The organism is Dysgonomonas sp. 216 (assembly GCF_010501065.1).
Taxonomy (GTDB): Bacteria; Bacteroidota; Bacteroidia; order Bacteroidales; family Dysgonomonadaceae; genus QVMM01.
Genome location: NZ_QVMM01000007.1, coordinates 57,672 through 115,342 on the forward strand (window position 1 = coordinate 57,672; position 57,671 = coordinate 115,342).

The following is a 57,671-nucleotide window of genomic DNA, read 5'->3' on the forward strand; positions in this document are numbered from 1 at the left end:
TTCAAATACATGAAGAAGATCTATCCAAAAAAATTTCAAACGACGAATTCGACGAATACATAACTAAAGCTAACGGAAAATATATATTAGAAAATGGCATGCGTTTGATAGATCTACCGGAAATAACTATTCAAACAAAAGATAAACGTAATACAAAAAGATTGAAGAACAGCACCCCAGTACCTCCCGACAGGTTAATTACCTCCGAAAACATAGAAGAAAATCCACCAACTTCTTTCGAAGAATTATTCCTACGAATGCCTACTATCACAAACGTATCTGATAATGAAGGCGTAATTGTTCGGGGAACACCTGCTAAATTTGTATTAAACGGTATAAATTTAAATTGTAGTTATTCGGAATTAAGCAACCTTGTAAATGTAAACGATATAGCTCAGGTAGATTTATACACCGAAGCAGGTAAAACTTTAGTCTTCTCTTCGAACAGTGCTCCCGTAATAGCACTTACAACGTGGCCTCCGGGCATGAGAGCAAAAGCAAGTACACCTACTAATACCAAGCTCATCTTACCATTAGGATATCAACAGTATGTTGAATTTTATTCTCCAAAATATGATACGCAAGAAAAGTTGGACGACTCAACACCCGATTTACGAAGTACAATTTATTGGAAACCTAACATTATAGCAGATAGTAACAATAAAGCATCAGTGGATTTTTATACAGCTGATGACAAAACAACTTATTCTATAGTTATAGAAGGAATTACAAAAAACAAGAATTTCATCTATGAAAGAAAAGATGCCTTTATTAAAGTTGAATAATAAGTACTCAGGCTAAAAAAATAGCGTACTATAAAAAAACAGTACGCTATTTCTTATTAAATTATACTTATATCAATAGGTCATTTTAGGCTCTAGTTTTTTTGCAAAGTCTATCATTTCCTGAAGCTCCCCAACCGAAGGTACACGGCGCGTTAACTTCTTTATAGCATTCACTTCTTCCATTTTCGCATGCAAATTTGCAGCAACACGATTACGGAATTCTTTCACAGTATCAACTCCTGCTGCTTCAAGAAGCTCTGAAAATTGTCCTGCAACACCTTTTATACGAAATAAATCGGCATGGTTTGTCCATTTCAAAATCAACGACTCACTAATACCAGTCTCTTTGGCAAGAGCTTCACGTCCTTTTTTAGAAGCTGCCTTTTCCAACAAATCATCTGTAGTTTTAACTCCAACGGCAATTAGTTTTTTACCGTACACTTCTCCTACTCCTTCAATTTCTTCAATTTTGTAACTCATATATTCAAATATTTAATTGTGTAAGTCTGCTTGTATTCAACAACTATTCATATATCAATAGTTGCCTTATGCTAATATAGAACATTTCGTTCAATTAAAAAGTTTAGAAAGGAATAAATTTTATTGAATACACTACTAAAGTGTCTAATTCTTTTTTTAACAAATAAGCATAAAGCATTGAGAATAATAAGTATTATATTTGCAAAATCTTGAATATCTAAAATCAACACCATGAACAGTAGAACTTTACTCTCCATCCTATTCACTCTTTTTTCACTTACCTCACATGCTACTTTAGCAATCGACCTTGAAGAAGAGTATATAATCACCTGTTACAACGCAAAAGGAGGCATTGAAATACCCTCAGATGGGAGTTATCCTCTTATGTATAATAGTTCGGTGGGAAAAACTACAGAACGTGCATTTTGGATTATTAATGAAGAGCAAGATGGAAAATACTCTATAAAAAATGCTCTAACCAATCAATACATTAAATATTTTGCGAATAATTACGACACAAGATATGTCGAATTGGCCAACAATCTGGATACTCAAAATAATACTACTTTATTTACATTTATACCTGTAGTTAAAAACGGAACAGAATATTATGCAATTGCATCGGTTGCAAATCCAGATCATGTATTCAATAGACGTACCAGCGGAATTGTCGGGACGTATGAATGCAAAAACAGGAACTATTACGACAACGAACTATTTACTTTAAATACAAAAAACTCATTACCTGCCGAAGGTGGAGACGGAAAGCTATTCACTTACCTAAGCTCTTTTTCGCTGAATAATAAAGATTTGTCATCGTGCAAGGATAGTAAAATGTATTATTATTCTATTCCCTTGAATTTAATGAAATCGGATATACCTTTGATCGTAAAATTTGAGGTTAAAAATGCCAATTATACCCTCAGAATAGAAAATGAGGATGTACTGAATGGTGCCAGTTTTACTTTCAAAGATGTAGCTCCGGCTAAAGAATATAAGATAGAAATACTACAAGGCAATTCTGTTATAGCTACCGAATCGCTTTCGTTCACAGGATTACCTATTGTACAACTATATACTAATGGCAACAGTTTGAGCACATCTTTCCAAAAAGGACAAATACGTGTTCATGACTCTGAAAACAAGGACTCGTACGAATTACTAAATGCCGAAATTCGTTATAGGGGAGCAATCACCCTCAACTATCAGAAAAAATCGTTTTCTGTAAAAATAAAAGACGAGAACTGGAATAATCTTGATAAAAGCTACTTCGGTTTTCGTAATGACAAATATTGGATACTAGATGCAATGGCTATCGATAAAAGCCGTATGCGTAACAGAGTATGTACCGATATTTGGAATGATTTTTCTACCGATCCACACTACAAATCGGAAGAACCTAATATGATTAATGGAACACGAGGACAATTTGTCGAAGTATTTTTGGACGACAAATACTGGGGTATATACTGTATGACAGAGAGAATTGACCGTAAGCAATTGAAATTAAAGAAATTCAAAGAAGATACACAGCAAGTGCGTGGCCTTTTATATAAAACCTCTGATTGGTCTTATTCTGTAATGATGGGGTATCGTCCGGGAATAGGAGTAAGCACCAATTATCCATTAACCAATTATAACAACAATAATGTAGAATGGGATAAGCATGAAGGTAAATATCCCGATGTAGAGGATGGAGAACCTTTCGATTGGAAACCTTTGTACGATGTGGTTAAACTTGTAGCACACGGCACAAATAGTAATTTTGTAAGTAAGATACCACAATATATAGATATACCCGTTTGGGCCGATTATTATTTGTTGATGGAAATGATTATGGCCACCGACAACCACGGAAAGAATGCCTACCTAAATATGTATAACATAACCGAAGACCAGATTCTGGGAATAACTCCATGGGATATGGATGCAGTATTAGGTAGACGTTGGAATGCAAGTGCAGTAGGAGCATCTCAAGATTATACCCAGTATATCATTAATTCTGAACATGGAGAACACAATCTGTTCCGTCGCCTGAAACTCACTAATGCAGCCGATTTCAACGATCTATTAAAGAAACAATACGACAAGCTTCGTTTTACTCATTTTTCGCCCGAAAACATGTTTAATCGTTTTGAGAATTACAAGCGAATATTCGAAAACAGTGGTGCTGCCGTGAGAGAAATTGATAGGTGGAACGGAGTAAACGGAATTACTGTAGACTTTGATGCCGAATTGGCATACCTGCACAAATGGCTTCAAGATAGAGCAGAATACATGAACGAACAGTATGGAGAGCCAATAGGAAATAGTATTGAAGAAAATCAGGCGTTCGATTACTTCTTCTATCCTAACCCTGTATCCGACAAGTTATATATTTCAAATATCGAACAAGGAACACCAATTCAAATCTATACTCAACATGGTATTCGAATTTACTCAGGAAAAGCTGATGCGAATAGCACTATCGTCGATTTCACTCAATATACTTCGGGTTGTTATTATCTGAAAGTTGGAAACGACAAGGGTAAATTAATAATGAAACATTAACCTTCGTGATATAAAGAAAATCAAAAGCCTGTTTATAAACGTGAATATAATTTAAGCAGGCTTTTAAAATATTATAAGTAAATTGCTAAAGCCCGAAACATTTATTATCTTTAGCAAAACGAATATTCATCAATAAAACAGCATTATGGAAAAGTCGAAACAAATAGTGGCAGCTTCACTCATTATACTGGCAGTAGGCGGGGTTGCCTATTTATGCATGAAATCGAAGGAAAGGAGAAAATCTAAACGCAAAAATATGCCTGTATATATCGTCTGATGAATAAGTACGGTAGCTACAAAGAATATTTTTCGGCGTTACCAGACAGGTACAAGAACAGTAAAAGGAGATACAAGATTGGGATTCCACTTTTGTTTCTTCTTTTGTTATTTTATATATTTTGCCTGCCCCGAACTCTCTTCGATGTGCCTTACAGCACTGTTGTTTTCGACCGTAATGGCGAGTTGTTAGGCGCACGCCTTGCCACTGACGAACAATGGAGGTTTCCTACAATAGATTCGGTTCCTGAGAAATATAAAATATGCCTTATTGAATTCGAAGACCGCCATTACAATTATCACTGGGGCGTTAACCCATTGGCAATGCTAAGAGCTGTAAAACAGAACTTTTCCGAAAAGCGCATAGTTAGCGGAGGTAGTACCATAACCATGCAAACAATCCGTTTAGCCCGAAAAGAAAAACGTACTTACGGAGAAAAACTAATTGAAACCATACTGGCTACACGCCTCGAATTTAAGTATTCGAAGGACGAAATACTAAATCTGTATGCATCGCATGCCCCGATGGGTGCAAACGTAGTTGGAATTGCAGCTGCCTCGTGGCGATATTTCGGACACGACGTTTCGACACTGTCGTGGGCAGAAGCTGCAACACTGGCTGTGTTGCCTAATTCGCCCGCAATGATGCACTTCGGGCGTAACCGTAACAAACTGATAGGTAAACGCAACCGATTACTACAACACCTTCGGGACAAAAATTACCTGACCGAAACAGACTTTCAATTAGCCATATCCGAACCTTTGCCTGCACAACCTTATGCTTTACCTCAAACAGCGCCTCATCTGGTAACACGAGCATATATCGAACACAAAGGACAACAAATAACGTCTACCATCGACAAACAGCATCAGCTCCGAACCGAAGCAATACTTTCGAGATGGAACGCCGAATTTGCACAAAACGAGATAAAGAACATTGCCGCTGTAATAATTGATGTTCAACAGAATGAGATTATCGCATATTGCGGAAATGTACATTTCGAGCGTCGCTCATCGGCAAATCAGGTCGACATACTACAAGCGCCCCGAAGCACGGGTAGCATACTAAAACCTTTTCTGTACTGCGCAATGCTGAACGAAGGATTATTAATGCCAAACGAACTTACGCCCGACGTACCTGTCAATATAAATGGGTTTGCTCCTAAAAATTTCAGTCTTAAATATGATGGAGCCGCTCCTGCATCCGAAGCTTTAGCCCGATCACTAAATATTCCGTTTGTGGTAATGCTTCGTAAATACGGCATACAAAAACTCCATAACCTGTTACGCAGAGCAGGTATGACAACAATTACCCGTTCGGCCGACAATTACGGGTTATCACTCATTCTTGGAGGAGCCGAGGGCAAATTGCTCGAAATAAGCAACATTTACTCCGTTATGGCACAAACGCTCAACCACTATAATGCCGAAAATAAATACAAGGACATAAAACCGGCTAAATACATATTATCGGCCACAGAAACACCCGAAATAACAAATAAGCCTATATTCAGTGCAGGAGCAATATGGCAAACCTTCAATGCTCTTACAAACGTAAACCGCCCTGAAGAAATAGACTGGCGTTCGATACCATCTATGCAAAAGATAGCATGGAAAACAGGCACAAGCTTCGGGTTTCGCGACGGATGGTCGGTTGGCGTAACTCCCCGCTACGTAGTGGGTGTTTGGGTAGGTAATTCCGACGGAGAAGGGCGTCCCGGGTTGGTAGGGGCACGCACAGCAGGACTTGTTATGTTCGATATATTTAACTCGTTACCTGCCTCACGATGGTTTTCCACGCCTTTAAACGACTTGGTAAAAGTAGAAACATGTAAAGAGAGCGGACATATAATGGGAATCAACTGCCCGAAATCGTCAACCGATACAACCTTAGTGTGCAGAAAAGGCTTAGACGGAACGCCATGCCCCTATCACTCAAAAGTACACTTATCGGAAGACCTGCGTTACAGGGTATACGAAAACTGTGCAGGAGCCAGAGGCATTATAGATACATCGTGGTTTGTTCTTCCCGCATCGTGGGAACTATATTACAGGGAACAACATCAGTCATACATCTCTCTTCCTCCCTATTCGCCCGAATGCACGGGAAATGACAATTCAAAGGCAATGGAGTTTTTATACCCTTATCCCAATTCTGTTGTAAGCCTGCCAAAGCAACTCGATGGTTCGGTAGGCGAATTAGTTTTTGAGGTTGCGCACCGCATACCACACAGCCGCATATTCTGGCATCTGGACAAAACCTATATAGGACAAACAAAAGGTTTTCATAAAAAAACAGCTGCCCCACCACCGGGCGAACACCGGATAACGGCTGTAGATGATGATGGAAATTCGGCAAGCATAAAATTCGTTGTAAAATAGTATATTTGTATACAGGATGAATGATAAGATTCAAATAAACGCCAATAATAGCATACCGCTTGTTTCCGTAATGGTTCTCACATATAATCACGAAAAATATGTGACCAAAGCCATCGAAAGCATCATTATGCAACAATGCAGTTATAGTTACGAAATAGTAATTAGCGACGATTATTCGACCGATAACACCCGTGCTGTTTTAGCTGAACTCAAGCAGAAATACCCCGACCATATCAGGCTCATTTTTAATGAACAGAACAAAGGAGTAATAAGAAACTATTACGAAACAATGGCTTTATGTAAAGGCAAATACATAGCAGACTGTTCGGGCGACGATTATTGGTTAACTCCCGACAAACTTCAAAAACAAATAGATATACTGGAAAACAACGAAGATGTAGTTCTGGTACATACTAATTGGAAAGAGTTTGAACAAAGATCGGGTACCTTCATCAACGACATAAAATCTATTCATCTTAATAATAAAAAGAAGCTGCTGGATAAAAAAGACATCCCCGATTTTCTCAACCAAAAAAACTTTAGCATAGTAAACCTGAATACAGGCTGTTTCCGAAAAAGTAGAGCCTTGGATATACGCAAACAATACGACCGCTATTTTAACGATGAACGATACGTATGCGAAGACTTTCAACTTATGGCATTCCTACTTTCAAAAGGTTCGTTTTATTACATCGATGATGAAGCATCGGTATACCGGGTATTGGATGAGTCGGTAAGTCAAAGTATCGATTTTGCGGAGCAATTCAAATACAGATACGGTGTTACCTTAATGAGAATAGATCTTGCTAAAGAACTTGGTGTATCCCTCAACCGATTTTTAGAGTTAGAATCGTTCGACCTTTTCTACACAGCCTTTAAAGCGAAACGCAAAGACCTTGCCCGAAAAGCAAAAGAGCTGTTGAACAATGCGAACTATAAACTACCTTTTAAATCCCGAGTGGTATATTCGATTGCCAAAAACAGCATATTAACGAATTCTGTATATCCGTTATTTCTGTTTTTAAGAAAGACAAAGAGTGCCTTAAAGTAAAGCCGTAAAGGAATGAAACAACATTATGATATAGATTTTGTATTGCCGTGGGTAGACGGGCAAAATGCCCAATGGCTAGAAAATTACCAGAAATATGCCGGAATAAACGACGGCGACTCACGGGAAATACGTTTTCGCAACTGGGACTTGCTCCGCTATTGGTTTCGATCGGTCGAAACATTTGCTCCGTGGGTTCATAAGGTACATTTCATTACATCGGGCGAATTACCCGAATGGCTCAACACAGATCATCCCCAATTAAACTGGGTAAAGCACGAAGACTACATTCCCGAAGCATATTTGCCCACATTCAGTGCAAATACCATAGAATTAAATATACACCGCATAAAAGGATTGTCGGATCGCTTCGTTTACTTTAACGACGACCTGTTCCTTATTTCGCCTGTTGAGAAAGAACGCTTCTTCAGCAAAGGATTACCTTGCGACTTAGCTGTGATGACAGCAAAACCTGTTAGCGGAGGCATTATACATATGGTAATAAACGATCTGGATATACTGGACCGCCAATTCAGGAAGAAAGAATGCGTGAAAAAAAATCTGAGCAAATGGTTTTCTCCCGTATACGGAAAGGGTTTGCTTAACAATATATTACTTTCGCCTTGGAAAGAGTTTCCGGGATTTATCGACCCTCATCTTGCAAACTCATTCTTAAAGCCTACATTTGCCGAAGTATGGGAAACCGAAACCGAAGCGCTTCACCAAACATGTATGCGTAAATTTCGCTCGAATAACGACGTAAATCAATGGCTGATGCGTTATTGGCAATTAGCCAAAGGTTGTTTTGCCCCGTATAATACTCAAAAAAATGCGCTCAATATCGACATTACAGACAACAATATTTCCCGAATTTATGAAGCTGTAAGCGAGCAAAAACACCAAATGATTTGCCTTAACGACAGTACCGACATATACGACTTTGAACATAGCAAAAAACAGCTACAAAAAGCTTTTGAAAAGATATTACCCAACAAATCGGCTTTCGAAAAATAACATTTAAGCACCCCCGTTTATGATTATCACTCTTTCGCCGGCAAAAATGCTCGACTTTAAAATTCCTGCTAAAACAGAAAATACAACTATTCCCGTTTTTGAAAAACAAGCCGGCGAGTTAATTGAAGAATTGGCTAAGTATAACGTTGAAGATCTCGCCGGTCTTGAAAAAATAAATCTAACTCAAGCACTGACTGTTTACCAACAGATACATGCTTTCAGTATAGATAAAACTCCAAAAAAAAGTTCGGGATTTGCCTACAACGGAATAGCTTACAAGGGTTTAGATTTCAAATCGTTCGATGAGGAAGATTTGCTTTATGCACAGGAACATTTGGTAATATTATCGGGTTTATACGGAGCACTACGTCCTCTGGATGCAATAAAGCCTTACAGGCTTGAAATGCAAGCCGAACTTCAAAACAAAAAAGGATATACTTTATACGATTTCTGGGGAGACAATCTCACTGAATATCTTAGCAAGCGGTTAAACTGTGACGATAAAATATGGCTGAACCTTATGTCGAACGAATACACAAAGGCAATCGATAAAAAAAAGTTACCCAAAAACACAACAATAATAGTACCCGCTTTTAAAGAACAAACGGCAACAGGCTACCGTCAGGTTGTTGTACATACAAAAAAAGCACGTGGCATGATGGCACGCTTTGCCCTTAAAAACCGAATAACAGATATTGAACATCTGAAAGCTTTCGACGAAGAAGGATATACTTATTCGCCCGAATTATCAAAAGGCAATGAATGGATGTTTGTAAGATAAACTAAGCACCTTGATCTTATGGTATTACCCGAGGACCCCGAAAAAGCAGAATCGTTCATTCGTTTCGTCATATTTCTTCATTCTCTTATATTTGGCTCAATATTATCAATCTGTTTTGGTATAGTCGGACTTTTGCTTTATAATAAAGAGAGAAAAAAAGCACGGATTTTCTTTTATCTTATCGGCTTTATTGCAATATGTCTCTTGTTCCTGTACTTACGCATATAAATAAACAAGTCAGTAGTTACTTTCCAATATTCTACTTATATAGAATTACCCCTCTTTTTTAATAACATCTGACGTCTATTTTTTCAAAACCTGACACTCCTGACAGTTTTTGTATTTATTCAGATATTTAAATTTTCTATTTTTCAGGCTCTACCCAATCGCCATTATCTTTTATAAGCTGAATAAGCCTTTCCACTGCCATTTCGGACGGGATTCCTTTTTCTATAGCCTGTTTTTTCTTATACAAAGTAATTTTTCCCCTTTCGGCTCCTACATATCCATAGTCGGCATCGGCCATTTCACCGGGTCCGTTCACAATGCATCCCATAATACCAATTTTCAGATGTTTCAGGTGCGATGTGGCAGCTTTTATCCGAGCAACAGTATCTTGCAAGTCGAACAAAGTACGCCCGCAACCGGGACACGATATATATTCAGTTTTACTTGTACGCACACGAGCTGCTTGCAAAATGCCGAACATATAAGAATCTATATCTTTTTGAGGAATACAACCTGTGTTTTCTATCATTATACCGTTGCCGAATCCGTCAAGCAAAACAGTTCCAAAATCGGCACCTGCTTTAATTTGCAGGTTCTCGGCTTCATCTTCGTTGTACGAACGATTCAGAACAACAGGAACTGCACATTCATTATTCATTAATGTGTGGATAAACGCACGCTGCTCCCCTACCCCGTTTATATGGTCGGTTGTGAGAATAACCACTACGTTTTTCTCCAACTGCAAAACATCAATTATTTCGCCACAAAGTTGTTTATAAGATATTTCAAGGAATTTTATTGCAGCGTTATTTTTATATATTTCCCGATAGTTAGAAAACCGGAATAAAGGATAAGTATTTTTTTCGCCTGTCCATCCCTCAAAATCGATTATAGCAGGTATCGACCTCGGCGCATCGATCGCAAGAGTTGCACCAACATACACATAGTCGGGTAAAAAGTGTGGATTAAAATTAAACTGTCCATTTCTTCTATCCGAGATAACAACAGGAAGATTATCGCCTCCTATGTTTCCTACAGCATCGGTTTTACGTTTATCGGTCGACAAAATATCGAATTCATCGGCAATCTCTCCATCTATTAGAGGATGATTTTCGCGCAATGTTATATAATCTACCAGCTTTTTAGCTACCGGAATTTCGTATTCAGGGTCTTCGCTCAACGAAACACGGATAGTATCGCCCAACCCGTCAGACAACAAAGCTCCTATTCCCACTGCCGATTTTATACGTCCGTCTTCACCGTCACCCGCCTCTGTAACACCCAGATGAAGCGGAAAAGCTAAGCCTTCTTCATTCATCTTATCAACCAACAGGCGTACTGCCATTGTCATAACAACGGTATTCGATGTCTTCATCGAAATAGCTATATCCGTAAAATCTTCCTCAACAAAAATGCGAAGGAATTCCATACACGATTCTACCATTCCTTCGGGGGTATCGCCATAACGGCTCATTATACGATCGGATAACGAACCATGATTAACGCCTATGCGGATGGCTGTTTTGTTTGCTTTACAAATCTCGATAAGAGGGAGTAAACGTGTTTTTATTTTTTCAAGTTCCTGCGCATATTCTTCTTCGGTATATTCAAACGTTGCAAAAGTCTTTACTTTATCTACGAAGTTTCCGGGGTTTATCCTTACTTTCTCCACCACTTTCGCAGCAGCCTCTGCCGCCCGTGGGTTAAAATGTATATCGGCTATTAAAGGTGTGCTATAACTACGGTCGCGCACTTCTTTTTTTATATTGGCTAAATTCTCGGCTTCACGAACCCCTTGAGCTGTAAGGCGCACATAATCGCCTCCAGCCTCAATAATACGGATAATCTGATCGACACTGGCTTCCGTATCGTTTGTGTTTGTATTAGTCATCGATTGTATACGGATAGGATTATCGCCACCAAGAGGTGTATTGCCTATATTAACTACCGAAGTTTTCCTGCGTTTATAATTGAAAAAGTTCATATTTGTTTCCTTTTTATCATACATTCACCAGCGAAGTACTATACGCTCGCCCAAAACTTTAGCCAAAGCTTTCTTTATCTCTTCAAATTGCTTTATTTGCCTCATCAGGTCAATAACACCGTCAATATCCCCGTCTTTCTGTTTTTGCTCCATTTTAACCCTCAATTCCTTCACCTGAGCCGATATATGAGCATTCTTCAGTTCGGTAAGTACACGAGGAACAAATACTACCAGATTTTTTTCTTCGGCAAGCGGCGTATCTTCTTTCTTTACATTATTACCAAATTGTTTCAGGTGTACCTTGCTCAGCTCATAACGATCTTCAAGTATGTTTGCCGTAAGACGGCTTACATCGGGATTCGGATGCGCTAAAAAGTATCGGGCAGGCACAAATTGCGGGTCGCCTATATGTTCAACAGCCTCATTAAGCATTTGTTTATATAATGGATGTTCGAACCACAAATTATCGCGCTCAAGGTCGAATTTAACAAACTCGAGTACAGTAGATACAAATTCGATATCTTCTTCCGCAAAAGAAGGCAGCATTCCGTAACGCACAATATAATACAAAACCTGACGCTCGTACTTATCGAGTGACGATTTTGCATTTTTAGACTGAGCTACCGTTTGCGAAGTAACCTCGTTTACCACCGTCTCGGAAGTGGCAATTCCGGCTTGTTGCAATTGTACATTGGTACGTTGTTGTGCCGATTCTTTTTCGATATACGCCAGTCGTTTTTTATTAACTTCGCCAACCAGCACCCGCTCGTCTACACCAAGTAAAGCACTACAATCTTTTAGATAAACAGTGCGGATAATATTATCGGGAATAATGGATATACTATTCACTATATCTGAAATCAGGGCAGCCCTTTTTATCGGATCATTACCTGCATCCTTCAGCAATAGTTGTGTTTTGAAACGGATGAAATCGACTTCGTTATCTTTTATATACTGCGTTAAGGCCTGAGCATTTTGCTTGCGGGCAAACGAATCAGGGTCTTCACCTTCGGGCAGAAGCACAACTTTTATATTCATTCCGGCTTCGAGCAAAAGATCTATTCCACGTAATGCGGCTTTTATACCTGCCGAGTCGCCATCGTAAATAACCGTTACATTGGTAGTAAAACGGTGTATTAACCGAATTTGCCCCTGAGTAAGAGCCGTACCCGACGAAGCAACAACGTTTTCGATACCCGCCTGATGCATGGATATCACATCCGTATATCCCTCAACAAGATAGCAACAATCGGCCTTTGTTATAGCCTGCTTTGCAAAATATATACCGTAAAGTTCGTTACTCTTATGATAAATATCGCTTTCGGGCGAGTTGACATATTTCCCCGTATTTTCCGCTTTTTTCAGTATACGTCCGCCAAAAGCAACCACTTTGCCCGACAATGTATGAACGGGAAAAATTACACGCCCACGAAAACGGTCGGCTACATAGTTATTATCTCCTTCAATAGTCAGCCCTGTTTTAACCAGATATTCTTTTTTATATCCGTTTTTCAAAGCTTCTTGCGTGAAGGCATCACGCTGTTCAAGACTATACCCTAACTGAAATTTTCTGACAATATCTTCCCTGAACCCCCGTTCCTTGAAATAACTTAATCCTACAGTTTTTCCCTCCAGATTTTCGTGTAAGGTATTTACAAAATAAGTGCGGGCAAAATCGTTAAGAATGAACAAGCTTTCGCGTTCGTTATAAGCTTCCTTTTGTTCGTCGGTAAGCTCCCGCTCCTGCACTTCGATATTGTACCTTTTAGCAAGATATTTAAGAGCCTCGTAATAAGAAAGCTGTTCGTGCTTCATTATAAAATGGACAGCACTCCCTCCTTCGCCGCAAGCAAAACATTTACAAATATTTTTTGCAGGCGAAACATAAAACGACGGACTTTTATCGGTATGGAACGGACATAAGCCCACAAAGTTGACACCCCGTTTCTTAAGAGTGACAAATTCTGATACTACATCTATAATCTGTGCAGCATCAACAATGCGGTCTATGGTTCCCTGATCTATCATCATCCGTAATTCATTCCTTGTAAGAACTAACAAAGTTACAAATTATAAATAAGAATTGTTGTTAATAAAAATAAGAGTAAGTTTTTATCTGATATAAAATATGTATACCATAGATAAATATATTTTTGTACTTTTGCGGCAATCAAACTTAAAAACAAAATTATGAACAAGCTAAAACAAATCTGCAACGTTATTCTTATCTCGTCGCTATTCGTATTCTTATTCACACAATGCGATAACGCAGTAAACAAAGCCTTGAAATTGGTGGCACAAGAAACCAACAAACTTTTACCTATGCAATACGATGCCTCTACAACTTTATTAAAAGTAGAAGCAGAAGGCACAACTTTGAAATATTATTATGAGATAGGCGACAATATAAATTTTGACGCCGTTACTTCGGAAGCCAATAAAAAGCAGGTACAAGAAAATCTTTTGCAAGTATTGGTTAATTCGAAAGAGTTAGCCGCACTACGCACAATGGATGTTAGCTTTTTACACGAGTACAAAAGCAAAAAAGGAGAAGTTTTAATGTCGATAAACATAACTCCTGATATGTATAAAAACTACAAGCCCAAAAATGAAAGCTTGGAAGACATATTGACTGATTTAGTCGAAATACATTCAAAAACTCTTCCTGTTGAAATAGCACCCGGAATTTCATGGAGTTCGACTAAAGTAGAAGGTGGTAACACTTTAGTATACGAATATACCATTCCAAAAGAAGCAGGAGTTCAAATGGATTCTAATTCTGCAGAAGTTAAACAAAAGTTAGCAGACGGAATTAAATCGGATAACACTTTGATGAATGTTCGTACAAAAGGTGGCAATTTCAAATTTGTTTATGTTGATGCCAACGGAACAGAATATGCATCGTACACCGTAACACCGGCTGATTATAAATAAACAGAGAAACTGTGAGATAAATAACTAAGCGATTGCCAACAGGTAATCGCTTTTTCTTTTTGCCACTAAACATATTGTATTGCTTTATTGTTACTGATACATATTTTCGTACTTTTGTAACCATTGAGTTAATAAACATCACAGAGGATGAGAAAGAATATTTGGAACAATGCATTCCTTTTACTTGCCATTATCATTTTACTTGCTTCGTGCGGAAGCCGCAAAGAACAACAACACCGCTTTACAAATCTGAAATATCCGAAATATGAATTTCGTGGAGCATGGATTCATACCGTTGCACAACCCCAATACCAACGGATGAACTCGGTGCAGATGAAACAATATTTTGTAAAAATGCTCGACGACCTGCATGCTACTGGTATCAATGCTATTATATTTCAGGTACGTCCGCAAGCCGATGCCTTTTACTATTCCGAGATAGAACCTTGGAGCCGTTACCTGACAGGCATACAAGGAAAAGCCCCCGATAATGGATTCGATCCTTTAGCTTTTATGATTGACGAATGCCATAAACGGAACATGGAATTACATGCATGGCTAAACCCCTATCGTGTAGGATTCGAAAATCAGGATTATGTACCAAACCACATATATCGCACACACCCCGAACTATTCGTAAAATATGGCAAGCAAATATATTTCGATCCGGGATTCCCTGAAAACCGTTTATACATATGCCGTGTGGTTGACGATATTGTTCGCCGTTACGATGTAGACGCCATACACATGGACGACTACTTTTACCCCTATCCTATCAAAGGCGAATCGTTCCCCGACGACCGAAGCTTTAATGCCTATGCTGCTAATCAAGGATTCAGTCCTGCGCAACGGAACGATTGGCGCAGAAACAATGTAAACACACTTATTAAAGAAATAAAATATACCATTACCCGAAACAAGCCATGGGTAAGATTCGGTATCAGCCCATTCGGTATCTATCGCAACAAACGCAGTACCCCCGACGGATCGGGTAGTGAGACTAACGGATTGCAAAACTACGACGATTTGTATGCCGATATTAAACTATGGGTAAAGAACAAATGGATAGATTATAACATTCCTCAAATATACTGGGAAATAGGGCACCGCCTAGCCGACTATTCAACCTTAATAAACTGGTGGGCCGATAATAACTTTGAACAACCCCTTTACATAGGACAAGATGTAAAACGGACTATGGATGCAACCATGCCTTCGGGCGACAACCAGTTGTTCGAAAAAATGCGCCTATCAAGAAGTTTCACCACGGTAGATGGCAATTGCTTTTGGCCGGGATACGAGATTTTGAATAACCATAAGAATGTTGCTGATGTTCTGAAAACAGAGTATCATAAATATCCGGCACTAATACCTGCCTATAAGCATATGCACAAAGGCGAGCCAAAAACAGTATCGGGAATAAAGCAGGCATACACCCCCGAACATCATTATCTGCAATGGCTAAGCAACCATAACAAGCAAAACCCCGAAACGGCTCAATATTACGTAGTCTATCGTTTTGCCGAAGGTCAGAAAGAAGATTTGTACGATGCCCGCAATATTGTAGCCACAACCCGCGACCGCTACTATATATTACCTTATGAAGGCGGACGAAACAAATATAAATACGTGATAACGGCTGTGGATGCTTTCCATAACGAATCGAAAGGAAAATCGATAAAAGTTACACTATAAAATAATATACACATATCCGACTATAACAAAAACAGGGTTGCCTCATTTAGCAACCCTGTTTTATTATATCTGTTTCGAAACATTGTTACTCTTCCAACGAGTTCCAACCCTGAGCCTTAAGTTGCATCTCTGCTCCATCGCGGGTTTCGAGCATGCAGCCCAATCCTTCTTTCGTAATATGACCAATTAGATGTACTCCTTTCAGTTTCGATACTTTATCGTGCATGTGCAGGGGTACTGTAAACAATAGCTCATAGTCTTCGCCCCCATTAAGTGCCACAGTAGTAACATTCATATTAAACTGTTCGGCCATCATTGCAGTTTGGTAATCGATAGGAATACGTTCTTCGTAAATATGACATCCTGTTTTGCTCTGGTTACATATATGAATCAGTTCGGACGATAATCCGTCCGATACATCCATCATCGCAGTAGGGACAACACCTTCTTCAGCCAAAAACCTGACAATATCGCGCCTTGCTTCGGGTTTCAGCTGACGCTCCAAGATGTATTCCTTTCCCGAAAAATCGGGTGTAAATTCTTTTTCGCCTGCAAATACCTGTTTCTCCCTCTCAAGCAATTGCAACCCCATGAAGGCAGCACCCAAATCGCCCGAAACAAAAATAAGGTCGGTTTCCTTTGCGCCATTGCGGTATACAATCTTATCTTTATCGGCTTCTCCTATACAGGTTATACTAATTGTCAACCCCGTAAGCGAAGACGAAGTATCGCCGCCTATAATATCTACACCATATTCGGTGCAGGCAAGTTGTAAACCTTCGTAAAAAGTTTCGAGATCTTCAACCGAAAAACGTTTGGAAATTCCCAGCGAAACAGTTATTTGTTTAGGCTGTCCGTTCATGGCATATACATCCGAAAAATTAACCACAGCCGACTTGTACCCTAAATGCTTTAATGGAACATAAGTCAGATCGAAATGTATTCCTTCAAGCAAAAGGTCGGTTGTGACTAATATTTGCTTATCCTTATATTCGAGAACTGCAGCATCGTCGCCAACTCCTTTTAACGAGCTTTCGTTTTTTAACTCTATTTTTTCAGTCAGGCGTTTTATCAGCCCGAATTCACCTAATTTTCCTATTTCGGTACGTTCCATTATTTAATTTTACCTTCTATATTTTTAGTCCTTATACTTACAATACCATACTTACAGCTATTCTATCTACCTAGAATTTTACTTACCCCAGAATAATCTCTAACATGTTATCAATAAAAAACCTGACAAACCCGACACTTTTTATAATATATATTTACGATCTTATAATTTTCGAAAGCTCAATAAAACCTGACATATCTGACAAAAAACAATCTCTTCAATTATTAAACTTCCTTTCTAAAAAAGCCATGGGTAATAATCCTTTATTATATAGATAAATATAACAAAAACTAGTCTATTCTTTTAATAACCTCCTGCATGAGGAAGGCCATTTTGGGTTGAGCTATTTTTGCAGCTTCCTGCACTTCTGTGTGTGTTACTTCTACTATTTTACCCAAAACACCAAGATCGGTAATAATAGAAAATGCCAGCACTTTCATTTTTGCATGATTAGCAACAATAACTTCCGGAACGGTAGACATGCCCACGGCATCGCCTCCTATTATGCGGAAATAATTATATTCGGCAGGTGTTTCGAAAGTAGGCCCCTGTGTACCTACATACACCCCATATTGCAGTTTTATATTATTTTCTTTTGCTATCTGAGCCGCAATACAACGTAGCTCCTTGTTGTAAGCTTCGCTCATATCGGGGAAACGAGTTCCCAAAGTATCGTCATTTTTACCACGTAAAGGATGTTCGGGAAATAAATTGATATGATCTTCAATAAGCATTATATCGCCAATCTCGAAACTGCTGTTCATCCCGCCTGCAGCATTCGACACAAACAAATATTCTATACCCAAAAGCTGAAAAACACGGACAGGAAAAGTTACTTCCTGCATATTGTATCCCTCGTAGTAGTGGAACCTACCCTGCATTGCAACAACACTTTTTTCGCCCAGTTTACCGAATATCAATTTCCCAGAATGTCCCTCAACTGTCGATACCGGAAAATTGGGTATTTCCGAATATTCTATTTCTCTTTTATCGGTAATGGCATTAACAAGCTCACCTAACCCGGTTCCTAGAATAATCGCATATTTCGGAATATCAGAAACCTTCTTCCTGATATATTTCGCCGTCTCTTGTACTTTTGTATACATGCCTTACTATTTTTTTCATGAATAATCGCTCGTCCTCTTTGCTAAGGAATGATATTTTAACGGGCAAATAATACATCGATGCTTTTAACCTCTCGCTCATTTTGTTTCCGTCGGTTAATCGTGCCGCATCCTTTTCGGTAAGTATAGTTATTGTATCGTTGCCCATTTCTTTAAATCGCTCTTCAATATCCTGAATATCCTTATCCGAAAAATCATGATGATCGGGGAAATTCATAAGCTGCACATTTTCGGTATATTTCTTTATTTCTTCAACCAATTGGTCGGGAGATGCAATGCCTGCAACCAATAATACCTTCTTGTTACGAATATATTCCAATGGACGCTCTACCGATTCGAACAGGTTTTGCCTGTCGAACATAGCAATTAAATCGCCATACTCGGTAGTGGAAAAGAGCAAAGACTGATAAGGATATGTGTTTATATCGTGTGTCATTATCCGCATATCAATAGGTTTTAAATCCTGAGGACATTTGGTAATAATCACAACATTAGCTCTGTCTAAATTATGGGCAGGCTCCCTTAACCGCCCCGCAGGTAAAAGGGTATCTTCGTATATGGGACGATTGTAATTAACCAAAAGCACCGAAAAAGAAGGTTTTACGTAACGGTGCTGATAAGCATCGTCGAGCAATATAACCTCGGGCCTGTCGTCCATAGCCAGCAATGTTTCTATCCCATGCCTTCTATTCTCATCTACTGCTACAATAATATCCGGAAATTTGTTTTTTATCTGGAACGGTTCGTCTCCAATCTTCTTGAAGTCGGTGTTTGGGGTAGCCAGCACAAACCCTTTGGTTTTGCGCCTATACCCCCGGCTCAAAACAGCAACACGGTATTTGGTTTTTAGCAAACGAACCAAATATTCTATATGCGGGGTTTTACCTGTGCCGCCAACTGTTATATTGCCAACACATATTACGGGAACATCGTATTGAACCTGTTTAAGTATATTCCAATCGAAAAGCTTTTTTCTGATAAAAACAACAAAACCATACAACCACGATAATGGAAGCAACCACTTATTGATATTGGTTTTGTTTTTCGACATTTCTCTGCTTTTCTATTTTATTTCGAAATCGTACGGCAATCGTGCCTGTATGAAATCTTGTTCTGTCATTTCTTTTATCTCACGTACCGTCTTTATTAGCCGGTAATCGTCGCCCAAATAACTTTTAAGGGTTTCCTGCGCTATTGTATTTCGTATATCAAAAGTCAGATTTTCCCAAAAACTTTTTTGTTTAGGATATTCGCTCACCGAATATTCTTTGAGCTCTGCAAATTTAGCGGCTTCTTCAATCGCCATATCTATACCTCCAATTGCATCTACCAATCCTATTTTTAAAGCTTGGTTGCCAGTCCACACACGTCCTTCTGCTATTTTTGCTATCGAATCTTTTGATATACCTCTTCCTTCGGCACAGCGTGTTATGAACAAATCGTATCCTTTATCAATGTATTCCTGCAAAATAACTTTCTCATCTTCCCGCATCGGACGGGCCAAATCGCCGAAATCGGCAAATCGGTTCGTTTTCACATGATCGAAAGTCAATCCTGCTTTCTGTGCCAGCCCTTCAACATTGGGGAACAGCCCGAATATGCCAATCGACCCTGTAAGGGTATTAGGTTGAGCTATTATTTTAGAAGCGTTACACGATATATAGTATCCACCTGAGGCAGCGTATCCACCCATGGAAACGACAATCGGTTTTTTTACTTTCAAATCGGTTACAGCTTTCCATATTTGCTCCGAGGCATAAGCACTTCCCCCTCCCGAATTAACCCTGAGGACAACAGCTTTAACATCTTCATCGTCTTTCAGTTTTTCGAGTTGTTTAATTACAAACCTGTCATTTATATCGGTTTTCGCGTTACCGCTTACAATGGAGCCTTCGGCATACAAAACGGCAACTTTTTCTTTGTGTTCTTTTTTTTCCGATTTTACCGAAGCCATTTGTTTTACACTTACAAGCTTTAAATCGTCAGGCTTTTCGGCATCGGTAAGTGCACATAAATAATCCTTTACCTCGGTTTCGTACATCAAGGTATCGGCCAATCCTTTATCAACTACCATTTGCGGTTCGCGAAACAATGGCATCATGTTGGCAATACTATCAAGCTCGGATACTGATATATTGCGAGATTGTGAAATACCGGCAAGCATAGTATTCCATATATCGTGAATATACGAGCCTACCTGCTCACGATTTGCAGGGCTCATTTTATCGAGCATATACGGTTCGACTGCCGACTTGTATGTCCCTACTTTAAACACTTGTACCTCAACCCCCAGTTTATCAAATAATCCTTTGTAAAAAACACGGGAAGAAGCTAAACCATGTAAATCGAGATTTCCCGATGGATTTAGTATGACTTTATCGGCTACCGACGATAAAAAATAACAACCTTGCATATACGTATCGGCATAGGCAATTATGAATTTTCCGCTTTTTCTGAAGTCGTTAAGTTCGTTTCTTATTTCGAGTAAAGATGCATTTGATGCCGACAAATACGAAGAGTAAATATATATGCCTTTTACTTTATCGTTTTCTTTTGCTTTTTTTATGGCCGATACAATATCGCTTTGCGATATTTCGTCAACATCCGAAAAACCCAGGTATTGCATTATCGGATTCGGCTGTGCGTGGTCTTTAAGAATACCGCTCAAACGAATCGATAAAATAGTATTATCTTCCAGCTTATAATTCCGAGGCGAACTGCTATTTATAACTACAATGGAAAAGCATATTACCAAAATAAGAAAAGCAATAAAAACCCCGGCCACAGATGCTAAAACACCCTTGAAAAAACTTTTCATATACTAGGTTAAGCAAATAAAATTCACGAGAAACAAATATAGAAAAATATTTGTGGAAGTACAAAGATTACTGCCATTTGTACGTTTTCTACACTATAATAACCCACTTCGGCAACGAAAAGTTCGCAAAAGAGATACATTTAAAAAACCGATGGTATTCAAATATTACTTTTTTGTTGTTCTATAAGTTCAATAGCAGCTTTTGATAATCGCATCAATTCCGCATCTTCACTAACTTCGAACATCAACACCTGTCGGTAATCGGACTTTGCTTCTTCAAACTTTTTTTGTTCGTAATAAAGATTCGCCCTGTTGAAATAAATAACAGCAGACGGAGAAAGAGAGAGTGCATGGTCGAAATCGGCAAGAGCGTCATCATATTTGCCCATTTTATCGAAAACCAATCCTCTGTTATTATATGCACTTGCATAGTCGGGCATCAGCAATATAGCATCGTTAAAATCTTTCAATGCCTTATCGTATTTACCCTCGTTATTATATATCGATCCACGGTTATAATAGCTCATTCCATGACTCGGATCATTCTCTATAACTTTTGTGCAGGCTTTAACAACACCCTTGTCGTTATTCATTGTGTAATAAATATAAGCCTGATGCTCGTAAACCTTTGCCAGTACACTTTTCTTCCAGTCGGGAGTTTTCTGATAAGCGGCATCACCCTCTATTCTTTTTATCAACTGTTCCAAGGCTCTTAGTTTTCCTTCGTCGGAATCTATTTTATCAAGCATTTCCTTTACACTATGCGAGAACGATGCTAAACTATGTTTACTTTTACGCCTTGTTTTCTGTATATAAAAAATCATTGCGCTGAATGCAAGTAATATTACCCCGAAAATGGCAATAAGCCCCCAAATGTTTATAGCTGCTATCATATTTTATTTCAAATTTATCCGTTTCGTTAATAATAGTAATAATCATTCATCATATCGTCGCCCGAAGAACTACCTCCACTGAAAGAAAAATTAAACCTATAAATAAAACTGAACAAAACAAAACGGCTGATATAATTTGTCCGCATATCTGTAATTCCCGAATCGTGTACATGGCGTGTAATATTATTTCTATCGTTCAGAATATCGAAGCAATCGATTTTTATAGTCCCTTTTCTATTTCTCAATACTTTTTTCGACGCCGACATATTCCACATCAATTCCGTTTTTTTAATATCGGACGAATATCCCGAGTTATACGAATATCCTATATTGTTACTTACCTTTATATCGAAAGGTAATTCTACGCTTGTATAATTACCCAATTTATAGGTCGAAACATCTCTGTTTTCCTGATTCTCGAGGTTATTGCGGGTCATATTATAACTATGATTGAGCTGCAATCTCGATTCTACCTTTTTTGCGCTAAACGAAAGGTTAGCCCACTCGCTTATGTTCAGGTTATTTGTTCTTACACGCGCCTCATTCGAATAGCTTATTCTTCGGGCAAAATAAGCCGAAGCCCCAACATCGAGCTTAAACTTTTTGTTTTTCAACGGAGTATTATAACTCATAAACACATTTGTATTCCAGTCTCCGTTTTCGTTTACATAGGTTGTTTCGCTATTGTACAAAGAGTCTATTTTTGTTTTGCTTACCACCTTATTCGATACGGTAGAAAAGCTGGCACTTAAATTGAAAAAGCGTTCTTTTTCGAAATGAGACTTCCTGTAGTTAAAATTAAAGCGATTATTAAAAGCAGTTTTCAGATTGGGATTTCCGTAAGACATGCTCTGTGCATTATATACAATAGTATCTGTCGACAATTCTCGCAAGCTGGGGCGAGACGTCCCGTTTTGATAGCTAAAATCGAGATATGTATCTTTACTACGGCGATACGACAGGTACCCTCCCGAAGTCCAATTAAACCGATTTTGCCGTAAATCTTCGTTCTTATCCCGATCGGGGCGTGTGATGGTGTTGCGCGAATACGATTGCACACCGCTAAGCACTATATTGTAGTGCAATTTTTCGCCACTATTCCCTTGAAATCGAAGCCTGACAGATTGGTTTTCGGTTAGGTTATCCGTATTTCGGGTATAAGTGGAATCGATGATCGAATAATTACCCGAATCGTCTTTTTTAAAGTTATTATTGTCGTTTTCATTGCTGTTTCTGCGATACGAATATTCAACCGCTACCAAATTTTTCTCTCCGATAGGTTCACTGTACGACAACGATAGCCCCCAGTTAGACGAAGCTGTTTTTCCTGCGGTTCTCAGGTCTTCGATAATACCATCAATATCCGATGAATAGGAGGTTTCGTACTTGTTAAATCCATTGCTCTTATTGCCTCTGAAATTACCATCCACATTCAGGCTGACATTCCGTCTGCTGTGCCCTAGTTTACGGCCTACCATTAACGAAAAATTTAAATACGATCCGTCAGTCTTCGTATATCGATTCGATTGATTGTATGTTGTATCCTTTCCTTCAACAAACGACTTCGAATTTGATGTGTTATTATTATTTTTGCTATTATATGAACCCGATGTTCGAAAATATATTCGCGTTAAAGTATCGGGCTTCCATGAAAAATTAACACTCCCACGCATCGATTTTCCTCTATCGACCGATTTTGAGCTGCTCGAATTTATACGGTTTCCGTCGGGAAGAAATAGTTCGGAATAGTCATCCGATTTGAATGTACTTTTATTGTCTTCGTACCGAAAATCTCCGTCAATACTGAATTTATCTTTCTTTTCGTGAGACAAGTTAACTCCTATATTTTGTTCCCTGTCTTCGCCCATTAAACCCATACTCATTCCGTATCCATCGGGGTCTGGAATATTTTTAAGGTTTCCTACCAACGAAATCTGATTGTCGCCCGACAGCATATTTGCCATAAGTTTATTTGCATATCGGTCTTCCGTACCATATCCTGTGCGCACATCGCCAAACAAGCTTTTCTTGTATTCTTCTTTTATTTCAAGGTTAATTACCTGTTCTCTGTTTTCTTCGTCCTTAACACCCGAAGCTTTCTCTTTTTCCGATTCTTCTTTAAACAATTGCAGCTTTTTAACCATGTTGGCAGGAAGATTTTTCAGCGCCATTTTTATGTCGTTACCAAAAAACTCTTTACCATCTACCAGAATTTTGGTAATTGCTTTACCGTTTGCACTTAAATTACCGTTTTCGTCAAGTTCTATGCCCGGAATATTCTTTATCAAATCTTCTAAAAGATCGTTTTCATCGTCAAGATAAGCATCTGCATTGTATTCTATGGTATCGCCTTTAACCACAATGTTCGGAATTTCGGCTGTAACTATCGCTTCGTCCAATATTTTAGAATCGGTATTCAGATAAACTATTCCGAGATTATGATTTTTTTTCTTATCAGTTACCAAAATATCATAAAACCGAGGACTGTAACCCAAAAGCGAAATCTCTACAGTGTAACTGCCATTATTTATCTGCTTAAGATTAAATATTCCGTTTTCGGATGCAGTCGAGCCTTTTACATAAGCACTGTCGGCCTTGTTAAGAATACGTATCAGGGCAAAGCCAATAACTTCATTTTTCAGGCTATCACGCACCTCTCCCTGTATCGAACCACCTTGCCCGAAAACAGTTAGCGAGAAGCCTAAAAGAAAAAATGAAATAATAAGAAACCGCATGTGACTACCCCAATTAAAATCATCTGTAAATAAGAGGCGAAGATAACGCTTTTTGCATAAATGCTTATGGCATATTTACAGATAAAAAACACCGATTTGCGCATAACATATTCAGTATTAATGCAAAATACAATTTTTGTATATAAAATTAGTTAAATGAATTAATAATAAACGAGCTTTGTATCATACTTTTAACTATATTTGCAGCCAAATAAAAAAACAACTGTAAATCTATAGCTTGTCAGTATGAGTAAATACAATCTTATTAATAACATTCTGGGGTGGTTTTGTTTTATCATTGCAGCAACAACATATTTGCTAACCATAGAACCTACTGCCAGTTTCTGGGATTGTGGGGAGTTTATCACCTCGGCATATAAATTAGAAGTTGGGCACCCTCCGGGCGCACCCTTCTTTATGTTAACCGGAAAATTCTTTACTCTTTTCGCTTCCGATCCGTCTCAGGTAGCAATGATGGTAAATGCCATGTCGGCATTACTAAGCGCACTTACAATATTATTCTTATTCTGGACTGTTACTCATCTGGCCAAAAAACTTGTATATGCCAATAACGGTAAAGAAATGACTACCGGCGAACTTATCGCTATTATGGGCTGCGGCTTGGTAGGGGCTCTCACATATACATTTACCGATACGTTTTGGTTTTCGGCTGTCGAAGGAGAAGTTTATGCCTATTCGTCGATGTTTACGGCTCTTGTGTTTTGGCTGATACTGAAATGGGAAAACCGTGCCGACCAACCCGGTTCCGATAAATGGCTTGTACTTATAGCATATACAATGGGGCTTTCGATCGGGGTCCATTTGCTTAACTTGCTTTGTATTCCGGCTATTGTTTTGGTGTATTATTATAAAAGAGCAGACAAGGTTACACTTAAGGGAACATTATTATACTTAATTCTATCGTTGTTGCTTATAGTTATACTGATGTATGGCATCATCCCCGGATTTACCAAAGTTGGCGGATGGTTCGAACTATTGTTTGTAAACTCGTTAGGATTTTCATACAACTCCGGATTATTTGTATATCTGTTCATATTGATAGCTGTTATTGTGTGGGGTGTTTATACAACCATGACATCGAAAAAAGAGAACATTGGTGTTTCTAAAATATCGTTTCTGCTTTGCCTTGCACTTTCAGGCGTATTATTTATCAGTTCGAACGCCGTTTTATGGGTAGTTTTGTTCCTTGCGGCAATATTCGCACTTTTCTTCTATTTCAAAAATATCAGCCTCAGATTTCTGAATACATCAATTCTATGTCTGATGGTTATTCTTATAGGTTACTCTTCGTTTGCATTAATTCCAATCCGTTCGGCGGCTAACACCCCGATGGATCAGAACTCGCCCGAAGATGTATTTTCGTTAACCGACTATCTTAACCGTGAGCAGTACGGAGATACACCTCTGTTTTACGGAAAAACTTTTGCTTCGGATGTTCAACGCGATAGCAAAGGTCGTCCTGTTGAAGCAAACGTAAAAGAAAAATACGACCAAATAGTAAAACAGAACGAAAACGAAAAAGACCGCTATTTTGTAGCAAGCAAAACACCAAGCTACAAATACACCAAATCGATGTTATTCCCTCGTATGCACTCAAGCGAAACCAGGCATATCGAAGGATACAAAATGTGGGGAGGAATATCGGACAAGCAGGTTGAAGCAAAACAACAACCTACATTCCTGCAAAATATGCAGTTCTTCTTTAGCTACCAGCTTAATTTTATGTACTGGCGGTATTTTATGTGGAATTTCTCGGGTCGACAAAACGACATACAGAACATGGGTGGCATAAACAACGGAAACTGGATATCGGGCATTGGGTTTATCGATAGCTTGCGCGGACTTGGCCCTCAGGATGATCTTCCTCCGGATATTGCCGATAATAAAGGACACAATGTATACTATATGCTTCCGCTATTGCTTGGTATTATTGGTATTGTTTATCAGGTAACACGTAAAGGCAAGGGAGAGCAACAATTTCTGGTTACATTCATGTTATTCTTCATGACGGGAATCGCCATAGTTATTTATCTTAACCAAAAACCATTCGAGCCCCGTGAACGTGATTATGCATACGCCGGATCGTTTTATGCTTTCTGTATCTGGATAGGATTTGGTGTTGCCGGATTGTGGGCTTTACTAAAAAAATATCTGAGCGAAGCTCCTGCCGCTGGAATTGTTACAGTAGTAACTTTGCTGATCCCGATACAAATGGCTTCGCAAAACTGGGACGACCACGATCGATCGGGACGTACCACTATGCGCGACTTCGGGATGAATTATCTGAAAAGCTGTGAACCCGATGCTATACTATTCACAAACGGAGACAATGATACATTCCCACTATGGTATGCACAAGAAGTAGAAGGATTCAGAACCGATGTGCGTGTATGTAATCTGAGTTATCTGCAAACCGATTGGTATGTCGACCAAATGAGACGCCAGGCGTACGACTCGAATCCATTACCTATTACGTGGGAGAAAAAAGACTATATAGGCGATAAAGGATTATATGCTTATGTGGTAACTAAAAAACAAATAGAAACAGCTGTTCAAAATCAGGTAAAACGTGAGGCCGGAGGCAATAACTGGCTCGAAAGAATGGGATCGGAGAATATTAACTATTCGCAAATATATGATCAAAATGCCTTTAAAGAAACAATGCCTTTAAATGACATGATGAACATATTTAAAACCCAAACCAGCTACGCACCTTTCAATCCGTTCATCGATGAAGGATTCGTTATACCATCGGATAAGTTAACAATGCCTATCGATTCAGCTTCGGTCGATTGGGCAGGGCTTAATACAATGCCTAAATCGGAAATGACAATAAACCTTGCCGGAAAATCGGTGGTTTATCGCAACGACCTGATGATAATGGAGATGCTTAACAACATCAACAAAGAAGGCTGGAAACGTCCTATATACTATGCCGCAACAGTTGGTAACGACATGTACCTCAACTTACGCAACCAATTCTTGCTCGAAGGTATTACATACCGCATATTGCCGGGAATAGTTAATCCGACAGGTGTAAATACCGATGTTGCTTTCGATAATATGGTGAACAAATTTAAATGGGGCAACATTGAAAATCCAAAAATATATCTCGACGAAAACACATTAAGAATGTGCCGTTCGTTCAGATTGATGTTCATTCAAGTGATAGGTGGGCTTATAGAAGAAGGAAAAATGGATAAAGCCCTTATTGCACTGAACACTTGTGTGGAAAAAATACCCGGAAACACTGTACCATTCGGAGCAGAAGCTGTTAGCTTAAGCGAATTTTATTACGCCTTGGGACAACCCCAAAAGGCAAAAGAAATACTGAATCAGATAAGCGACAGGGCGCAAAGAACAATAAACTGGTACAACAGGCTTACCCCAAAACAAATGCAAAACTGTACCCGCGAAATAGCTGAAAGTTTCGAAGCATTGCTACGTACTGCTTCGCTAAGCAATTTGAACGGAGACAGAGAAACATATACAACAGTTTCGAACAATCTTTTAACGTATGCCGAACTATATTACAGAGCAGGAATACCTGCACTGGGTAATTATGCATTAAAAAGCATTGCCGACGATGCAATAGTTCAATACCAAACAAGCGTGGATTCGATTTTCCGTGCCGAACAAGAGATAGCCATACATAAAACTTTGGCTACCGTACAAAAGTACAATCCACACTTGTTGAGAGAATATGGTTCGCAACAGTAAATGAATGATAAAAGAGAGTATGTTTACTTCCGTGAGGAAAAACATACTCTTATCCTTTTTAGTATGTTAATAGAACAACCACCATTGATATATAGGATGATGTTTCCCGGAGGCATTTGGAAGATAAAGCCTTCCGACGGGGAAAAAATCGTCTACCTTACGTTTGATGACGGTCCGATTCCCGAAATGACTCCATGGGTGTTGGACGTGCTAGACAAATACAACATTAAAGCAACCTTCTTTTGTGTAGGCGACAATGTTAAAAAACACCCCGATGTTTTTAAACAAGTTATAGATAAAGGGCATAAAGTAGGTAACCATACCTTCAACCATTTACAAGGATTGCGGACACGAACAAAAAACTATATAAAAAATGCCGAACTGGCTTCGGAATATATCGATTCGTATTTGTTTCGTCCCCCTCACGGGCACATTAGGTTCCGCCAGTTTTTCAAACTCCGGAGAAAATATAAAATAATACTTTGGGATGTAGTAACCCGCGATTACAGCAACAGAATGACTCCCGATAAAGTATTTGCCAATGTAAAAAAATACGTCCGAAATGGGTCGGTTATTGTATTTCACGATTCGTTGAAAGCCCAAAAAAACATCAAAGAGGCTTTACCAAAATCAATAGAATGGCTTATCGAACAAGGATATTCTTTTCGCTTGCTTGACTAATTTACGTCAATCGCGCAGCAAAATAGAGCTATCGCCATAACTTAAAAAACGGAAATCGTGAGATAGCGCATAGTCGTAAATCTCTTTCCAATTACCTTTCACAAAAGCCGAAACTAAAAGTAACAGTGTACTTTTAGGCTGATGAAAGTTTGTAACAATACCCTCTACAATCTTAAATTCGTAACCCGGCGCTATAATTATTTGCGTATCGGCAAATAGTGTTTCCAGTTCATTCCGATCGAGATAATGCAGTATGTTTTGTAATGCTTTTTTCGCCCCTATTTGGTTATTAGCTTCGTCATAAGGTTGCCATTGCAACACCTTCAGTTCGCTAACATCCGGATTATCTTCAAGAAGCGAACCTATATAGTAAAGGCTTTCGAGTGTACGCACCGAAGTTGTACCTACTGCAATAACCTTTCCTCTGTTTTCTATTAGCTGCCCGATGGTATTTTTAGATACAGCTATAAACTCGTTGTGCATGGTATGCCCTTCTATGGTTTCGCTCTTTACCGGTTTAAATGTACCCGCACCTACATGTAAGGTAACTTCGGCAGTGCGAATACCTTTATCTTCTAAGTCCGAAAAAACATCTTCGGTAAAGTGTAAACCCGCAGTAGGTGCAGCAACCGACCCTTTTATTTTGGAATACAGAGTTTGATATGTTTCCTTGTCTTTTTCTTCGGTCTGACGATTAAGGTAAGGCGGAATTGGCAGTTCGCCTCCGTTTTCGAGCAAATCGGAAAAGGTATATGTCTGATTATCCCATACAAATTCTACAATATGGCTATCGCCTGCTGTATGTAAACGATTTGCAGTGAGGGTTATCTCATTTCCGTCAATGTATACAGTTTTCGACAGCTCTCCATCTTTCCACTTTTTCAGGTTGCCTATTAAACAATACCACGAACATTTGCGGGTTTGCTGAAAAATAAGGGCATAGTCGTGCGGCTGATGCGGTTCGAGGCAAAATATCTCTATTTGTGCACCTGTAGGTTTTCGAAAAAACATACGTGCCTGTATAACTTTGGTATTATTGAAAATCATCAGGCTACCCGAAGGAATATAAGATGTAACGGACGAAAACACATCTTCGCCAATTGTATCATTACGATATACCAGAAGCTTCGATTCATCCCTTTTGCTTAATGGGTACTTAGCTATTCTGTCATCGGGAAGATTGTAATCAAAGTCGTTTATATGAAGTTGCTGCGGATTATATATTTTCACGTTTTCTTTTTTTATTCGGACAAAAATAGTCAACTTTGCCCTAATAAAAAATAAAGAAGGGCAATACAAAAATGAAAATAGGAGATAGAGTCCGTTTTCTGAATACAACAGGAGGCGGTATTGTAACAGGATTTCAAGGAAAAGATATTGTGATAGTAGATGACGATGGATTCGACACTCCTATGCTTATTCGTGAGGTTGTAGTTGTTGAATCTGCCGGAGAAGCTCAGGTGCGCCAATCGGTAAAAGCACCTAGTGAGATTTTTTCGACACCACAACCTAAAGAAGAAGAGCCTGTAGTAATAGAAGAAACCAAAGAAGGCGAACAACTTACCATTTGCCTCGCCTATCTGCCTGTCGACATAAAAAGCCTCAATACAACATCTTACGAATGCTATCTGGTAAACGACAGTAACTATTACCTTGCATACAGTTATATGAGTCGTAACGACGGCGGCTGGTTATGTCGTGCGTCGGGTGTTATAGAGCCTAATATGAAAATGTTTATTGAAGAATTCGAGAAATCCGACCTAAACGACCTGGAACATATCGGATTTCAATACATTGCCTACAAAAAGGATAAGCCTTTTGCCCTTAAAAATCCTGTACTTGCCCAAATACATATCGATACTGTGAAGTTCTACAAACTACACAGTTTTCGCGATAACGACTATTTTAACGACGATGCTATTGTATATTACATTACACGCCGCGACTTGCCCGAAAAACAAATTATAATATCGGGAGAAGAACTAAGCCGTGCCATGATGGAAAAGGAGGTAGCTGAAAGGCCAAAAAAGCAAGCGATTTCGAAAAAGAATGCCAATCCTGTTATTGAGGTCGACCTGCATATTTCGGAATTGATTGATACTACAGCCGGATTAGAAGCCGGCGATATTCTCGAATACCAGATGGACAAGTTCAGGGAAGTAATGGAAGATAACATTAAAAATAAAGGACAAAAAATAGTATTTATACATGGCAAAGGTAACGGAGTATTAAAAAATGCCGTACTGAACGAACTGAAAAACAAGTACAAAGGAGTATACTATCAGGATGCCTCGTTCCGTGAATACGGATTCGGAGCAACAATGGTGACTATTAAATAATTAATACAAATAACAAACTTTAATTTATGAGAAGAAAAACTGGAATATTAGGCATTGTTATAAGTCTGATGCTTATTTTTAGCGGGTGTGATGTATCGAAAGAGCTGTCAAGTGCATATAATATCACACAGTGCAAATACGACTATAATTCGATATCGAACCTTACTGTATCGGGGATGAACCTGTCGAGTGGAATTTCGGCGACAAATGTACTTAAACTCACGTCTATACTTACAGGGCAGGCCAATTCCATCCCAATGAATTTCACATTGAATATGGATGTTAAAAACCCTAATCAGTCGGCAGCAAAAATGCACGGCATGCAGTATATTATAAGTATAGACGACATTGAATTCACTACAGGATCGGTAAACCAAACAATGAACATTGCAGCCGGCGGAAAACAAACATTGCCTCTTACAATAGGTCTCGACCTTGCTACTTTAATGAAATCGAATTCAAAAACAGCGGTACAAAACATAGCTAAAAACTTTTTAGGTATAGGCAATAGTAAATCTAAGGTAACCGTACAACTAAAACCAACCTTTATGATAGGAAGTACCCCTATCACTTCGCCTGTTTACATACCTGTAAGTTTTAACTTTGGAGGTAAATAGCCTAAAGCAGATAATGCTATAAATCATGTGAACGATAAAGAGTAAGGTTGCCCGAATGAGCAACCTTACTTTTTTCTCCAACTATTCTATTGGAATATATATCTCCGTTTTTAGTTTGCTTTCCTCCGTTTTATCGGGGTTATTCAAATATCTTTCAAACCCTTGTTCCATACGCACCTGATAGCCGCTTTCGGGCAACCACTTTCGATATATTGTATCAAACACAGTATACAAATTACTGTAAGGCCCCACGTAAGTAAACACAGCAAATTTTCCGCCCGGAATTGTACGCACACCAACCTCACCTTGAGGTTTTGCCGGTTTATGTACTACTAAGCAAACGTCGGTTCGCAACTTATCGGTTTCTGTTACCTTCGGGTCATCATGCGATAGAGTTACATGCTCTATTCCGGCCGAAAACAGTTTATTCTCTTTTACAAATGCCCATAATTTGTTGAACGCCCCACAATAATCAACAGATTGATAATTGCCTTGCAAACGTACATAAATAGCATTCTTTTCTTCCTGCTCAACAATTTTAGGAGCTTTTAAATTGATATCGGGATTTAATTGCAATGGTTTCATAATAGTGTAACTTTTATTGTTTCTGTAATCATTTGGCGAAATATTGTAGAACTGCCTGAAAACTTTTGTCAACGAAGACGGTGTGTTGTACCCCACACTATAAGCTATATCCTGAACAGGTAGCGAAGTATACCTTAACAGCCGAGCTGCAGTCTCGACCCGCATTCTTACAACAAATGCGCCAATTGGTTCGCCTATAATAGCCCTGAATATTCGGTGAAAGTGAAATGGCGAGAAATTCGACACTTCCGACAACTCGTTCAGGGTTATTTCTCTGTCGAGATTACGCCCAATATGTTCGATTACAATATTGATTCGCTTAGCATAATCTTCCCTCGTCATTGTTCCCTTTTTCATACGCTACAAATTTCTATTACAAAATTACGGAGCCAAAATAACACACACTTTTCCTAACTTGCTATTTTCGGTTACAATATCAAAAATATTATCTTTGTCACACATCAAAATTCAAGCAATGAATATTTATCTGTCAACAGCATATCTGGCACCTGTTCAATATTACAAAAAACTTATTGCACCCACTAACGTTTTTATTGAACAGCACGAAAACTATATAAAACAAACTTACCGAAACCGCTGCAATATACTATCAGCAAACGGAGTCATGCCATTATCGATCCCTGTCGAGCATCAAAAATCGGCTAAAATACAAATTAAGGATATACGAATTACCTACCAAAACAACTGGCAACATTTACACTGGAATGCTATTATATCGGCATACAATTCCACTCCATTTTTCGAATACTATAAAGACGATTTTCGCCCGTTTTACGAAAAAAAGTTTGAATTTTTATTCGACTTTAACGAAGGTTTGCGGACTCTCATTTGCGAATTACTCGACATAAACACAAATAACATTCAATACACAAACCTGTACGAAACCGGACTTCAAAACGATTTCAGAGAAATTATCCACCCTAAAAAGAAAACAGTGGATACCGATCCTGAATTTATAGCCAATTCTTATTATCAGGTGTTTGCTCACAAATTCGGATTTACCGAAAACCTAAGTATAATAGATCTTCTTTTCAACATGGGAAACGAAAGTTTGCTTGTGCTGAACAAGTAACAACTTTACCTTTGATATGTAAGAAAACATCGTTACATTTGTTATACGCAACCTATTTGAATAACAACATGTTAAAGTTTAAAACATTTATAATAGCCCTTATACTACCGTTTGGTTTTATTGTGGCACAACAGGATACGACAAACTATAGTTACAAGTTTCGTGTTTTCCTAAGCGATAAAAATGCATCGCCCTACTCTATCGATAATCCTTTAGAGTTTCTTTCGCAAAAAGCATTAGACAGGCGCAACAGACAAAACATAGCTATTGACGAAAGCGATCTGCCCGTTTCGCCCCAATATGTTGAGATACTAAAATCGCAAGGTTTCGAAATTGCAGCCAAAAGTAAATGGCTGAACACTGTAACCGTACATTGCAATGACAGTATTATGGCCGAAACGCTGAATAATTTTGCTTTTGTCGACAGCATTACATTTGTCTGGAAAGGTATAGCCAATAGTATCAGAATGCCTCAAAACAGCAACCTGCCCAAAAGCACAACATATACCGGCGATTATTATGGTGCAGCAAACAAGCAAATACTCGTTCATAGGGGCGATTCACTTCATCGTGCCGGATTCAGGAGCGAAGGTATGGATATTGCTGTTCTCGATGCAGGATTTGAACATCTGGACGAGAATTTATATTTAAGCGATGTACAAATACAAGAGATAAAAGATTTTGTCTTTTATAAAGACAGCAGTCTGGAAAACGATCATGGTGTGAAAGTCCTTTCATGCATGGCAACCAATCATCCCTACACATTTGTGGGCACAGCGCCAAAAGCTCGTTATTGGCTCCTACGTACCGAGAATGCAGCATACGAATATCCGGTAGAAGAAGATTATTGGGTTACTGCGGCAGAATATGCCGATAGCATTGGGGTAGATGTTATAAACTCATCGTTAGGTTATTCAAAATTCGATGCTCCTGCAACAAGTTACACATACGAACAAACCGACGGTAAAACCGCATACATTACGCAAGGAGCAAACAAGGCCGTCGAAAAGGGCATTTTTGTTGTCTCGAGCGCAGGAAACGAGGGAAGCAAAAACTGGAAATACATTACGCCTCCTGCTGACGGACAATATGTATTTACAGTAGGTGCCATGAAATCCGACTCAATAATAATAGGGTTCAGTTCACGAGGGCCAACTGCCGACGGACGGGTAAAACCCGATGTGATGGCAGTTGGGTCGCAAGCGGGAACTATCGATAAAAATGGCATTATTACAACCAGCAGCGGAACATCGTTCTCCTCTCCTATTATGTGCGGTCTTGTAACTTGTTTGTGGCAGGCTTTTCCTCTATTAACCAATAAACAACTGGCAGACGTTATACGGCAATCGGCTAACCGATACTACGAGCCCGATAACAATTACGGATATGGCATACCCAACATGGTTAAAGCCATGCAAATAGCCAATTCGCAAACAGGCATTAATAATACAATCCGTTACGAAGACTATTTCAACATTATAACAGACAGTGTAAATCAAACCATAACAATAAAAAAGACTTCGGACAACTCATCGAAATATAACGTCCGCATTTACAGCATCGAGGGAAAAACAATTACAATTGACTCTTTCCACGAGAAAGAAAAGACATATAAAATTGCACAGGGAAACAATAATATATTTATTATCAATATAAAAAGTAGCGAGTTTGCTGCTTCGAAAAAAGTCTGTTTCTAAAAAAATATGTAAATTTGCAAACAGTAATAATCTTATATTCATTAAGTAAGCCTTTGTTATATATTCAAAGCTTACAATAACAGTACAACTTATGAAGAAGTTTACATTAATTTTATCCTTTTTATGCTTAGCAAGCATGTCATCGGCACAAAAGCCTTCGTTTTTTTTACCTAAATCAAAAAAGAAAAGCCAAACAACTGAAGTACGCTCAAGTGACGAGCAAACTTTCCGGTATCCTCAAAAAAGGTCTTCGTCAAAATCGGTTTATCGTCCTACTAAAGTTACAAGTTGGACATATTGGGATGACGAAATTTTAGAAAGCCAAAACGATCAAATTACATATAAATATGACGATTATGGACATATAATTTCTGAAGAACATTGTAATTATGTCGTAAATTTAGACATGTGTGCATCTAATATTGTTATCACAAACAAATACGAGCAATTGCCCAATGGTTTATTTGTAGTTAGCGAATTCCATTACAATGCTGAAAATGGCCATAATCAGGAAAGAAAAAAATGCAACTATGACGACAAAGGAATGCTACTATCTTCGCGCGAGGAATACTATAACTCAGATGAAGCAGACCAAGGGTGGCAACTGCGCGACGCAAGCGAAACTGTAGTAAATGCTCAAGGAATTCGCACAGGCATTAAATATTACAACAGTGACACTAAAGAAATGGAACTTGCAGCACATCTTACTTTCGACAACAAAGGTCGTTTGATAAAAGATACAGGCGATGTAAATGATAAAGATTATGACGAGAATGAATGGACCGAATATAAATGGAACGATCAGAATATGTTGAGCGAAATCTCGATGTATACTAAATTCGAAGAGGCCGATGAGACTGAATCAAACTTGCGAAATAGTACGGAAGATGAGTATATGTTGGTTACTTTTACTAATATAACTCCAATATATGGTCAGGAATATTTTGATATTTATTCTTTACAACCTGCCGACCAAGATATGGACGATGATAAATATGCCCAAGGTTATTCTATTTCGAAACAATTTTTGTATAATGCTGATATTCTTATTGACGGAAAAAAAGCAGGCACAGTAATCTCTACTGTAAATGCATCCAAAACTGAAATGTCTACAGCAACAAAGTTAAACGATAACTTCATATCTAAATACACAACTAAGTTTACCGACAATTATGGTAGTTATACTAAAATCGAAGAGTATTACGACGAAGATACCGGCGAACTTAAAGAAACATGGGAGAGAACTGTGCAATACAATGAGTATTACGACGAAATCAGATCGTTTGAAGAAGGAAAAACATTAAAAACCGACAAATACTATCACCTACAAGAAGAAGAATATGATCGCGAATATGACACACAAAAACGTCCTGTAAAAACCACTTTCTACAACAGGTGGCAATACGCAAAAGACGAAACTAGTACGCTCACTAAAAGATCGGTAGAAACATATTCGGCATGGCAAACTATAAATTTAGGCAACAGTATTAACAATGTAAAAGTAGGTTCGTTCTTGGTTTATCCTAATCCAACAGCCGGAAAAATAATTATCGACGGAACAGAACAACCAAACGTAAAAATATTTGACCTTAGCGGAAAATGCCTGTTACAAACCAAAAACAACGAAATTAACTTGTCAGGATTCGGCAATGGAGCTTATTTGCTACAAATAAATGATAACGAAGCCGTTAGAATAATAAAACAATAGCACTAAACAAAACCATCGTTTTGCCGTAAATGAGTTTGTTTTATATCAACTTATTTTAAGAAGGGATAAATTAAAAGGGAACAAAATTGTTCCCTTTTATATTTGTATATAGTGATGCACTAATTAGCAGAGCATATAAAAAAGAAAAGGTTGTCTCACGACAACCAATCTTCATTGTTAACCTTAAATCTAATACCATGAAAAACACAGTACAAAGATAAAGCATTTTATGTTATAAAACATAATAACAAACACTATTTTTGCACACATTAACAATAATTAATCTTTCGGGCGTTTAAAAACACGCTGAGCATCTACACAACATTTACACTGATTCACAAATAGATACAACTTTTATTAACAGCTTAACGTACTTTTCAACAATATAACAATTGTTTGTATACCTACCTGTTCATGTACTGCTTTTTATTTGTTATTTTGCATCTTAATATTAAAACCGGATATTATATATCAAGTTATGGGTAAAATAATTGCTTTAGCTAATCAAAAAGGAGGGGTTGGAAAAACAACCACATCAATAAACCTTGCAGCATCGTTAGCTGCACTCGAAAAAAAAGTTCTGGTTGTCGATGCCGATCCGCAAGCCAATGCCTCTTCCGGACTGGGAATCGACATAAAGAAAGTAAAACATACAATTTATGAATGCCTCATCGGAGAATCAACTCCACAAGAAGCAATACTACGCACCGAGTTAGACAGGCTCGACATTATCCCTTCGCACATAAACCTGGTTGGAGCCGAATTGGAAATGTTGAACATAGGCGACAGAGAGAAAAAGTTAGCAGCTGTTTTACGCCCCTTAAAAGACGATTACGACTATATACTTATCGACTGTTCCCCTTCGTTAGGGCTCATTACAGTAAATGCTCTTACTGCTGCCGATTCGGTAATTATACCTGTTCAATGCGAATATTTTGCACTCGAAGGTATAAGTAAGCTACTTAATACAATAAAGATTATCAAATCGAAACTAAACCCTCAACTCGAAATAGAAGGGTTCTTACTAACAATGTACGATGCACGTTTACGTCTCGCAAACCAAATTTACGAAGAAGTAAAAAAACACTTTCAGGAGTTGGTATTCGAAACAGTTATACAACGTAACGTAAAGCTAAGCGAATCGCAAAGTTTCGCACAACCCGTTATTGTGTACGATGCCCTATCGCGAGGCAGCGTAAACCACATGCAATTGGCTAAAGAGCTTATCGGAAAAAATTCGTAACTTTGTAAATTCTAGCCTCATAAAAAAGGCTACCTTTTTCATCCAAATAAAACATAAACTCAAAAAATGGCAAAAAAACCGGCACTAGGAAGAGGACTTGATGCACTTATCACAATGGACGATGTGCAAATACAAGGCTCGTCATCTATTAACGAAATACCTCTGACACAAATACAGCCTAACCCCGACCAACCCCGTAGAGACTTCGAAAAAGAAGCACTTGAGGAACTGTCGGCTTCAATAGTGCAAATTGGGGTAATACAGCCTATTACTTTACGCAAAATAAAAGAAGACCATTATCAGATTATAGCAGGAGAACGTCGGTACAGAGCTTCGAAGATGGCAGGATTAGAATCTATTCCCGCATATATAAAAACGGCAGAAGACGAAAGCGTGATGGAAATGGCTTTGATAGAAAACATCCAACGCGAAGACCTGAACTCGATAGAAATAGCCTTAGCTTATCAGAACCTGCTCGATACGCTTAAGCTGACTCAGGAAAAATTAAGCGAACGGGTGGGAAAAAAACGTACAACTATAGCCAACTATCTGCGTTTGCTTAAACTTCCGGCAGAAATACAAATGGCTATACGCGACAAAAAAATAGACATGGCACATGCCCGCACATTGGTTACAATAACCGATCCGGCAGTACAACTCGAAGTATACGAACTTATACTCGAAGAAGGATTATCCGTTCGGAAAGTAGAAGAATATGTAAGAGCTATAAATAGCGGAGAAAAACTTGAGGATTTGCTTCAAGAAAAAGAAGCAGTTAAAACCATTAAGAAGAATGTACGCAAAGCCTCTCCCGAAGAATTTGAATTATTAAAAAATCATCTTTCCAAATTCTTTCAGGCAAAAGTACAAATAACATGCAACGATAAAGGAAAAGGAAAAATAAGCCTTGCATTTAGTTCGGAAGAAGATCTTGAACGTATTATTGGCATATTCGACCAACTTAAAAAATAAATAAAAATCCATTTTCAGCCCATTACAATTAAATATGAAAAAATATCTTGCTATCTGTATTATGTTTATCTCCTTTAGCTCCTTTCTGAAAGGGCAGGAAAAACAAGATAGCATTATATCAAAAACAGAAATATTAAAACAAGATTCTATAATTAACGACACCCTGAATTGGGTAAAAAGCGAAAAGGTGGACCTTCCACCCGAAGCAACCATCGAAATAAAACCTTTTAAACCAGACCCAACAAAGGCTGTTATTTATTCAGCCATTTTTCCCGGTCTGGGACAAATATATAACCGTAAATATTGGAAATTACCGATCGTTTATGGTGGTTTTTTGGGGCTTACTTATGCCATATCGTGGAACGGAGGATACTATAACGATTACTCGTCGGTTTACCGGGCAATAATGGTCGAAAACCCACGCAATAATTATCAGAGCTGGTTATCGATGGCGCCTTCGAGCATAGCAAACATGGAAGATCCCACCATGATAACAGATTCGCAAATTGATTGGCTAAGATCGAGCTACAAAAGACAACGAGATTTTTACAGACGAAACAGAGACCTTGCAATTATAGGTGCTGTAGCCTTATATGCAGTGTGCATGATAGACGCTTACGTAGATGCACATCTATTTGATTTTAATATGAGTCCCGACCTATCGATGCGTATAGAGCCGGTTATTATGAACCAGACCCAGCATTCAAGTAAATCGCTTGGAGTACAATGCAGTCTGAAATTTTAAGAAACAAACAACAGAGGAGCCAACTATGCTAAAAAAAATAATAATACCTGTTATTATATTTACGATAACTTCGATAAATATAATAGCCCAGACAAAACACAACCAATTAAGACTAAAAGATACCATAACCGACCGGAACATACAAGTTCCGATAGATGCAGACCATAATCTTGAAGAATTATTAATTGATTGGAAAAAGAAGTTCAAACACCCATCGAACTACAACCCAAGTAAAGATAAAGATATCATTTATCCCGATTCAACTTACGTGAACCGCCTTTACTCGCTTCCAACCGAAATGGAACTGGTATACAATCAAATTGTAAGATCTTACATCGATTTATACTCGTCGCGCAGGCGCTCATCGGTTTCTTACATGTTGGGCAAAGGGAAATACTATTTTCCACTAATAGAAGAAACTCTCGATAAATACCAGTTGCCCCTCGAACTAAAATATCTGCCGGTAATAGAATCGGCCATAAATCCTGCCGCCGTATCGCGGGCTGGTGCTACAGGCCTTTGGCAGTTTATGCTGGCAACAGGACGTATGTACGATCTGGAAGTAAACAGCCTTGTTGACGAACGCCGCGACCCAATAAAAGCAACCGATGCCGCTGCTCGTTACCTAAAAGACCTTTACGACATATATGGCGACTGGAATCTGGTAATTGCCGCTTATAACTGCGGACCCGGAAATGTAAACAAAGCTATTCGCCGTAGTGGCGGACAACGCGACTACTGGGCTATTTACCCAAATTTGCCACGCGAAACAAGAGGTTATGTTCCATTGTTTATTGCAGCAACTTACATTATGAGTTACCACCAAAAGCACAACATACAGCCAATGGAGTATATTTACCCTATTGCCGTAGACACAGTAATGGTAACCAAAAACCTTCACTTTCAGCAAGTATCGGATTTATTAAACATACCTATCGAGGAACTTCGTGATCTTAACCCTCAGTATAAAAAAGACATTATACCCGGCGATCACAAGCCCTATTCAATATGTTTACCGTCGAATATAGCCGGTCAGTTCCTTACCCATCAGGATACCATTTTTCGTCATAAATCACAAGATTTGCTAACTCACCGCAAAATAGTAGAAGCACAGGGCTATACAACAAGTGCAAAAGGAGGACAAACCCACAAAGTTAAACGGGGCGAAAACCTAGGCGCTATTGCCCGAAAATACGGTGTTACTGTAAATCAAATACAACGTCTGAACAATATGAAATCGACCCGTATCAATCCGGGTAAAACTTTAATAATACGACAAGGAAAGCCTGCAACCCAGCAAAGCAAAACCGAAAATAAAAAGCCAACCGAAACTCCGGCAGCAACTAAATCGGATACCAAAAAAGAACCGACAAAACAAGCCGAAGGATCATCGCAGGATAGCGCCGACACAGAAAGTTCTGCCGGCAGCTTTTTTGCCGAATATTATAAAAATATTCAGGAAGATGATGATAACACTGACGAGCTTTTAGAAAACGAAGATGCAGATATGGAAGTTGCCGATTCTATATCGATTGATGTAGCAGATACAACAATAGCCGAATCGGATGACATACAGGTAACTAATCGTATATTAGCAGAAGATACACAAACAATTTACCATAAAGTAAGAATTGGCGAAACCCTTCTGCTGATAGCAAACCGTTATAACGTTTCGACCAAGGAGATACAGGAATGGAATAATATCGATTCGAAAAAGGTAAGTATCGGGCAACGTTTGAAAATAATGCTCCCTAAAAAAGAACTCGAAAGAATGGTCGAAGCAAGAAAAGAAGCCGAAGCACAAAAAGAAGCCGACCTTAAACTCGAAGCCGAAATACAAAAAGAGGAAGAAGAGAAAAGGCTTGCCGAAGAAAAGAAAATAGCCGAGGAAAGAAAAGTTGCTGAAGAAAAAAGAATAGCAGAAGAGAAAAAACGTACCGAAGAAAGAAGAATAGCTGAAGAAAAAGAACACCGCGAAGCGTTAAAACAAGCAGAAGCAAGAAGGCTACTCGATAAAAATAAAAACGGAACCGGCACCCCTCGCCAAAAGACAATTACTTATGTAGTAAAAAAGGGAGATACTCTATCGGGCATTGCAAAACGATATAAAGGCGTAAAGGTTAACGATATAATGAAAGCCAGCAATATAACAAGCGATAAGCTGAGCCTCGGGCAAAAACTCACTATTCCCATAAAATAAGCACATAAATTTGGGAATCATTTATTAACTTTGCTCTTTCACTGTCGCAACATTTTATGAGCAAAGAAAAAAGAGATAAGGAAGACGAATTACTAATTGAGAAAGAGTTTAATACTCTTATTCAATATTATTTAAACTCGAACCACAGGCGTAAGATTGAGCTGATAACAAAAGCATTTAATCTTGCAAACGAGGCTCATAAAGGAGCACGCCGACGTTCGGGCGAACCTTATATCCTTCACCCCATTGCCGTTGCACAAATAGTATGTAAAGATATCGGGTTGGGATCAACCTCCATATGTTCGGCTCTATTACACGATGTTGTAGAAGATACCGATTACACGGTAGAGGACATTCAAGCCCTGTTTGGCGAAAAAATTGCCCGCATTGTAGATGGACTTACCAAAATATCGGGCGGAATGTTTGGTGACAATGTTATATCGGCACAAGCCGAAAATTTCAGAAAGCTGTTGCTTACAATGTCGGACGACATCAGGGTAATATTAGTAAAAATAGCCGACCGCCTACACAACATGCGTACATTGGGCGCTATGCTACCTGCAAAAAGGCATAAAATAGCAGGCGAAACCATGTACATTTATGCACCTTTAGCACATCGTTTAGGCTTATTTGCCATAAAAACGGAACTAGAAGAACTAAGTTTCAAATACGAAAATCCCGAAGCATACAACGAAATTGCCGACAAACTTAGGGCCAGCTACAGTAAACGAAATGCTATATACGAAAATTTTGCAGAACCGGTAAAAGAACGCCTCGACACAGAAGGGTTTAAATACGAAATAAAAGCACGGGACAAGTCGGTTTATTCTATCTGGAACAAGATGCAGGCAAAATCGGTTCCGTTCGAAGAAATTTACGACATATTTGCTGTACGCATTATATTCGAAGACAAACCCGGAGTAGACGAAAGAAAACAATGTTGGGATATTTATTCTACCATTACAAGTATATACAGGCTTCGTCCCGATCGGATCAGAGACTGGGTGAGCCGTCCAAAATCGAACGGATATCAGGCCTTGCATCTTACTGTGATGGGACCCGATGGCGAATGGATAGAAATACAGATACGCAGCCGTAGAATGGACGAAATTGCCGAAAAAGGCTTCGCTGCACACTGGAAATATAAAGAAGGAAAAATTGAGGAAGATAACGAACTAGAGAAATGGTTGAAAACCATTAAAGAAATTCTGGAGAATCCTAATCCTAATGCAATAGACTTCCTCGACACAATAAAATTAAACCTATTTTCGCAGGAAATATTTGTATTTACTCCTAAAGGCGAAATAAAAACAATGGCTCTGGGAGCCACAGCTCTTGATTTTGCATACGAACTACATTCCGACATAGGCGACCATGCTATAGGCGCAAAGGTAAATCATAAACTTGTTCCGCTAAGCCAACGATTAAATAGCGGAGATCAGGTTGAAATTATTACTTCAAAAAACAAACAGCCTCAACCCAGCTGGAAAAATATAGTTACAACAGCCAAAGCCAAAACAAAGCTTGAGTCGGCACTGCGTAAGCAAAGAAAAGAAGCGACTAAACGTGGCGAAAAAATATTAAACGAAATATTTAAAAAGTCGCAAGTAGAATTTTCCCAGCCGATACTTGACAGAATGTTGGACTTCTACAAGAAAAATAAAAAAGAAGACCTTTTTTACGCTATAGGTAACAAAGAAATAGATTTGCCCGAAAGAGCAGAGAAACTAATGAACCTGAAAAAAAGCAACTCGGGAAATCTTTTAGTAAGGTACATGAAACAAGCTTTGCATGCCGTTAAAAAGCAGGAAAAAATGCAACCTATAGCTGTTATTAAAGAAAAACAAGACGAACCTATTGACGTAAAAAAAACATATATACTTGAAGAAGAAGGTCTTCAAAAAAATTATAAAATTGCAACATGTTGCAGCCCCATTCCGGGAGATAATGTATTCGGGTATCTGACCGAAAACAACGAAGTAGAAATACACAATGTAACATGCCCTGTAGGACTAAGGCTGAAAAGTAATTTCGGAAACCGCATCCTTACCGTAAAATGGGGTAGCTATGTACAAGATTCTTTTCTTTCAACAATCAATATATCGGGTATCGATCGCCGGGGAATGCTTCTCGAAATCACCCAAACCTTATCGGCCAGCGGATTGATAAATATCAAAGCTGTAGATATTGAATCGAAAGATGGAATTTTCGAAGGTAAAATAGAAGTATATGTACACGACGTAAAAGAAGTTCAGAAACTTTGCAGTCAGATAACCAAAATAGACGGAGTTCAGTCGGTAAACAGAGTAATAGGATTTAAAGAATGACAGATTCGTTCAATATACATAACGAAAACCTAAACAATTCGGAGCGCGAATTCGAGAATGCCCTGCGTCCTCTTACATTCGGTAGTTTTAGCGGACAAGATAAAATTGTAGAAAACCTGCGTATATTCGTTGCAGCCGCAAAAATGAGAGGAGAATCGCTCGACCATACATTATTGCATGGCCCTCCGGGATTGGGTAAAACAACCCTCTCAAATATCATCGCAAACGAATTGGGTGTAGGGTTTAAAGTTACATCAGGTCCTGTACTCGATAAACCGGGCGATTTGGCCGGATTACTTACCTCTCTCGAACCCAACGATGTTCTTTTTATCGACGAAATACACCGCCTTTCTCCCATCGTAGAGGAATACCTCTATAGCGCAATGGAAGATTACCGGATTGATATAATGATAGATAAGGGACCTTCGGCACGTTCTATACAAATTGAATTAAATCCGTTCACGCTAGTAGGAGCAACAACACGTAGCGGGCTATTAACCAGTCCTTTACGAGCACGTTTCGGAATAAATATGCACCTCGAATATTACGATATGAAAACGCTGACAGGCATCATCCGCCGTTCGGCAAACATACTCGATATTCCATGTGCCAACGATGCTGCAACCGAAATATCGTCGCGTAGCAGGGGAACTCCACGTATAGCTAATGCTCTGTTGCGCCGAGTTCGCGATTTTGCACAAGTAAAAGGTTCGGGCAAAATAGACAAAGATATAGCTATTTATGCTCTCGAAGCTTTAAACATCGACCGATATGGTCTTGACGAAGTAGACAATAAGATACTATTGACAATTATAGATAAATTCAAAGGAGGACCTGTTGGTATATCTACCATCGCAACAGCTTTAGGCGAAGACAGCGGCACTATTGAAGAAGTTTATGAACCTTATTTGATAAAAGAAGGATTTATGAAACGTACCCCTCGTGGGCGAGAAGTTACCGAATTGGCCTACACCCATTTGGGACGAAAACGTATAAACGATCAAGGATTCTTATTCTGAGAAAATATATAGATGAGCACCGATATCAAATTCCTCGCCGGAGTAGGTCCTAAAAAAGCCGAAATTCTGAACAAGGAAATCGACATTTTTACGGTCGAAGATATCCTTTATTACTTTCCTTATCGCTATATCGACCGCAGCCGTATTTATCTCATACGCGAGATAGACGGAAATATGCCATACATACAACTGAAAGGACATATTACAGCCTTCGAAACATTCGGCGAAGGACGAAATAAAAGGCTGGTAGGACATTTTACCGACGGAACAGGAATAATAGACTTAGTATGGTTTCAGGGGGCAAAATTTATAGTAGACAAATATCGTACTTACTCGCCATATATTATCTTCGGGAAACCTACCGTATTTGGCAGCAAAATAAACATCGCACACCCCGAAATAGATGCTTATATTGACGAAGCTAGTCGTCCAGTAGGGCTTACAGGTTTTTATAATACTACCGAAAAAATGAAAAAGCACTATCTGAATTCGAAAGCAATTCAGAAAATTGTGCACTCGGCTCTGGTATCCACATTATCGCATATCGACGAAACACTGCCCGAACATGTAATACAGCAAGCTAGGGTTATAGAGTTAAAAAAAGCTTTAAGAAACATTCATTTCCCCGAAAATCCTGCAATCCTCAGGGATGCGCAGTTCAGGTTAAAATTTGAGGAATTATTCTATATACAGCTGAACCTGCTTCAATACAGAAGCGATCGAAAGAAACTGAAAGGATTTGTTTTTTCGCAAGTAGGAGATTATTTCAACTCTTTCTACAATCAGAACTTACCTTTCGAACTTACCAATGCCCAAAAACGGATTATTCGCGAAATAAGGCACGATATGGCAACCGGCGAACAGATGAACCGATTACTTCAAGGCGATGTTGGCAGCGGAAAGACCCTTGTTGCTCTTATGCTGATGCTCATAGCCATTGACAACGGATTTCAAGCCTGCCTGATGGCGCCAACAGAGATTTTGGCTACCCAACACTACGAGACGATAAAAGAGTTGCTATTCGGTCTTAACATCCACGTTGATTTGCTTACCGGATCGACAAAGAAGGCTGCACGCGAGAAAATACATAACAATCTTCTTACCGGAGATTTACAGATATTAATAGGCACTCACGCATTGATAGAAGACACTGTTCAGTTCGCAAACCTAGGGTTGGTTATAGTAGACGAACAGCACCGATTTGGAGTAGCACAAAGAGCTAAATTGTGGAAAAAAAACACACGCCCTCCGCATGTGCTGGTTATGACTGCCACACCTATACCTCGCACACTGGCAATGACTGTTTATGGCGATCTTGACGTTTCGGTTATCGACGAATTACCGCCGGGACGCAAACCAATTCAAACAGTACATCAATACGACAAAAAGAGAGGAGCATTATATCAATCGGTACGGAAACAATTGCATGAGGGGCGGCAAGTATATATAGTTTATCCACTGATAGAAGAAAGTGAAAAACTCGACCTGAAAAATCTGGAAGATGGTTACAAGCATATTTGCGAAGTATTCCCCGAATATAAAGTATGCAAGGTTCACGGAAAGATGAAACCAAAGGACAAAGACGAGGAGATGCGCAGGTTTGCCAATAACGATGCCCAAATAATGGTGGCAACTACGGTAATAGAAGTAGGAGTAAACGTACCAAATGCTTCGGTTATGATAATCGAAAGTGCACAACGATTCGGTCTTTCCCAGCTTCATCAATTAAGGGGGCGTGTGGGGCGTGGAGCCGACCAATCGTTTTGTATACTGATAACTCCATACGAATTGTCGACAGACACACGCAAACGCATAAATATAATGGTGGAAAGTAACGATGGGTTCGAAATTGCAGAAGCAGACCTTAAATTGCGAGGACCCGGCGATCTGGAAGGAACGCAACAAAGCGGAGTTGCTTTTAACCTGAGAATAGCAAATCTTGTTCGCGATGGCGAAATTGTAAACTTTGCCCGCGAAATTGCAGATAAGGTTTTGGATGAAGATCCTGATTTATCTACACCCAAAAATCTAATATTAAAACGGCAGCTCAAAAAACTTAGCGGAAACCGTTTCAATTGGGGAATTATCAGTTAGCCAATTCTTTTATGTAAAAAACAAAGAAGGATTACTTGTTATAAGTAATCCTTCTTCTATTATAATTTAGCTACAGATATTAAGCCTGCAAGCCTTTACGTTTCTTGTACAACAGGTAAAAACCCAAGGTTAAGAATACCAAAGCCGGCGAATAATCGCCTATCGGTGTATCTTTCCCCCCAATAGGGTCACCACCCACAACAGGAGGAGCATAAACTTCGCTACCGCTTATAGCCTCGCTGGGTAAAGTACCATTATCTTGTATTGTTTGGTATGCATCCGACGATGGCAATTGAGCGCCATCAGCCTGCGCAGTTACAGGAACCAATATTGCTGCAATAGCAAGTACTAATACTAATAATCTGCTGTTTATGTTAATATTTACTCTTTTCATCGTATTACTATTTTCCTTAGTTCTTGTTTTAACCCTTCGCGCGATACTTTAACAATATAAGTACCTTCCGAAACATTCAGTTGGTGAGTATAGCTGGTTGACGATATGTTATCGGCATACAATACACGGATACCCGATACACTTAAAACCTCAACCGACGACAGTTCATCGCTCGACAGTATTTTCAACTCTTTGTTATTATTAACGCTTACCGACAAATCGGATTGATTATCCGTAATGCCTAAACCTTCATAATATGTGAAGTGTAGTTCGAAACGGTCAGGAGCTAAACCTCCTTTAACGTAATTGCCTTCCGTTTTGTCGTAAACACAATCACACTTAGGCGTGAAACGGTAATAACCACCCTCAGTTACATCCATACGTCCACCATCTTTCGTGTCGTAAAGTACAGCGCTCTTAATAAGATTACCTCCTTTGTTGAATCTCAAATAACCGTTTGCTCCCTGATAACAAGACTCTATTCCGAATTTGACAACTTCGGGCAAGTTATTGGCAACCTGATCGCTATTAAGGTTACCCTCTTCATTCATAAAGAATGTTTCTATCTTCTTATCCATATTGTATGGGAAAACAAGTTTCGTAACATCGTTCGTATAATCATAGTTAAACAACAACGTTGAAACAACCTGAACACTATCGGTTACAAAACCGTCGCCCTCTCTTTCAGGAGGTGTTACACCTGTTACCGTAAACCATCCTTTTCGTGGCGATCCTCCCGAACGGGCAGAGATATCCTGAGAACGCGGCTTAGGTTGTGCAGAACTTCCTTGTATGCTTACCACCGAATTATCTCCCTCTAAAGGCATAATCAGATAGTTCCTTGACGGATTAGCTAATATTTCGACCACAAAACCTTGCAAAGGCGCAATTTCGTTAGTCATTGTAGCATCTATTGTTTCGCCGGGTATCGAACGATACGACAAGAAGCCATCGGTAGTAGTATTATTATACCAATAGTTATTGCTTATTATATCGCTGTTATTCAAATAAAGCATATCAAAATCGAGGTGACACATCAACGGATTACCTATCATAACCCGACGGGTAGCACTTCCTCCCGGTAACTCGGGCAATGGCATATGATACATTGCAACTTTCACGCCATCGCGGTCGTTCGCAAACATCACAGTATCCTGATCGTTTTCGTATGTAAAACGTGCTCCTTTATAACCACGTGTTATATAAGCATAATCGTCTGCTATTGGAGTCAAATCGGCTTTATTGTAATATTGGAACTTGCTCTGTCCCGAATTATATGAATGCAAACGAGCCGAATGTTCTGCTGTATTACTATTCATATAGAACGGTAACTCTACAACCCCTTTCAATGCTTCCATGTTTTTATGGTCGGTCCAGCCAATATACGGGCCTCCCACGTTGTAATAACCTCCTGCATACAATGCCATAGCATTTCCTGTTGTCGACAACTCCTGAGTGAGCGTATGGAAAGGTCTTGTATACGAGTCGTGAGAAGTGAAATTATTCTGCGGATTAGTAGCATTAAACAAACGCTGGTACATCCAAGGATAACCCGACATGCTGAAGTCGCCTCCCACAATGTGTTTCAGCGGGCTCGACACCATATACCAACGGTCGCGAAGCATTACCGGAACAGTATTAGTAGCACCCTGTGCATAATAAGGATAACCACCGTTAGCCACTGTTGCCTGATCTTTTGCCGAATATGCAGGATATCCTTCGTAAGGATATGCACCGTAATAATTAAAGTTATACTGAACCTTTGCAAAACTATACTGCAAATAATGAGGGAATATAGTTTCCGAACCGTAGTGATAGATAATAGTATCGCACGCAGGCAATCCTAAAATCTCGGTTCCGATTACGCGCGGAGTATAATCTTTATCCAGATTCGGATAGTTTTTAGAGTTACCTGCAATATGCACCGTTGTACATGGCGCAGGAACAGCTTTTGCTGTATTTATCGACGTACCCTCAACTATTAACCAGTTGTCTGTGTTATGCCAGTTATTATCGGCTGCAGCCGGATTCCAATACATCAACCTGTCGGCCACCGATAAATCGAGATAACGGGTAACTATCTCACCGTCACAACCCGGTATGGTTATTTCGAGTTTGTATTTACCCGAATGATCTAAACTTGCAGATCCAATAACCGGAGTACGTTCATCACTTTCTGTTGTATTAGGGAAATACCATTTATATGTGGCACGAGGCCCTAGAGCCCTTGCATTCAGCTTCACTTCGTCGCCAATACATCTGCGGCTCGATCCCGATACCCATAATAAAGTTTCGTTATTCAAATCGTAAAGGCCAATATCGGTAGTTACTTCCGATCCACAACCAAGGTCGGTAACACGTACCGTTAGTGTATCGGCTGTAGTATTCGATCCCCAACCATCAAATTCACCTGTTGTATTGGGAGTATCTATGTGTACCGAAGTATTATTTTTTTCGAACAGCTCGTAATAATAATTTCCGCTACCACCTGTGGCACTAATATACACATAACCTTTCGAGTTGTTGCTGGGGCAACGATAAGCCGCCGAAGAACTTTTATCGACCTGCAATTGAGGTATATTTATATCCACCTCGAAATCGGTGTTACAATAACCATTATTATTATAAAAATAATTATAGTGATTACTTGTTCGTATAGTATATTTACCCGATTTAGACAAGTACAAAGAATCGACTCCACTGGATATATATTCGCTACTGCTATTGGCATAAGTAACTGTTGCACCCGATGGTTTTGTTTGCACCTGGGCATATCCTGGCTGTAGTGACGAAGTTCCTGCAGGATTAATAGGGGTCATTGTATAAGGCTTGTTATTTTTGAATTTAACAACGGCCGTTCCGCACCGATACACAACTTCGAAAGGTTCGGTCTCTACCGAATACTCATAAGTTGTATAAGTATGAGATACACTTACTTGTTTTAAAATGCCACAACTATCGGTCACATTAAAGTATATGGGTGTAGCGTAAGGCCAGTCAGTATAATACAGGCAATAACCGGCCATATCATAATTTCCCCACTTATTTTTTTCGTAATACGCATAGGGAAAATATGAGTCATCACCAAAATCTTTAGGAACTTGTATCGAAGTATTAGTCGGAGTCCACCACCTTGGCGCAGGAATACGCGAATCGGTAGCAGCACGGTCGAACTCAATTGTCGCCCCTGCAAGAGTACCTCCACTTTGGCTTTGCGGGTATAAGTAGGGGTATATACTATCGAACCTCATACAAGGTGACGAATGCCTATATGAATAACTATAAGTTGTAACATTAACCGGTTGGGAAACAGTTCGCTCATCCGACCATGTTGTACCCTGTCTGTCGGTTATTGTTAATCGGTAAGTACCCGGAGGATAGGGTTTTGATGTTACCGTTTGGTAATAGTGAGTCACAGAATCAGTTGAAGTTTCAACCACCACATTATCCGAGGTTCTTGTTATCTTCCATGCATAGGGATATGCTAAAATACCTCCATAAATATTCGACGTATAATAACCAAAATACCAGTAAAGTGATTTATCCTGACAGCCTTTATTATGCAAAGTAAGATAAGGATCTACATCGCGCAATATTGGAGATTTTGTATAATACGAGCAGGAAGAACTTGTTCCGCCTTTTACACGCATGGCTATACTTGGTAGTTTATTCGCCTGATCTTCCCTTATTTCCTTAATGGTATAATTAGGGTCTTCGTAGAGAATTCCATACGTAGTTGGAATAGGCTTCCATGCGCTTTCGGCTAAAGCTGCCGGCGTTTCTCCTTTTTGAGGAAAATAAAACGCATATTCATAAAATTTTGAAGCCAATGACGCCCCTTGTCTCCAATACGGATGTAACTCATGCGTAGAATTACTAAAAGAAATATATTCGGGATAAAACAACAAATGGTTAGACGTTGGGTTTGAATTATTATTGTATTGTGGCGTAAAAAAATGGTTATAATACGAACTTGAATAAAAATCGGTAGATACCTGTCCTATAACAGTAGAGTCTACTGCAACCGAACCCTCACAACCCGTTGTTAAACGGTATTTGTATTTACCCGGATATAGCGACTCAAACTCAAGATAAGCAGGCATTGTATTTTCCGAATACACAATCTTAGGTAACTGGCTGCTATTAATATACTCGGCAGGAGCAGCTGTAAGCTCCAATGTAAATGGCCCTTTTCCTCCAACTGTAGGTGTAACCCTTACCATTCCTGTAGGTGCACAGTTTAAACTTTTACGTTGCTCTACAACCAACAGAGTTGGCTGTATATACTGTGTGGTAACAGGCACAACAATATTCGATATATAAATATCGGGTTCGTAATCGCCTTCCGACTCGCAAAAAACCGTACCGAAAAGCGTATAAGTTCCGGCCGCCAACCCGATGAAGGTATTCTTTGTTGTGTACAAATAATCATCAGGATCTTCGCCTTGAGGCACCAATTTAAACATTTTGTGGTTGTTAGGGATTATCGATGCATCGCCACTTTCAATAGTTGCCACAACCGATCCGTCATCCAGACATTCCACCCCTTTTACTGTGCAATTCAGTATGTAAGGGCATTTGTTCCCTCCCGAAATTTGCGCCATGGCCTCAGACAATGTGAAGCTCAAAAAAACAAACATCAAGAAGAGTAGTTTGTTTGTGTTAATTTTAAATATAAGTTTCATAAGTTTTGGTTTGAGGTTTCTCTTCATATATGAAAAGCCTTAAGGTTACAGGCAAACACCTGTAACCCTAAAACCTGTATTGTTATTTTTTAATAACTTTCGCTGTATATACTTTACCGTCCTCTACCAGTTTTACCAGATACATGCCGCTTGGCAGATAATCTAAGGATAAAACTTCGTCCGACGATTTTACCGATTTTGTAAATACTTCAATTCCTTGCACATCAACAACCGACACCATGCTTCCTTCGGCTCCTTCAACTTTCAGTTCGCCAGCAAAAGGATTTGGATAAACACGAATTTTTTCGGCAGTTTCCTCATTTATTCCCACAGGTACTCCGGTTAAGGCTACAGGGATAGTTTTAACTTCAACATTAGGAAATGCATCGCAGGTTATTATAGCATAAGGCTTTTCAAAGGCACTAAGGAAATTAGTTTTAAATAAAGTTGAATTTCCTGTTGTTTCGGTCAAATCCCAAAAAGGAGGAATTGAAGGCAATTGCGATAATTGCTTTTCCTCAGAACTATTTTTATCGAATGCCCACCATTCAACAATATAGGTTGGTGTAGCCACTCCTCCGGGGTTATTTCCTGATATTGTTGGCATCAGAGCCGACAGATTAAGCGTATAGGCAGGGTTCTCGTAAACCTCTACATTAACAGTTTGGTTACCAAGATTTTTCGAAGAAGTAACATTCACTTGTGGAATATTGCTAAAGTCTAGTTTGTTGTACGAACAATTAAGTGTTGACAACGAAGTAACACTGCTGTTCAATTTAATAGTTTCCAACTGATTTCTTTGGCACGAAAGCACATCCAAATCAGGGCATCCCAATAAATTAAGCGATTTTAAACTGTGGTTCTGGCAGCCAATAGTTGTCAACAAAGGAGAATTCAATATCAACAACGACTGTAAAGGCCCCTGAGTTCCAAAGATATCGTATCTTGTCCATGCCATGTACACACTTTCCAAAACCGGATGATTTGAGAGCTCCAAAGCAGTAATTCCACAATCCTGTATTCCTAACCTCCTTAATTGAGTATGCGCTTCCAAGAAATCAGCAGAAGGATTTAGTGCAGTACATCCATTTAAAGTAAGGTTAGTAAGTTTCAGGTTGTTCGAAATATCAATGCTTGTCAGCAAATCGTTTTGAGAAAGTGTTAGAGAAGTTAGTTCTGTATTAGCACTTAAATTAACACTAGTCAAAGCACTGCCCGTTACATCGGTCGAATAAACAGGAGCTTTCGATAAGCATAATAATTGTGTAAGCACAGTACCAAGAGGCGTCATATCTAACGATACAATTGGGTTATTACGAGAACTTACTTCCGACAAATTTTCGTGCTTGTCGCTAAATTCGATAGAAGTTACACCCATATCTTCCACACTAAAAGTTTGAAGCGAGCGAGCCGTAGTATATATTTTCACGGTTACTTCTCCTGCCGCTGCATAAGTATGAAAAAGTTCGTTATCTGTTGCAGGCACGGTTGTATACTCTAGTAATGTGCCATCGCCCCAATCGATTTGAAACGCTTCGGCAGCAATAAACGGACGTACACCAAAGTTAAAAATAAGGTTATCAGCCGATAAGTTTGCTTTCATTTCCACAGTTGCCTTTAATGTTTCTGTGTCAATTGCACCTATCACATTACCCACTAAACCATCATCAGCCTTTACATTAAAGGCGAATAATAACTGAACTAATAATAAAAGAGATAAAAGTCTTAATTTCATAAATATTTATTTGTGTATTTTATAATAATTCCTTGTTATGTTTACGATTACAAGAGTGTATCCTTAACTTCTTAAATCGGTTTTGCGCTCCAGTATTTTTATAATATCGTCAATATCCTTCTTAATCTTACGCGAACGAGGACTCGACATATTATATTTTCCTTGAAGGATTTTGCGGACGTATTGGACAGAACATCCGTATTTTTGAGCAATTGCCGCCTTAGGCAAGGTGCGGATCTGATCGATACTCATTTTTTCTTCTTCCATATTATTTTGTTTTTTGATGATTGCCTGAAACAAAAAAAAACGTGCATCCACTATCATTCAATAGTGAACACACGTTTTATTTCTTAAATATTTTTTGTATATTCCGGCGTTACAGCACAGAATACAATATATGACTAAATCAAGGTAACTCTCTCTCTCTCTCTCTCTCTCTCTCTCTCTCTCTCTCTCTCTCTCTCTCTCTCTCTAATTTTTCAGCATAAATATCCAAATCTAATTTGTTAAAAATTAGACCCGTAACTGACTTTTCTGTGAGATGAGAAAACAACATTTTTAGTTTTTTTTACTGCTTAATTCTTCTTTTTATTAATGAAAAACACATAAAAACGGAGTTTCATTCCGTGCAAAGATATAATAAATATTTAATAACGGTACAAAAAATATTTTATTTCAATACAAATGTACCCCAATTAGATACTTTTTTTAATATTGCCATTAAAAAAGGGATGAAAGATTAAACTTCATCCCTTTTTCTTATTTTATGTTAAACAGGTTCAAATATTTAAGCGATTCTTCTTATACCTGACAACAAGCACATAGAACACTCCGAAAGCAATCAGGAAAACGAAAGAAACATCTTCCAAAGGAGTTTTTACTCCCCCGATAGTGTTACCTCCGGGACGTGCATAGGCCTCTTCCGAACCAGTAAGCCCTTCACTGGGCAAGGTAGAATTACCCTTGATTACCTCATAGGCTTCAGAAGAGGGTAGCTTCGCCTCCTCGCCCGAAACCGTAAACGGCACAAACAACATCAACAGACCAAAAAACAATAATAAAGCCTGTTTCGTGATATTTTTATTTATTATTTTCATTTAACTATTAGTTTTCTTTGTTCTTGTTTCAATCCTTCGCGTAAAACCTTCACGATATAAGTACCCTCAGGAACGTTCAACTGATGGATATAGCTAGTTGAAGACAGATTGCTGGCATACAAAACCCGGATACCAGAAGTATTCAAGACTTCAACAGATGATAATTCGGCACTCGACAATACTTTCAACTCTTTATTACTATTCACGCTGACCGAAAGGTCGGACTCTTCATCCGAAATACCGAGCCCTTCGTTATAGGTAAAGTGTAGTTCGAAACGATCCCGATCGAGACCCCCTGCCGTGTAATTACCGTTCACCTTGTCATAACGACAGTCGCAACCATGAACGAAACGGTAATAACCCCCTTGACTCACATCGTGACGGACTCCCTCTTTTTTATCATAAAGAATAGCACTCTTGATTAACTTGCCTCCCTTACGGAACGACAGGTAACCTTCTTTATCATAACAAGACTCGATTCCGAATTTAACAACTTCTGGAAGGGTGTTCTCAACCTGCTCGCCATGCAATACCCCATCATTACCGATGAAGAATGGTTCGATCTTATTCTCAACACCCCAAGGCAACACCAGCTTGACAATATCGTTCTTATCACCGGCATTGAACAACAGGTGCGCATTAATACGGATGCTGTCCGATAGGCCTTCTTCTCCCGCTAAAGGAGGAGTAACACCCGTCACGGTAAACCAGCCGTCAACAACTTCGCCTTGAGAACCCGAACGGGGTTTGGGCAAGTCTGATGAAGAGATACCGGAACTGATAACCGAATAGGTACCCTCCAAAGGTAAGGTTAGGTAAGGACGCGCGGGATTATCCAGAACCTCCACAACAAAACCTTGCAAAGGTGCAATGTCACCCGTTACTGATCCGTCGTACACACCGCCCATGCCTGAACGGTAAGAGACAAAGCTCTCGGTGGCACCGTCCCCATACCAGAAATTATCTTTGATGACATCTGTGTTCTCGGCATAAACCTTATCGAAAGAAATATGGCTCATGAAAGGATTACCGATCATGATACGGCGCGAAGAACTGCCGCCAGGAACATTCAATGGCAAATGGTAGGTAGCCACTTTATAGCCATCCTTATCGGTCATCAATGAAACTGTATCATTGTCGTTCTCGTAAACAAAACGGTAGCCTTTATAACCTCGCGTGTAATAATCGTACTGGTCGATAGGATCAAGTGTCTCTTCCGAGAAGTACTGGAACTTACTGCGGGTTCCGTCGTAACTGTGAAGGTGGATATCGTGGACATCACTGTCGCTGCTCATAAAGTAAGGCAGCTCGATTACTCCCTTCAGCGATTCGAGGTTCTTGTGGTCGATCCAACCCAGGTCGGCCGGGTCGCTTGAATTCACTTTCTGAGCCATCAACAAAGCCAAGGCATGACCCGAAGATTCGAGGTCCTGGTTCAGCGTATTGAACTCACGCGTATAGTCATCGTGGTGCGTATGGTTGGTTTGGGGATCCGAGGCATTATACAAACGCTGGTAGGCAAACGGATAACCGCCGATGCCAAAGTCGCCCCCCGTAATATGTTTCAGAGGAGCAGAAAGCATATACCACCGGGAACGTAGCATCTTGGGTATGCTTAGACCTGCACTGTAATTAGGATAACTTGTTGACGAACCCGATTCGTTATCCTTGTTGAAAAGGGGCTGCGCCACATTCAGGTTTTTGTAGAACCCGAAGTTATACTGAACCTTGGCACGGCTGTAACGAAGGTAATGAGGATAAGCCGTAGACGAACCGTAGTGGTAGATAATTGTATCGCATGTAGGATAACCGATGTACAGAGAATTCACTGTACGGGGAGTATGTGTGGCATCGAGGC

At 39.2% G+C, this 57,671-nt stretch carries 40 protein-coding genes and 1 pseudogene (2 of these 41 cut by a window edge); 24 read left to right on the forward strand and 17 right to left on the reverse strand.

Translation table 11 applies throughout. The annotated features are described in order from the left end of the window. Window positions 1–785, forward strand: partial view of a Plug domain-containing protein gene (locus tag D0T53_RS05680; RefSeq protein WP_163265956.1) — the end only. 1,867 nt of this gene lie to the left of the window's left edge; the window shows 785 of its 2,652 coding nt (coding positions 1,868–2,652); its start codon lies off the left edge, out of view; its stop codon occupies window positions 783–785. Between the two features lie 72 nt (window positions 786–857). Here the strand turns inward: D0T53_RS05680 and D0T53_RS05685 are convergent, their stop codons facing one another. Continuing rightward, window positions 858–1,265, reverse strand: coding sequence for a DUF4332 domain-containing protein (locus D0T53_RS05685; protein WP_163265958.1), 408 nt, complete (start codon window positions 1,263–1,265; stop codon window positions 858–860). 231 nt (window positions 1,266–1,496) lie between these two features. On the opposite strand from D0T53_RS05685, the gene D0T53_RS05690 reads away from it, so the two are divergent. The 6 genes from D0T53_RS05690 (at window position 1,497) to D0T53_RS05710 (ending at window position 9,316) form a co-directional block, all read left to right on the forward strand. Then, window positions 1,497–3,815: a CotH kinase family protein gene (locus tag D0T53_RS05690; RefSeq protein ID WP_163265960.1), complete on the forward strand. Its 2,319-nt coding sequence runs from the start codon at window positions 1,497–1,499 to the stop codon at window positions 3,813–3,815. Between the two features lie 145 nt (window positions 3,816–3,960). Continuing rightward, window positions 3,961–4,092 (forward strand): hypothetical protein, encoded by a 132-nt coding sequence (locus D0T53_RS13555; RefSeq protein ID WP_255489401.1) that lies wholly within the window; start codon window positions 3,961–3,963, stop codon window positions 4,090–4,092. Continuing rightward, window positions 4,092–6,473, forward strand: coding sequence for a penicillin-binding protein 1C (pbpC, locus tag D0T53_RS05695; RefSeq protein WP_163265961.1), 2,382 nt, complete (start codon window positions 4,092–4,094; stop codon window positions 6,471–6,473). The genes D0T53_RS13555 and pbpC overlap by 1 nt, the downstream gene beginning before the upstream one ends. 16 nt (window positions 6,474–6,489) lie before the next feature. Next, complete coding sequence (locus D0T53_RS05700; protein WP_163265964.1) at window positions 6,490–7,524, forward strand: glycosyltransferase; 1,035 nt, start codon at window positions 6,490–6,492, stop codon at window positions 7,522–7,524. Window positions 7,525–7,536: 12 nt separating this feature from the next. Next, window positions 7,537–8,535 carry a stealth conserved region 3 domain-containing protein gene (locus D0T53_RS05705; RefSeq protein WP_163265966.1) on the forward strand — a complete coding sequence of 333 codons (999 nt, stop codon included), beginning with the start codon at window positions 7,537–7,539 and terminating at the stop codon, window positions 8,533–8,535. 19 nt (window positions 8,536–8,554) lie between these two features. Then, window positions 8,555–9,316 (forward strand): YaaA family protein, encoded by a 762-nt coding sequence (locus D0T53_RS05710; RefSeq protein WP_163265968.1) that lies wholly within the window; start codon window positions 8,555–8,557, stop codon window positions 9,314–9,316. Window positions 9,317–9,680: 364 nt separating this feature from the next. Here the strand turns inward: D0T53_RS05710 and D0T53_RS05715 are convergent, their stop codons facing one another. Then, entirely contained in the window at window positions 9,681–11,528 is a 1,848-nt protein-coding gene (locus D0T53_RS05715) for a 4-hydroxy-3-methylbut-2-en-1-yl diphosphate synthase (RefSeq protein WP_163265970.1), read from the reverse strand. Between the two features lie 24 nt (window positions 11,529–11,552). Next, window positions 11,553–13,556 (reverse strand): DNA primase, encoded by a 2,004-nt coding sequence (gene dnaG, locus D0T53_RS05720; protein WP_163266166.1) that lies wholly within the window; start codon window positions 13,554–13,556, stop codon window positions 11,553–11,555. Window positions 13,557–13,718: 162 nt separating this feature from the next. On the opposite strand from dnaG, the gene D0T53_RS05725 reads away from it, so the two are divergent. Continuing rightward, a complete protein-coding gene (locus D0T53_RS05725) occupies window positions 13,719–14,462 on the forward strand; it encodes a hypothetical protein (RefSeq protein WP_163265972.1) in 744 nt (247 codons plus the stop codon). Between the two features lie 147 nt (window positions 14,463–14,609). Further along, window positions 14,610–16,157, forward strand: a complete 1,548-nt coding sequence (locus D0T53_RS05730; protein WP_163265974.1) for a glycoside hydrolase family 10 protein — start codon at window positions 14,610–14,612, stop codon at window positions 16,155–16,157. Window positions 16,158–16,242: 85 nt separating this feature from the next. Here D0T53_RS05730 and thiL read toward each other — a convergent pair whose 3' ends face one another. From thiL to D0T53_RS05760, 6 genes are all read right to left on the reverse strand, one after another. Then, window positions 16,243–17,274, reverse strand: coding sequence for a thiamine-phosphate kinase (gene thiL, locus D0T53_RS05735; protein ID WP_185152978.1), 1,032 nt, complete (start codon window positions 17,272–17,274; stop codon window positions 16,243–16,245). Window positions 17,275–17,561: 287 nt separating this feature from the next. Next, window positions 17,562–18,377, reverse strand: coding sequence for a purine-nucleoside phosphorylase (locus D0T53_RS05740; protein ID WP_163265978.1), 816 nt, complete (start codon window positions 18,375–18,377; stop codon window positions 17,562–17,564). Continuing rightward, window positions 18,325–19,446 (reverse strand): tetraacyldisaccharide 4'-kinase, encoded by a 1,122-nt coding sequence (gene lpxK / locus D0T53_RS05745; protein WP_163265980.1) that lies wholly within the window; start codon window positions 19,444–19,446, stop codon window positions 18,325–18,327. The genes D0T53_RS05740 and lpxK overlap by 53 nt, the downstream gene beginning before the upstream one ends. A 12-nt stretch (window positions 19,447–19,458) precedes the next feature. Next, a complete protein-coding gene (gene sppA, locus D0T53_RS05750; protein WP_163265981.1) occupies window positions 19,459–21,213 on the reverse strand; it encodes a signal peptide peptidase SppA in 1,755 nt (584 codons plus the stop codon). Between the two features lie 158 nt (window positions 21,214–21,371). After that, window positions 21,372–22,106 (reverse strand): tetratricopeptide repeat protein, encoded by a 735-nt coding sequence (locus D0T53_RS05755; RefSeq protein ID WP_163265983.1) that lies wholly within the window; start codon window positions 22,104–22,106, stop codon window positions 21,372–21,374. A gap of 26 nt (window positions 22,107–22,132) precedes the next feature. Then, on the reverse strand, window positions 22,133–24,841 hold the full coding sequence (locus D0T53_RS05760; RefSeq protein ID WP_163265985.1) for an outer membrane beta-barrel protein: 2,709 nt from the start codon (window positions 24,839–24,841) through the stop codon (window positions 22,133–22,135). A gap of 246 nt (window positions 24,842–25,087) precedes the next feature. Here D0T53_RS05760 and D0T53_RS05765 point away from each other — a divergent pair, with 246 nt between their 5' ends. Together D0T53_RS05765 and D0T53_RS05770 are read left to right on the forward strand one after the other, a co-directional pair. After that, on the forward strand, window positions 25,088–28,582 hold the full coding sequence (locus D0T53_RS05765) for a DUF2723 domain-containing protein (RefSeq protein WP_163265987.1): 3,495 nt from the start codon (window positions 25,088–25,090) through the stop codon (window positions 28,580–28,582). A 63-nt stretch (window positions 28,583–28,645) separates the two neighbouring features. Continuing rightward, window positions 28,646–29,263, forward strand: coding sequence for a polysaccharide deacetylase family protein (locus tag D0T53_RS05770; RefSeq protein ID WP_163266168.1), 618 nt, complete (start codon window positions 28,646–28,648; stop codon window positions 29,261–29,263). Window positions 29,264–29,269: 6 nt separating this feature from the next. Here the strand turns inward: D0T53_RS05770 and D0T53_RS05775 are convergent, their stop codons facing one another. Next, window positions 29,270–30,493 carry an S-adenosylmethionine:tRNA ribosyltransferase-isomerase gene (locus tag D0T53_RS05775; RefSeq protein WP_163265989.1) on the reverse strand — a complete coding sequence of 408 codons (1,224 nt, stop codon included), beginning with the start codon at window positions 30,491–30,493 and terminating at the stop codon, window positions 29,270–29,272. 71 nt (window positions 30,494–30,564) lie between these two features. On the opposite strand from D0T53_RS05775, the gene D0T53_RS05780 reads away from it, so the two are divergent. Both D0T53_RS05780 and D0T53_RS05785 read left to right on the forward strand, forming a co-directional pair. Then, the gene (locus tag D0T53_RS05780) at window positions 30,565–31,602 is read left to right on the forward strand and encodes a DUF2027 domain-containing protein (protein WP_163265998.1); all 1,038 of its coding nucleotides are present in this window, start codon (window positions 30,565–30,567) and stop codon (window positions 31,600–31,602) included. Between the two features lie 26 nt (window positions 31,603–31,628). Next, window positions 31,629–32,219 carry an LEA type 2 family protein gene (locus D0T53_RS05785; RefSeq protein WP_163266000.1) on the forward strand — a complete coding sequence of 197 codons (591 nt, stop codon included), beginning with the start codon at window positions 31,629–31,631 and terminating at the stop codon, window positions 32,217–32,219. An 81-nt stretch (window positions 32,220–32,300) separates the two neighbouring features. On the opposite strand, the gene D0T53_RS05790 is transcribed toward D0T53_RS05785, so the two are convergent. After that, window positions 32,301–33,161: a GyrI-like domain-containing protein gene (locus tag D0T53_RS05790; protein WP_163266002.1), complete on the reverse strand. Its 861-nt coding sequence runs from the start codon at window positions 33,159–33,161 to the stop codon at window positions 32,301–32,303. A gap of 118 nt (window positions 33,162–33,279) precedes the next feature. Between D0T53_RS05790 and D0T53_RS05795 the strand changes: the two genes are divergently transcribed. The 11 genes and pseudogenes from D0T53_RS05795 to recG all read left to right on the forward strand — a co-directional run bounded on the left by D0T53_RS05795 (window position 33,280) and on the right by recG (window position 47,902). Then, a complete protein-coding gene (locus D0T53_RS05795; RefSeq protein WP_163266004.1) occupies window positions 33,280–33,897 on the forward strand; it encodes a WbqC family protein in 618 nt (205 codons plus the stop codon). Window positions 33,898–33,965: 68 nt separating this feature from the next. After that, a complete protein-coding gene (locus tag D0T53_RS05800; protein ID WP_163266006.1) occupies window positions 33,966–35,594 on the forward strand; it encodes a S8 family serine peptidase in 1,629 nt (542 codons plus the stop codon). A gap of 91 nt (window positions 35,595–35,685) precedes the next feature. Further along, complete coding sequence (locus D0T53_RS05805; RefSeq protein WP_163266008.1) at window positions 35,686–37,302, forward strand: T9SS type A sorting domain-containing protein; 1,617 nt, start codon at window positions 35,686–35,688, stop codon at window positions 37,300–37,302. Between the two features lie 478 nt (window positions 37,303–37,780). Continuing rightward, complete coding sequence (locus D0T53_RS05810) at window positions 37,781–38,545, forward strand: ParA family protein (protein WP_163266010.1); 765 nt, start codon at window positions 37,781–37,783, stop codon at window positions 38,543–38,545. Between the two features lie 66 nt (window positions 38,546–38,611). Continuing rightward, window positions 38,612–39,517, forward strand: coding sequence for a ParB/RepB/Spo0J family partition protein (locus D0T53_RS05815; protein WP_163266012.1), 906 nt, complete (start codon window positions 38,612–38,614; stop codon window positions 39,515–39,517). 34 nt (window positions 39,518–39,551) lie between these two features. Then, window positions 39,552–40,262: a DUF5683 domain-containing protein gene (locus D0T53_RS05820; protein ID WP_221411503.1), complete on the forward strand. Its 711-nt coding sequence runs from the start codon at window positions 39,552–39,554 to the stop codon at window positions 40,260–40,262. 25 nt (window positions 40,263–40,287) lie between these two features. After that, a pseudogene (locus D0T53_RS13725) lies at window positions 40,288–41,535 on the forward strand (transglycosylase SLT domain-containing protein); the annotation flags it as partial. A gap of 180 nt (window positions 41,536–41,715) precedes the next feature. Further along, complete coding sequence (locus D0T53_RS13730) at window positions 41,716–42,462, forward strand: LysM peptidoglycan-binding domain-containing protein (RefSeq protein ID WP_370457794.1); 747 nt, start codon at window positions 41,716–41,718, stop codon at window positions 42,460–42,462. 56 nt (window positions 42,463–42,518) lie between these two features. Beyond that, entirely contained in the window at window positions 42,519–44,789 is a 2,271-nt protein-coding gene (locus tag D0T53_RS05830) for a bifunctional (p)ppGpp synthetase/guanosine-3',5'-bis(diphosphate) 3'-pyrophosphohydrolase (protein WP_163266016.1), read from the forward strand. Next, a complete protein-coding gene (ruvB, locus tag D0T53_RS05835) occupies window positions 44,786–45,808 on the forward strand; it encodes a Holliday junction branch migration DNA helicase RuvB (protein WP_163266018.1) in 1,023 nt (340 codons plus the stop codon). Before D0T53_RS05830 ends, ruvB begins: the two co-directional genes overlap by 4 nt. A gap of 12 nt (window positions 45,809–45,820) precedes the next feature. Then, window positions 45,821–47,902 carry an ATP-dependent DNA helicase RecG gene (gene recG / locus D0T53_RS05840; RefSeq protein WP_163266020.1) on the forward strand — a complete coding sequence of 694 codons (2,082 nt, stop codon included), beginning with the start codon at window positions 45,821–45,823 and terminating at the stop codon, window positions 47,900–47,902. Window positions 47,903–47,981: 79 nt separating this feature from the next. Here recG and D0T53_RS05845 read toward each other — a convergent pair whose 3' ends face one another. The 6 genes from D0T53_RS05845 to D0T53_RS05870 form a co-directional block, all read right to left on the reverse strand. Then, window positions 47,982–48,296, reverse strand: a complete 315-nt coding sequence (locus D0T53_RS05845) for a hypothetical protein (protein ID WP_163266021.1) — start codon at window positions 48,294–48,296, stop codon at window positions 47,982–47,984. Then, window positions 48,293–52,981 (reverse strand): T9SS type A sorting domain-containing protein, encoded by a 4,689-nt coding sequence (locus D0T53_RS05850; protein ID WP_163266023.1) that lies wholly within the window; start codon window positions 52,979–52,981, stop codon window positions 48,293–48,295. The genes D0T53_RS05845 and D0T53_RS05850 overlap by 4 nt, the downstream gene beginning before the upstream one ends. Window positions 52,982–53,063: 82 nt before the next feature. Beyond that, window positions 53,064–54,716, reverse strand: coding sequence for a T9SS type A sorting domain-containing protein (locus tag D0T53_RS05855; protein ID WP_163266025.1), 1,653 nt, complete (start codon window positions 54,714–54,716; stop codon window positions 53,064–53,066). Between the two features lie 63 nt (window positions 54,717–54,779). Continuing rightward, on the reverse strand, window positions 54,780–54,983 hold the full coding sequence (locus tag D0T53_RS05860) for a hypothetical protein (protein WP_163265863.1): 204 nt from the start codon (window positions 54,981–54,983) through the stop codon (window positions 54,780–54,782). 512 nt (window positions 54,984–55,495) lie between these two features. Next, entirely contained in the window at window positions 55,496–55,813 is a 318-nt protein-coding gene (locus tag D0T53_RS05865; RefSeq protein WP_163266027.1) for a hypothetical protein, read from the reverse strand. Continuing rightward, window positions 55,810–57,671 carry the 3' end of a T9SS type A sorting domain-containing protein gene (locus D0T53_RS05870; protein ID WP_163266029.1) on the reverse strand. The gene runs 2,839 nt beyond the window's last position, so 1,862 of the gene's 4,701 nt are visible here — the last part of the coding sequence; its start codon lies off the right edge, out of view; its stop codon occupies window positions 55,810–55,812. Before D0T53_RS05870 ends, D0T53_RS05865 begins: the two co-directional genes overlap by 4 nt.

Excerpts from the sequence above, each read along its gene's own strand:
- D0T53_RS05810 (WP_163266010.1), top strand. The coding sequence starts at position 37,781 with ATGGGTAAAATAATTGCTTTAGCTAATCAAAAAGGAGGGGTTGGAAAA.
- D0T53_RS05795 (WP_163266004.1), top strand. The coding sequence starts at position 33,280 with ATGAATATTTATCTGTCAACAGCATATCTGGCACCTGTTCAATATTAC.
- D0T53_RS05765 (WP_163265987.1), top strand. The coding sequence starts at position 25,088 with ATGAGTAAATACAATCTTATTAATAACATTCTGGGGTGGTTTTGTTTT.
- D0T53_RS05705 (WP_163265966.1), top strand. The coding sequence starts at position 7,537 with ATGAAACAACATTATGATATAGATTTTGTATTGCCGTGGGTAGACGGG.
- D0T53_RS05790 (WP_163266002.1), bottom strand. The coding sequence starts at position 33,161 with ATGAAAAAGGGAACAATGACGAGGGAAGATTATGCTAAGCGAATCAAT.
- lpxK (WP_163265980.1), bottom strand. The coding sequence starts at position 19,446 with ATGTCGAAAAACAAAACCAATATCAATAAGTGGTTGCTTCCATTATCG.
- D0T53_RS05850 (WP_163266023.1), bottom strand. The coding sequence starts at position 52,981 with ATGAAACTTATATTTAAAATTAACACAAACAAACTACTCTTCTTGATG.
- D0T53_RS05700 (WP_163265964.1), top strand. The coding sequence starts at position 6,490 with ATGAATGATAAGATTCAAATAAACGCCAATAATAGCATACCGCTTGTT.
- D0T53_RS05805 (WP_163266008.1), top strand. The coding sequence starts at position 35,686 with ATGAAGAAGTTTACATTAATTTTATCCTTTTTATGCTTAGCAAGCATG.
- D0T53_RS05860 (WP_163265863.1), bottom strand. The coding sequence starts at position 54,983 with ATGGAAGAAGAAAAAATGAGTATCGATCAGATCCGCACCTTGCCTAAG.
- D0T53_RS05755 (WP_163265983.1), bottom strand. The coding sequence starts at position 22,106 with ATGATAGCAGCTATAAACATTTGGGGGCTTATTGCCATTTTCGGGGTA.
- D0T53_RS05760 (WP_163265985.1), bottom strand. The coding sequence starts at position 24,841 with ATGCGGTTTCTTATTATTTCATTTTTTCTTTTAGGCTTCTCGCTAACT.
- D0T53_RS05710 (WP_163265968.1), top strand. The coding sequence starts at position 8,555 with ATGATTATCACTCTTTCGCCGGCAAAAATGCTCGACTTTAAAATTCCT.
- D0T53_RS05770 (WP_163266168.1), top strand. The coding sequence starts at position 28,646 with ATGTTAATAGAACAACCACCATTGATATATAGGATGATGTTTCCCGGA.
- sppA (WP_163265981.1), bottom strand. The coding sequence starts at position 21,213 with ATGAAAAGTTTTTTCAAGGGTGTTTTAGCATCTGTGGCCGGGGTTTTT.
- D0T53_RS05845 (WP_163266021.1), bottom strand. The coding sequence starts at position 48,296 with ATGAAAAGAGTAAATATTAACATAAACAGCAGATTATTAGTATTAGTA.
- D0T53_RS05800 (WP_163266006.1), top strand. The coding sequence starts at position 33,966 with ATGTTAAAGTTTAAAACATTTATAATAGCCCTTATACTACCGTTTGGT.
- D0T53_RS05830 (WP_163266016.1), top strand. The coding sequence starts at position 42,519 with ATGAGCAAAGAAAAAAGAGATAAGGAAGACGAATTACTAATTGAGAAA.
- D0T53_RS05730 (WP_163265974.1), top strand. The coding sequence starts at position 14,610 with ATGAGAAAGAATATTTGGAACAATGCATTCCTTTTACTTGCCATTATC.
- D0T53_RS05725 (WP_163265972.1), top strand. The coding sequence starts at position 13,719 with ATGAACAAGCTAAAACAAATCTGCAACGTTATTCTTATCTCGTCGCTA.
- D0T53_RS05740 (WP_163265978.1), bottom strand. The coding sequence starts at position 18,377 with ATGTATACAAAAGTACAAGAGACGGCGAAATATATCAGGAAGAAGGTT.
- D0T53_RS05690 (WP_163265960.1), top strand. The coding sequence starts at position 1,497 with ATGAACAGTAGAACTTTACTCTCCATCCTATTCACTCTTTTTTCACTT.
- dnaG (WP_163266166.1), bottom strand. The coding sequence starts at position 13,556 with ATGATAGATCAGGGAACCATAGACCGCATTGTTGATGCTGCACAGATT.
- D0T53_RS05855 (WP_163266025.1), bottom strand. The coding sequence starts at position 54,716 with ATGAAATTAAGACTTTTATCTCTTTTATTATTAGTTCAGTTATTATTC.
- pbpC (WP_163265961.1), top strand. The coding sequence starts at position 4,092 with ATGAATAAGTACGGTAGCTACAAAGAATATTTTTCGGCGTTACCAGAC.
- recG (WP_163266020.1), top strand. The coding sequence starts at position 45,821 with ATGAGCACCGATATCAAATTCCTCGCCGGAGTAGGTCCTAAAAAAGCC.
- D0T53_RS05865 (WP_163266027.1), bottom strand. The coding sequence starts at position 55,813 with ATGAAAATAATAAATAAAAATATCACGAAACAGGCTTTATTATTGTTT.
- D0T53_RS05785 (WP_163266000.1), top strand. The coding sequence starts at position 31,629 with ATGAGAAGAAAAACTGGAATATTAGGCATTGTTATAAGTCTGATGCTT.
- D0T53_RS05780 (WP_163265998.1), top strand. The coding sequence starts at position 30,565 with ATGAAAATAGGAGATAGAGTCCGTTTTCTGAATACAACAGGAGGCGGT.
- D0T53_RS05715 (WP_163265970.1), bottom strand. The coding sequence starts at position 11,528 with ATGAACTTTTTCAATTATAAACGCAGGAAAACTTCGGTAGTTAATATA.
- D0T53_RS05820 (WP_221411503.1), top strand. The coding sequence starts at position 39,552 with ATGAAAAAATATCTTGCTATCTGTATTATGTTTATCTCCTTTAGCTCC.
- D0T53_RS05685 (WP_163265958.1), bottom strand. The coding sequence starts at position 1,265 with ATGAGTTACAAAATTGAAGAAATTGAAGGAGTAGGAGAAGTGTACGGT.
- ruvB (WP_163266018.1), top strand. The coding sequence starts at position 44,786 with ATGACAGATTCGTTCAATATACATAACGAAAACCTAAACAATTCGGAG.
- D0T53_RS13555 (WP_255489401.1), top strand. The coding sequence starts at position 3,961 with ATGGAAAAGTCGAAACAAATAGTGGCAGCTTCACTCATTATACTGGCA.
- D0T53_RS05815 (WP_163266012.1), top strand. The coding sequence starts at position 38,612 with ATGGCAAAAAAACCGGCACTAGGAAGAGGACTTGATGCACTTATCACA.